Source organism: Aureimonas sp. OT7 (assembly GCF_014844055.1).
Classification (GTDB): domain Bacteria; phylum Pseudomonadota; class Alphaproteobacteria; order Rhizobiales; family Rhizobiaceae; genus Aureimonas; species Aureimonas altamirensis_A.
Window position 1 is genome coordinate 501,797 of sequence record NZ_CP062167.1, and the last position, 55,524, is coordinate 557,320.

54 protein-coding genes, 1 tRNA gene and 2 pseudogenes (2 of these 57 only partly in view) are annotated in these 55,524 nt (G+C 66.0%); 20 read left to right on the forward strand and 37 right to left on the reverse strand.

All coding sequences use genetic code 11. The annotated features are described in order from the left end of the window. The 5 genes in view from IGS74_RS02370 to bcsN are tightly spaced (at most 34 nt apart) and all read right to left on the reverse strand, a layout consistent with a single transcriptional unit that may run on beyond the window. A protein-coding gene (locus IGS74_RS02370; RefSeq protein ID WP_192389069.1) for a tetratricopeptide repeat protein crosses the window boundary here: on the reverse strand, nt 1–1,351 show its 5' portion. It extends 851 nt beyond the left edge of the window; only the first 1,351 of its 2,202 coding nucleotides appear in the window; the start codon lies at nt 1,349–1,351; its stop codon lies beyond the left edge, outside the window. After that, nucleotides 1,348–2,391 (reverse strand): glycosyl hydrolase family 8, encoded by a 1,044-nt coding sequence (locus tag IGS74_RS02375; RefSeq protein WP_192391306.1) that lies wholly within the window; start codon nt 2,389–2,391, stop codon nt 1,348–1,350. Before IGS74_RS02375 ends, IGS74_RS02370 begins: the two co-directional genes overlap by 4 nt. Nucleotides 2,392–2,393: 2 nt before the next feature. Beyond that, on the reverse strand, nt 2,394–4,733 hold the full coding sequence (locus IGS74_RS02380; RefSeq protein ID WP_192389071.1) for a cellulose biosynthesis cyclic di-GMP-binding regulatory protein BcsB: 2,340 nt from the start codon (nt 4,731–4,733) through the stop codon (nt 2,394–2,396). Continuing rightward, a complete protein-coding gene (bcsA, locus tag IGS74_RS02385; protein WP_039195020.1) occupies nt 4,730–6,919 on the reverse strand; it encodes a UDP-forming cellulose synthase catalytic subunit in 2,190 nt (729 codons plus the stop codon). The genes IGS74_RS02380 and bcsA overlap by 4 nt, the downstream gene beginning before the upstream one ends. 34 nt (nt 6,920–6,953) lie before the next feature. After that, entirely contained in the window at nt 6,954–7,976 is a 1,023-nt protein-coding gene (bcsN, locus tag IGS74_RS02390) for a cellulose biosynthesis protein BcsN (RefSeq protein WP_192389073.1), read from the reverse strand. Nucleotides 7,977–8,293: 317 nt separating this feature from the next. On the opposite strand from bcsN, the gene tal reads away from it, so the two are divergent. Then, the gene (gene tal / locus IGS74_RS02395) at nt 8,294–9,250 is read left to right on the forward strand and encodes a transaldolase (RefSeq protein WP_192389075.1); all 957 of its coding nucleotides are present in this window, start codon (nt 8,294–8,296) and stop codon (nt 9,248–9,250) included. A 6-nt stretch (nt 9,251–9,256) separates the two neighbouring features. Here tal and IGS74_RS02400 read toward each other — a convergent pair whose 3' ends face one another. The 3 genes from IGS74_RS02400 to hslU form a co-directional block, all read right to left on the reverse strand. Beyond that, nucleotides 9,257–10,210: a DUF1402 family protein gene (locus IGS74_RS02400; RefSeq protein WP_246723107.1), complete on the reverse strand. Its 954-nt coding sequence runs from the start codon at nt 10,208–10,210 to the stop codon at nt 9,257–9,259. A 133-nt stretch (nt 10,211–10,343) separates the two neighbouring features. Next, entirely contained in the window at nt 10,344–11,624 is a 1,281-nt protein-coding gene (locus IGS74_RS02405; RefSeq protein WP_192389079.1) for a PQQ-dependent sugar dehydrogenase, read from the reverse strand. 137 nt (nt 11,625–11,761) lie between these two features. Then, entirely contained in the window at nt 11,762–13,069 is a 1,308-nt protein-coding gene (gene hslU, locus IGS74_RS02410) for an ATP-dependent protease ATPase subunit HslU (RefSeq protein WP_039195025.1), read from the reverse strand. Between the two features lie 209 nt (nt 13,070–13,278). Here hslU and IGS74_RS02415 point away from each other — a divergent pair, with 209 nt between their 5' ends. Then, nucleotides 13,279–14,025 (forward strand): LuxR family transcriptional regulator, encoded by a 747-nt coding sequence (locus tag IGS74_RS02415; RefSeq protein WP_192389081.1) that lies wholly within the window; start codon nt 13,279–13,281, stop codon nt 14,023–14,025. Between the two features lie 15 nt (nt 14,026–14,040). Here the strand turns inward: IGS74_RS02415 and IGS74_RS02420 are convergent, their stop codons facing one another. The 8 genes from IGS74_RS02420 to hisB are packed head-to-tail and all read right to left on the reverse strand — an operon-like array spanning nt 14,041 to nt 19,116. Continuing rightward, the gene (locus IGS74_RS02420) at nt 14,041–14,526 is read right to left on the reverse strand and encodes a low molecular weight protein-tyrosine-phosphatase (RefSeq protein WP_192389083.1); all 486 of its coding nucleotides are present in this window, start codon (nt 14,524–14,526) and stop codon (nt 14,041–14,043) included. Between the two features lie 3 nt (nt 14,527–14,529). Then, nucleotides 14,530–15,486: a type I pantothenate kinase gene (gene coaA / locus IGS74_RS02425; protein WP_039195027.1), complete on the reverse strand. Its 957-nt coding sequence runs from the start codon at nt 15,484–15,486 to the stop codon at nt 14,530–14,532. 2 nt (nt 15,487–15,488) lie between these two features. Beyond that, nucleotides 15,489–15,818: a phosphoribosyl-ATP diphosphatase gene (locus tag IGS74_RS02430; protein WP_192389085.1), complete on the reverse strand. Its 330-nt coding sequence runs from the start codon at nt 15,816–15,818 to the stop codon at nt 15,489–15,491. Between the two features lie 4 nt (nt 15,819–15,822). Next, entirely contained in the window at nt 15,823–16,605 is a 783-nt protein-coding gene (gene hisF, locus IGS74_RS02435; RefSeq protein ID WP_192389087.1) for an imidazole glycerol phosphate synthase subunit HisF, read from the reverse strand. A 58-nt stretch (nt 16,606–16,663) separates the two neighbouring features. Continuing rightward, nucleotides 16,664–17,395, reverse strand: coding sequence for a 1-(5-phosphoribosyl)-5-[(5-phosphoribosylamino)methylideneamino]imidazole-4-carboxamide isomerase (gene hisA / locus IGS74_RS02440; RefSeq protein ID WP_192389089.1), 732 nt, complete (start codon nt 17,393–17,395; stop codon nt 16,664–16,666). Then, on the reverse strand, nt 17,396–18,049 hold the full coding sequence (hisH, locus tag IGS74_RS02445; RefSeq protein ID WP_192389091.1) for an imidazole glycerol phosphate synthase subunit HisH: 654 nt from the start codon (nt 18,047–18,049) through the stop codon (nt 17,396–17,398). Nucleotides 18,050–18,056: 7 nt separating this feature from the next. Then, nucleotides 18,057–18,506 (reverse strand): DUF2628 domain-containing protein, encoded by a 450-nt coding sequence (locus tag IGS74_RS02450; protein ID WP_192389093.1) that lies wholly within the window; start codon nt 18,504–18,506, stop codon nt 18,057–18,059. Nucleotide 18,507: 1 nt separating this feature from the next. Beyond that, nucleotides 18,508–19,116: an imidazoleglycerol-phosphate dehydratase HisB gene (gene hisB, locus IGS74_RS02455; protein ID WP_039195038.1), complete on the reverse strand. Its 609-nt coding sequence runs from the start codon at nt 19,114–19,116 to the stop codon at nt 18,508–18,510. A gap of 168 nt (nt 19,117–19,284) precedes the next feature. On the opposite strand from hisB, the gene hslV reads away from it, so the two are divergent. Continuing rightward, nucleotides 19,285–19,842 carry an ATP-dependent protease subunit HslV gene (gene hslV / locus IGS74_RS02460; protein ID WP_039195041.1) on the forward strand — a complete coding sequence of 186 codons (558 nt, stop codon included), beginning with the start codon at nt 19,285–19,287 and terminating at the stop codon, nt 19,840–19,842. A gap of 47 nt (nt 19,843–19,889) precedes the next feature. On the opposite strand, the gene IGS74_RS02465 is transcribed toward hslV, so the two are convergent. Both IGS74_RS02465 and IGS74_RS02470 read right to left on the reverse strand, forming a co-directional pair. Continuing rightward, nucleotides 19,890–19,965 (reverse strand) — tRNA-Ala (locus IGS74_RS02465). A 129-nt stretch (nt 19,966–20,094) separates the two neighbouring features. Further along, on the reverse strand, nt 20,095–20,520 hold the full coding sequence (locus IGS74_RS02470; protein ID WP_192389095.1) for a TIGR02300 family protein: 426 nt from the start codon (nt 20,518–20,520) through the stop codon (nt 20,095–20,097). Between the two features lie 266 nt (nt 20,521–20,786). On the opposite strand from IGS74_RS02470, the gene aroA reads away from it, so the two are divergent. The 5 genes and pseudogenes from aroA (at nt 20,787) to IGS74_RS02495 (ending at nt 25,851) form a co-directional block, all read left to right on the forward strand. Beyond that, nucleotides 20,787–22,136, forward strand: coding sequence for a 3-phosphoshikimate 1-carboxyvinyltransferase (aroA, locus tag IGS74_RS02475; RefSeq protein WP_192389097.1), 1,350 nt, complete (start codon nt 20,787–20,789; stop codon nt 22,134–22,136). Beyond that, nucleotides 22,136–22,786, forward strand: a complete 651-nt coding sequence (gene cmk / locus IGS74_RS02480) for a (d)CMP kinase (RefSeq protein WP_039195044.1) — start codon at nt 22,136–22,138, stop codon at nt 22,784–22,786. The genes aroA and cmk overlap by 1 nt, the downstream gene beginning before the upstream one ends. 263 nt (nt 22,787–23,049) lie before the next feature. After that, a complete protein-coding gene (gene rpsA / locus IGS74_RS02485) occupies nt 23,050–24,753 on the forward strand; it encodes a 30S ribosomal protein S1 (protein WP_039195045.1) in 1,704 nt (567 codons plus the stop codon). Between the two features lie 119 nt (nt 24,754–24,872). Beyond that, a pseudogene (locus tag IGS74_RS02490) lies at nt 24,873–25,085 on the forward strand (30S ribosomal protein S1); the annotation flags it as partial. 151 nt (nt 25,086–25,236) lie between these two features. Then, a complete protein-coding gene (locus IGS74_RS02495) occupies nt 25,237–25,851 on the forward strand; it encodes a GNAT family N-acetyltransferase (protein WP_192389099.1) in 615 nt (204 codons plus the stop codon). Between the two features lie 6 nt (nt 25,852–25,857). Here the strand turns inward: IGS74_RS02495 and IGS74_RS02500 are convergent, their stop codons facing one another. The 7 genes from IGS74_RS02500 to IGS74_RS02530 all read right to left on the reverse strand — a co-directional run bounded on the left by IGS74_RS02500 (nt 25,858) and on the right by IGS74_RS02530 (nt 32,280). Continuing rightward, nucleotides 25,858–26,484 (reverse strand): ribonuclease D, encoded by a 627-nt coding sequence (locus tag IGS74_RS02500; RefSeq protein ID WP_192389101.1) that lies wholly within the window; start codon nt 26,482–26,484, stop codon nt 25,858–25,860. A gap of 131 nt (nt 26,485–26,615) precedes the next feature. Next, entirely contained in the window at nt 26,616–26,765 is a 150-nt protein-coding gene (locus IGS74_RS02505) for a DUF1127 domain-containing protein (RefSeq protein WP_082016246.1), read from the reverse strand. Nucleotides 26,766–26,974: 209 nt separating this feature from the next. Further along, nucleotides 26,975–27,823 carry a glycine betaine ABC transporter substrate-binding protein gene (locus IGS74_RS02510; RefSeq protein ID WP_192389103.1) on the reverse strand — a complete coding sequence of 283 codons (849 nt, stop codon included), beginning with the start codon at nt 27,821–27,823 and terminating at the stop codon, nt 26,975–26,977. 45 nt (nt 27,824–27,868) lie between these two features. Then, nucleotides 27,869–28,711, reverse strand: a complete 843-nt coding sequence (locus IGS74_RS02515; protein ID WP_039195050.1) for a proline/glycine betaine ABC transporter permease — start codon at nt 28,709–28,711, stop codon at nt 27,869–27,871. After that, a complete protein-coding gene (locus IGS74_RS02520) occupies nt 28,627–29,931 on the reverse strand; it encodes a glycine betaine/L-proline ABC transporter ATP-binding protein (protein WP_039195051.1) in 1,305 nt (434 codons plus the stop codon). The genes IGS74_RS02515 and IGS74_RS02520 overlap by 85 nt, the downstream gene beginning before the upstream one ends. Before the next feature lie 175 nt (nt 29,932–30,106). Beyond that, a complete protein-coding gene (locus IGS74_RS02525) occupies nt 30,107–31,153 on the reverse strand; it encodes a GlxA family transcriptional regulator (protein WP_052194984.1) in 1,047 nt (348 codons plus the stop codon). Between the two features lie 83 nt (nt 31,154–31,236). Further along, a complete protein-coding gene (locus IGS74_RS02530; RefSeq protein ID WP_192389105.1) occupies nt 31,237–32,280 on the reverse strand; it encodes a glycosyltransferase family 1 protein in 1,044 nt (347 codons plus the stop codon). Nucleotides 32,281–32,375: 95 nt separating this feature from the next. On the opposite strand from IGS74_RS02530, the gene IGS74_RS02535 reads away from it, so the two are divergent. Continuing rightward, nucleotides 32,376–33,554: an NAD-dependent epimerase/dehydratase family protein gene (locus IGS74_RS02535; protein WP_192389107.1), complete on the forward strand. Its 1,179-nt coding sequence runs from the start codon at nt 32,376–32,378 to the stop codon at nt 33,552–33,554. A 58-nt stretch (nt 33,555–33,612) separates the two neighbouring features. Here the strand turns inward: IGS74_RS02535 and IGS74_RS02540 are convergent, their stop codons facing one another. Together IGS74_RS02540 and IGS74_RS02545 are read right to left on the reverse strand one after the other, a co-directional pair. Next, nucleotides 33,613–33,942: an antibiotic biosynthesis monooxygenase gene (locus tag IGS74_RS02540; protein WP_039195055.1), complete on the reverse strand. Its 330-nt coding sequence runs from the start codon at nt 33,940–33,942 to the stop codon at nt 33,613–33,615. 28 nt (nt 33,943–33,970) lie between these two features. Further along, nucleotides 33,971–36,076 carry a TonB-dependent hemoglobin/transferrin/lactoferrin family receptor gene (locus IGS74_RS02545; RefSeq protein ID WP_192389109.1) on the reverse strand — a complete coding sequence of 702 codons (2,106 nt, stop codon included), beginning with the start codon at nt 36,074–36,076 and terminating at the stop codon, nt 33,971–33,973. A gap of 207 nt (nt 36,077–36,283) precedes the next feature. Between IGS74_RS02545 and IGS74_RS02550 the strand changes: the two genes are divergently transcribed. The 6 genes from IGS74_RS02550 to IGS74_RS02575 all read left to right on the forward strand — a co-directional run bounded on the left by IGS74_RS02550 (nt 36,284) and on the right by IGS74_RS02575 (nt 40,531). Continuing rightward, the gene (locus IGS74_RS02550; RefSeq protein ID WP_192389118.1) at nt 36,284–36,466 is read left to right on the forward strand and encodes a hemin uptake protein HemP; all 183 of its coding nucleotides are present in this window, start codon (nt 36,284–36,286) and stop codon (nt 36,464–36,466) included. After that, on the forward strand, nt 36,463–37,359 hold the full coding sequence (locus IGS74_RS02555; RefSeq protein ID WP_192389120.1) for an ABC transporter substrate-binding protein: 897 nt from the start codon (nt 36,463–36,465) through the stop codon (nt 37,357–37,359). The genes IGS74_RS02550 and IGS74_RS02555 overlap by 4 nt, the downstream gene beginning before the upstream one ends. After that, entirely contained in the window at nt 37,356–38,438 is a 1,083-nt protein-coding gene (locus IGS74_RS02560; protein WP_246722845.1) for an iron ABC transporter permease, read from the forward strand. The genes IGS74_RS02555 and IGS74_RS02560 overlap by 4 nt, the downstream gene beginning before the upstream one ends. Further along, a complete protein-coding gene (locus tag IGS74_RS02565; RefSeq protein ID WP_348641881.1) occupies nt 38,435–39,217 on the forward strand; it encodes a heme ABC transporter ATP-binding protein in 783 nt (260 codons plus the stop codon). The genes IGS74_RS02560 and IGS74_RS02565 overlap by 4 nt, the downstream gene beginning before the upstream one ends. 123 nt (nt 39,218–39,340) lie before the next feature. After that, nucleotides 39,341–40,168, forward strand: coding sequence for a lytic murein transglycosylase (locus IGS74_RS02570; protein WP_082016264.1), 828 nt, complete (start codon nt 39,341–39,343; stop codon nt 40,166–40,168). Between the two features lie 150 nt (nt 40,169–40,318). After that, on the forward strand, nt 40,319–40,531 hold the full coding sequence (locus tag IGS74_RS02575) for a hypothetical protein (protein ID WP_192389124.1): 213 nt from the start codon (nt 40,319–40,321) through the stop codon (nt 40,529–40,531). A gap of 8 nt (nt 40,532–40,539) precedes the next feature. On the opposite strand, the gene IGS74_RS02580 is transcribed toward IGS74_RS02575, so the two are convergent. The 3 genes and pseudogenes from IGS74_RS02580 to IGS74_RS02590 all read right to left on the reverse strand — a co-directional run bounded on the left by IGS74_RS02580 (nt 40,540) and on the right by IGS74_RS02590 (nt 43,438). Continuing rightward, complete coding sequence (locus IGS74_RS02580) at nt 40,540–41,322, reverse strand: ATP-binding cassette domain-containing protein (protein WP_192389126.1); 783 nt, start codon at nt 41,320–41,322, stop codon at nt 40,540–40,542. Beyond that, nucleotides 41,319–42,407 (reverse strand): annotated as a pseudogene (locus IGS74_RS02585) (ABC transporter permease). The gene IGS74_RS02580 and the pseudogene IGS74_RS02585 overlap by 4 nt, the downstream one beginning before the upstream one ends. A 71-nt stretch (nt 42,408–42,478) precedes the next feature. Beyond that, nucleotides 42,479–43,438: a sugar ABC transporter substrate-binding protein gene (locus IGS74_RS02590; protein WP_246723108.1), complete on the reverse strand. Its 960-nt coding sequence runs from the start codon at nt 43,436–43,438 to the stop codon at nt 42,479–42,481. A gap of 245 nt (nt 43,439–43,683) precedes the next feature. On the opposite strand from IGS74_RS02590, the gene IGS74_RS02595 reads away from it, so the two are divergent. The 3 genes from IGS74_RS02595 (at nt 43,684) to IGS74_RS02605 (ending at nt 47,665) form a co-directional block, all read left to right on the forward strand. Further along, entirely contained in the window at nt 43,684–44,931 is a 1,248-nt protein-coding gene (locus tag IGS74_RS02595; protein WP_192389130.1) for an ROK family transcriptional regulator, read from the forward strand. 75 nt (nt 44,932–45,006) lie between these two features. Then, nucleotides 45,007–47,181, forward strand: coding sequence for a malate synthase G (locus tag IGS74_RS02600; protein ID WP_192389132.1), 2,175 nt, complete (start codon nt 45,007–45,009; stop codon nt 47,179–47,181). 79 nt (nt 47,182–47,260) lie between these two features. After that, nucleotides 47,261–47,665 (forward strand): VOC family protein, encoded by a 405-nt coding sequence (locus IGS74_RS02605; protein ID WP_039195064.1) that lies wholly within the window; start codon nt 47,261–47,263, stop codon nt 47,663–47,665. Between the two features lie 89 nt (nt 47,666–47,754). Here the strand turns inward: IGS74_RS02605 and IGS74_RS02610 are convergent, their stop codons facing one another. After that, on the reverse strand, nt 47,755–48,528 hold the full coding sequence (locus tag IGS74_RS02610; protein ID WP_082016249.1) for a L,D-transpeptidase: 774 nt from the start codon (nt 48,526–48,528) through the stop codon (nt 47,755–47,757). Nucleotides 48,529–48,701: 173 nt separating this feature from the next. Here IGS74_RS02610 and IGS74_RS02615 point away from each other — a divergent pair, with 173 nt between their 5' ends. Beyond that, a complete protein-coding gene (locus IGS74_RS02615) occupies nt 48,702–49,208 on the forward strand; it encodes an MmcB family DNA repair protein (RefSeq protein ID WP_192389134.1) in 507 nt (168 codons plus the stop codon). Nucleotides 49,209–49,215: 7 nt separating this feature from the next. On the opposite strand, the gene IGS74_RS02620 is transcribed toward IGS74_RS02615, so the two are convergent. From IGS74_RS02620 to IGS74_RS02630, 3 genes are all read right to left on the reverse strand, one after another. Next, the gene (locus tag IGS74_RS02620; RefSeq protein WP_192389136.1) at nt 49,216–49,791 is read right to left on the reverse strand and encodes an ActR/PrrA/RegA family redox response regulator transcription factor; all 576 of its coding nucleotides are present in this window, start codon (nt 49,789–49,791) and stop codon (nt 49,216–49,218) included. 85 nt (nt 49,792–49,876) lie between these two features. Next, a complete protein-coding gene (gene hrpB, locus IGS74_RS02625) occupies nt 49,877–52,330 on the reverse strand; it encodes an ATP-dependent helicase HrpB (protein WP_192389137.1) in 2,454 nt (817 codons plus the stop codon). Then, nucleotides 52,327–53,511, reverse strand: a complete 1,185-nt coding sequence (locus tag IGS74_RS02630; protein ID WP_192389138.1) for an ABC transporter substrate-binding protein — start codon at nt 53,509–53,511, stop codon at nt 52,327–52,329. The genes hrpB and IGS74_RS02630 overlap by 4 nt, the downstream gene beginning before the upstream one ends. Before the next feature lie 146 nt (nt 53,512–53,657). Between IGS74_RS02630 and IGS74_RS02635 the strand changes: the two genes are divergently transcribed. Continuing rightward, nucleotides 53,658–54,416, forward strand: coding sequence for an SDR family oxidoreductase (locus tag IGS74_RS02635; RefSeq protein WP_192389140.1), 759 nt, complete (start codon nt 53,658–53,660; stop codon nt 54,414–54,416). Between the two features lie 8 nt (nt 54,417–54,424). Here the strand turns inward: IGS74_RS02635 and IGS74_RS02640 are convergent, their stop codons facing one another. The 3 genes from IGS74_RS02640 to IGS74_RS02650 form a co-directional block, all read right to left on the reverse strand. Then, nucleotides 54,425–55,024 carry an HdeD family acid-resistance protein gene (locus tag IGS74_RS02640; protein ID WP_192389142.1) on the reverse strand — a complete coding sequence of 200 codons (600 nt, stop codon included), beginning with the start codon at nt 55,022–55,024 and terminating at the stop codon, nt 54,425–54,427. Between the two features lie 90 nt (nt 55,025–55,114). Then, a complete protein-coding gene (locus IGS74_RS02645) occupies nt 55,115–55,402 on the reverse strand; it encodes a DUF2218 domain-containing protein (RefSeq protein ID WP_039195071.1) in 288 nt (95 codons plus the stop codon). Nucleotides 55,403–55,468: 66 nt separating this feature from the next. Further along, nucleotides 55,469–55,524 carry the end of a tripartite tricarboxylate transporter substrate binding protein gene (locus tag IGS74_RS02650; protein ID WP_192391308.1) on the reverse strand. The gene runs 889 nt beyond the window's last position, so the window shows 56 of its 945 coding nt (coding positions 890–945); the start codon falls outside the window, past its right edge; it ends in the stop codon at nt 55,469–55,471.

Sequence of the window (55,524 nt, forward strand, 5' to 3'; positions counted from 1 at the left end):
GCTGGCGTGTCAACGCCAGGCCGAATGCCGCCAGTTCGCCGTCGGGTTTCCACTCCAGGCTCGTCGTGAACCATTGTCCGGCGGTCTGGAACTGGTTGAGCGCATAGGAATACCAGCCGAGCTGCTCGGCGGTCGCGGCATCGCGGCCCGTCGCCACCTCCTGCACGATCCGCGCGAGAACCTCCTGGGGCAGGCTGACGGGCGGCTCGATTGCCAGGAGATTGGCTGCGGCCGCCAGATAGACCGAACGGGACTGGGTCGATTCTCCGCTGTAAGGCCGCATGGCGGCCTCGGCCTCGGCGAATTGGCGCAGGCCGATCAGCGAAAGGGCAAGCCCGCGCGCTGCCTCCGCGGTCGGCTCGCGCTCCGACGCCATGGAAAACCAGCGGCGCGCCTCGTCATAACCCTGACGCTGCACGTAGTACCAGCCGAGAAGCAGCGGGTCGTTCGCCGTGTCGGAGGCCTGCGCGGCCTCCTCGACCAGGCGCAGGTCGGCCTGCGGGACGGTTTCGTCGGGGTTGCTGCCGCCATCGGCGACGGCCTGACGTGCAATGTCCACGCGCACAGGCTGGAACTCACCCACACCGTTCTGGCCGGTCCGCTCGAGCGCCAGCAACTGCTGCAGGTCGCTTTTCGGAAGCAGCGGCAGCGCCATCTGGACCGTTGCGAGACGCTCGTTGGCGTCGTTGCAGTTGGTCAGGATGTAGCGGTAGGCATCGGTGGCCCGGCCCGGACGATCCGTCTGGGCGAAGGCGGCCGCCACCCGCCACAGCACGTCGACGTCGCTGCACGTCAGAAGGCTCGGATTTTCGGCCCCCAGGCGCACCACCGTCTCGAATTGCTTGAGATCGGATGCATTGATGAGCTGCTGCCGGGCCTCGGCCAGCGCAAGCCGGTCCAGAAGGTCGGCCGGAACCTGCCATGCCGGCTCGCGCGTCTGGCGCTGCGCGATCGCTTCGCGGACCTGGGGATACTGGCCCTGGGCATAGAGCTGCCACATCCTGTCGAGCTCCGGATCGCCGGCATCCTCGACGGCCAGCGGGTCGGCCGGCGGCGTCCAGTCCGGATAGAGCGACCGCAGGCGGGCGATCTCGGCCTCCAGCCGGCGCGTGTCGCCCTGCCGTGCAAAATAGCGCAGCGCCGTTTCGTCGACTTCCGGCACACCGGATGGAGCGGGGGCGCGGGCCGCAGCCGGGGCCGGAGCGGAAGTCGCCGGCGCCGGCGTCGCCTGCGCAAGAAGCCGGCTGTCGGGCGCCCGTGTCACGTCCGGCGCAAAGGGCGACAGGGGCCCCGATATGCCCAGGAGGGCGATCAGCCCGGCACCTGCGCCGAAGAGGCTCATATGGTTCATGACAGGCACTCCGGATGACGCTCGGCCACATAGGCGAGGGACAGGAGATGCAGCGTCGACGGATAATAGAGCGTGGGCTGGAACCGGCGCAGCTCGGCCGGAATGGCGGTTCCGTCCAGCGCGCAGGCGGCCAGCGCCGGCAGGATGCGGTAGCCGGGGTCGGTCAACCGTTCGGTGACATGGCCATTTGTCAGGTCGACCAGGTTGACGGCGGTGCCGTCCGGCGCCATCGCCGAAATCAGGCCGCGGATGAGCTCCGGCTCCGCGACCTCGCCGCGGATCAGATACAGCGGTATGCGGATCGCGTTATAGCCGAACTCGTCCTTGAAGCCCTTGGCGGGCCGGGGCACGGTCTGAACCGACAGCCATTCGGGCGGAAGCGGCCGGTCCGGGCCAAGTGAGCGCTTCGTCAGCGCGATGCCGTTTTGCGACAGGGCCTCCCAGTCGGTGCCCGGGGCCAACTGCCGAAGCACCGGGAAGGCCTCGAAAATCCAGTAGGACAGGTTGACGACGGGGCCATCGTCGCGTGCGTCGCGGCCATAGCCTTCCAGGCCCGGCAGAAGGATCGGCGCGCCGCCGTGCCCCACCACCACCGTGTTGCCGATCGAGGTGGCCAGCGCCGCGCCGGCGTTGGTCAGGTCCGCCCGCTGCCAGGCCCGGCCGGCAAGGCCGAGCGCGTAAGCGATAAGGATATCGCCGTCGCTGGCATTGTTGGGGTCGGTGACACGGGGCGTCGAAGCGGGGTCCCAGCGCCACATGGCCAGCCCGTCGTCGCGCAGCAGCAATTCGGTCCGGGTGAAGGACCAGATTCTTTCGAAATCGCCCCTGTTGTCCGCCAGGAATGCCAGCAGCATCCCGTAGCCCTGGCCTTCGCTGTGGCTGATGCGGCCGTTGGCGGTATCCACGACGCGCCCATTCGCCTCCACGAACGCGTCGGCATAGGCCTGCCAGTCGGCCGCGTCGATGGAGGCGGCCGCGGCGGGACCGGCCAGCGACAGCATGGCGAGCGCACAGGACAGGAGGGCTTTCAGGCGTCGGATCATCAGTGGCGCCCCAGGCGTTTGGTCAGCCACGTCGTCGTAACGCCGAGGATGATGGAAAACAAAACGAGCATTGCGGCGTACAGAAGAATATTCTCCGACAGGGCGTTTGCGGCCACCAGGCGCAGATTGGAGTAGGATAGCGGCTGCGTCTGGAAGAACTCGACATTGGACACCGGGACGTTCGCGTAGCTGTCGGTCGACGCGGTGTAGTTCATCAGGCGCCCGGTCAGCTCCGACCATCCGTCCGATCGCACCAGCCGGTCGATGCCGATCATCATGTCCTCGTCGGTGGCGGCGGTGGCGAGCGTCCAGGCCGCGTCGCCGCCGGGGCTGGCGCCTTGCGCCAGTATAAAGGATACGCCCGGCGCGGGCATGTAGGGCGCATCGTCGGACGGCAGCAGCCGCAGCGCGTCGAAAGACAGGTCGAATGTCTCGGACAGCCATTCGCGCAACCGTTCCACGGGATGCAGCCAGTTGGTCCCGACTTCGCTGCTCCACCGGTTCATGGCCGCCACGGTTCCGGCGGAAGCGGCGGACTGGCTGGTCGTGTCACCCCCGCTCACGCGCGCCTGCTCTGCGATGCCGACCGCCGCCAGGACGCCGACCGGTACCTGGGGCAACGTGTTGACGAACAAGGCATTGCGGTTGGACAGAGATGTGATGGGGATCGTCGTATCGATCTCGATCACCCGACCGGCCGCCAGGGCGAGACGGGAAACCAGCGTCGCCGTTGCTGCCAGCGTCTCGCGGCTGCCGCGATCCATGATGACGGGAAGGGGTTCGGCCAGGCGGTTATACGGGAATCCGGTGCCCCCAAGTGCCGACAGGTTGGGGCGCGTCCCGATCCGTGCAAAGTTGGGGATGTCGAAGGTCGAGGTGTCGAAGAGGGCGAAGCGGACATCGTTGCCGGCGCTTGCGCCCGGGGCGCAGACGGCGTCGCTTGCCGTCAGCAGCACTACTTCGATCGCGACGCGGTTCAGGCCCGGCCGGAAGTGCCGCATCGTGACGTTGACAGGCACCTGCCTCAGGATAGCGCCGCTGCCTGCCCCCAGTGGCACGGTGGTCGCGATATTGCCGTTCACATAGACGTCCAGATGGCTGCCGGGCAGGATATCGCGCGAGTAGGCGGCATCCAGCACCAGCCGGGCCTCGCCGTAGGCTTCGGCGTAGAAGTCCGAGGGGATGCCGATATTGAACTCGGTATTGAAGCGTCGACCGGAAAATTCGGACGTCGCAACGCCGAGCGTCGCGAGGCTGATGCTGGAGTTGCCTAGAACGAACGGTGCCTCCGGGTAGATCCAGCCATTGTAGGACAGAACGGTACGGGCGACCGCGACGGCGCGTTCGGACGGGGCGGTGATCTGGCGGATGGCGGCGTTGACGTCGGACCATCCGGCGCCGGTCACCAGCATGACCGTTCCGCCTTCGACGATGCCGGGCAGGAAATCGAGGGTGGCCGCGCTGCCCGCCTGGTCGGGCAGTTCCGGCAGGATGCGCCGGAGGGAGCCTGCCGGACCGAGCAGGACGACAGCCTCTCCCGGTCCCATTTCCTGCGGCAATTCCGAGATGACACGCACCGACTGGTTCGGCATCGCGGCCATCAGTGAAAGACCCTGCGCAAGCTGGACCAGGGGCTCCGCGGCCGAGCCCGTCTCCGCTGCGGGAACGACGATGGTGAAGCGGGTGGAACCGGTGGCATCGACGCCAAGGGCGCGAATATCCTCAAGCCGGCGCATCTGGCCCGCATCCGGGTCGGAGAACTGCACGAACGTGCGCGCCGTGGAAATCTCCGTCCACAGATCGTAGGTGGACGAGATGCTGCAATCCGTCCGATGCCGCATGGAGGCTTCGAACTGGATCAGATTATAGCCCGGCTTGAGAAGGCCGGGTGCGATGTCCGATGCGAGGTCGGAGACGGTGTCCGGAGAGGCTATGGCCTCGTCGACCAGCATCGCACCATTGATGCTGACGCGCAGCCGCGAGGCTTCCGGCGCCACGAAGATGGCATTCTGGTAGCCGATGCTCAGGCGGTTGCCGGCCGCGGCCTGTTCCGGCGTCAGGTAGATCGACCAGGCGCGTCGGGCCGTCTCGCCGGACAGCGTCAGGCGCTCGAACGGCGCGACGAACCGCTGGAACGGCCGGGCCTCCTCGACCGGGGCCGACGGCTGCGGAGCGCTCGGCGCGGCGATCGGCGGGGCGGCCGGCTGCTGCGGTACGGGGGCGGGGTCCTCGGGCCGCTCGTCGGACATGTCGAAGGGACTGGACTGGGCCACGGCGGGGCCGGCGCCGGACAGCGCGCACAAGAGTGCGACGAAGAGGGGCGCGAGACGGCACCTCATTGTGCCGGCGCCTGGATCGCGGCGGGCTTCTCGGCCCGGCCGAAACGCTGCCGGAACATGTAGAACAAGCCGCGCTGCGTCTGGAATATGGCGATCTGCAGGAAATACAGCGTACCGCGAATCACGCCCGGGTTCTTGCGACGCGATTGCTGGATGGACGACCACTGGTCGGAATTGGCGAAGACCAGGTCGGAGATGAGGCTGTACTGCAAGGCGGTCGCCGGTGCGAACTGGCAGCCGATGGCCGCGCCATTGCCGACGCGTTCCACGTTGCGGATGTCGATGGCAAGGGCGTCGCCGCGCATCGGGCGGCTGGGCTTGAACCGCAGGATCGCGCCCACATGCTGGCCGAGATCGGCGGGCAGGGTGCCGAAGACGCGGATGCGCGCGCCGGACACGGAAACGTCCTCGATGGTACCGGGAAGGACCTGTCCGTCCACCTCGATCTCGCAGCGGCGCTTGATCCGCACGCGCTGGGTCTGGCGCTTTGACGACCGCTCCGAAACGACGCCGAGCGCACATCCTGCGATCAACAGGTTCAACAGGTTCCAGCCACCGACCACCAAGGTCAGGTCGGCGCGATAGGGTTCGGTGTAGATGCGCCATATGGTGACGCCGACCGCGGCCAGAAGCACGAAGAATATGACGAAGAAGGGCAGGGCGATTTCCGACAGCCGGCTTTCGGAGATGGACTCGTCCTTGGCCGTCACCTTGAAGGTCGGCTTGCTGGGGTTCAGCATCACGGAAATGACGGCCGGCAGCAGGTGCACCGTCTGTACATACTCGTACAGCTCGGAAATCCATGGCCAGCGGAAATAGCCGTACATGTAGTTCTGCATCATGAGGTTCACGGCCATGTAGGTGAGCGTGTAGGCCAGGAACTCGCCGCCGGACGCAGTGAAGATCTCAAGGTCGAGGAACAGATAGAACAACGGCGCCACGAGGAACATCGCGCGCGGAAACGGAAACAGCCAGAACAGCGTCGACGACATGTAGCAAAGCCGTTGCGGCAGCGAGAGGCCGCGCTTCAGCGGCGGGAAGCGATAGCGCAGGATCTGCATCATCCCCTGCGCCCAGCGCGAACGCTGACCGATGAAGCTGGCGAAGGTGGCCGGTTGCAGCCCGGCGATCAGCGGCTTGTCCACATAGACGCTGTTCCACCCGCGTGAATGCAGCTCGATCGCGGTTTCGCAATCCTCGGTGATGCTGACGCCGGAAAAGCCGCCGGTCGTCTCCAGCGCCCTGCGGCTGAGCACGGCCGCCGAACCGCAGAAGAAGGCCGCGTTCCATTTATCCAGGCCGCGCTGGATAATGCCGTAGAACATCTCGTTCTCGGACGGCATATGCGTGAAGGTCCGCAAATTCCTTTCCACCGGGTCGGGGTTCAGGAAGAAGTGCGGCGTCTGGACCAGGAAAAGCTTCGGATCCTCGCGGAAATAGCCGACCGTCTCGCGCAGGAAATCGCGCGCCGGGGCATGATCGGCATCGAAGACGACGATGAGTTCGCCGGTCGAGAAGGCCATGCCGTTGTTGAGGTTGCCGGCCTTCGCATGCTCGTTGCGCTCGCGCGTCAGGTAGATGGCGCCCAGCGACGCGCACAGAGCCTGCAATTCCTTGTATCGGCGCTCGGCGCCCTGGGCCGACTCCGGGTCGTCCGCATTGCGCTTCTGCACCGTGCCGCCGTCATCCAGCAGCCACACCTTGAGCTTGTCGGCCGGATAATCCATCGCAAGGCATGCGGCCAGCGTATTGGCGAGAAGGCCGGCATCCTCGTTGTAGGTGGGTACGAAAACGTCGACGAAGGGCAGGTCCTCGGGCTTTTCGGCCGGGCGCGGCGGCCGCGGCGGTATCGGCGAGGCCACCACGAACAGGCTGAGGAACAGCATGAACACGCTGTACATCTCGGCCAGGTAGACCATGAGCCCGGGCACGAAATTTTCGGGCTGGTTGATGGGCGGCAGCGTGCTCGTCGTCCGCCAGTAGACGTATCGCAGCACGACGGCGGTGCCGAGCGCCAGCGCCACAAGCCGCCAGTTGCCCGAGAGCTTGAGCCCCTTGATGACGGCCATGGCGACAAGGATCAGCGCAACCGAGATAAGCTGCGTCTCGACGCTGACCGGCAGCGTGATCAACGAAATCGACAGCGCGGCGGTCAGCGCCCAGAGAAGGAAGGTGCCGGCCGTCATTCGCCGCCTCCCACGGAATCCCGGTGCGCGCGCCCTATCGGCATACGACGCCCTCCCCGCTCTCATGCGGCATGCAGAGCGGCGTGGACGGCCTGTCGCTTGAGGGCGGCGGCGACGGCGGGGCCGCCGGTACGGTGGGCATCTGCGCGGCCGGCGGAGGCGGCGGAACGGGCGTGCCGACCGGCGCCGGCAGCGGTGCCGACGACACCGGCGCGGGCTGCTGCACCGCTCTGCGCGCCGGCGCCGCGCGCCGGACGGTCGGTGCGGGTGCAGGCTCGGGATCGGCCAGCACCGGCTCGAAACCGCCGGCTGCTACGGGATAGATCGGATCGCCCGGGCGGCCGAGCGTCTCGGACGGGCCCGGCGGCTCCCCGTACGGGTTCCACTGATAATTGTCGAAGAAGGCGTTGATGGAGAAGCCGTACATCGTCAGCAGGAGCTGCTCTTCACTCTGGTTCGGTGCGCAAAGCCGCATGCGAAGCTGGATCGTGCCGCGCGCGCGCAGGATCAGCGTCGCATTGTCGACGCCGACGATGCGCTGCCAGGCGTAGAGGCATATATCGCCGCTGCCGGCGCGCCCGATGGCATAGGAAAACGTGCCGAAACGGTTCTGGACGTAGGTGGGCGACTGGCGCATGGGCACGCCGGGCATCGCGGCGGCGATCTCCTTGGCGACTTCGGACGCACGCAGCGGCCGGTCGTTCAGCGGACTGTCGCCTATGCCGGGGCCGGAATTGCCGACCGGGCCGAAGAACTGCACGAGGATGTAGTTCTCGCCGCTCTGGCCGCCCTGGGTTCCAAGCACGATGCGCTGCTCGGTGGCGTCCGTATAGCGCCGTTCGATAACACTGACGACCTGGGGCCCGCCCGGCGGCGGCAGCACGAAGGCACCCTCCGGCGGTACGTAACGGTAGCTCGAGGACAGGTCGGGTTGACCCGTCATGCACCCCGCAAGCAGCAGGCCCGCCAATGCCACGCATGTAAAACGCAGGAAGGATTTCGGTTGGCGCGGCATGGGCACGGGGCTGAAACACTCCTGTCGATCGTGCCGGACCATGGGGGACGGCTTCCGGCATATCCCCAACCTGCCGCCGCTACCCCTTTCGAATATACGGAAAAGGCGGTAGGCCGGATGCGAACAAGAGCATTTATTCCGTTTCGGAGTCGTGACGTCCAGTTGCCGCGATTGTGCACAGGAAAAATACCAGTGGTTGTGTCCGCGCAGCCACGTACAAATTTTAAGTATCCAGACTTCGCCTGCGTCCAATCGGTGTTTCCAAGCGCGGCAATGATTATGTAGTACGGCAGATATCCGATGATCCGGGGCCCGTATGGCGCCCCCATCGAATCGCAAGAAACGAGGTTCGAAAGGCAATGACGAGCAAGCTGCAACAATTGCGGGACATGACGGTGGTCGTGGCCGATACGGGCGACATCGAAGCCGTGCGCCGCCTCAAGCCCGTGGACTGCACCACCAACCCGACCCTCGTGCTCAAGGCCGTGGCGCTGCCGATGTTCGCCGAGAAGCTCGACGAGGCGGTGGCCTGGGGCCGCCAGCAATCATCCAGCGGGGACGAGCGCGTCGCCGCCGTGGCCGACAGGCTGGCCGTGTCCGTCGGCGCTGCGCTGAGCGAACTGGTGCCGGGGCGCGTCTCGACCGAGGTGGATGCCGACCTGTCCTTCGATACCGAGGCGTCGGTGGCCAAGGCGCGGCAGATCATCGAAGCCTATGAGCAGCGCGGCGTCGGCCGCGAGCGGATCCTCATCAAGCTGGCGGCGACGTGGGAAGGCATCCGGGCGGCGGAAATCCTGCAGCGCGAAGGCATCGACTGCAACCTGACGCTCATCTTCAACGAGGCGCAGGCCATCGCATGCGCCGATGCGGGCGTTTTCCTGATCTCGCCCTTCGTCGGCCGCATTCTGGACTGGCATGTCAAGCAGAGCGGCAAGACCTTCACCCCGGAAGAGGATCCGGGCGTCCAGTCGGTGCGCAGCATCTATCGTTACTTCAAGGCGCATGGCGTCAAGACGGTGGTGATGGGCGCTTCGTTCCGGTCCGCGGGAGAGGTCGAGGCGCTGGCCGGCTGCGACCGCCTGACCATTTCGCCGGCCCTTCTGGACGAGCTGGACAAGGACCAGGGAACGCTGGAGCGCAAACTGTCGCCCGATGCGGGTGGCGAGGCGCCCGAACGCCGCTCCTACGATGAAAAGGCGTTCCGCTGGGCGATGAACGAAGATGCGATGGCAACGGAAAAGCTGTCCGAGGGTATCCGCTCCTTCGCTGCCGACCTTGCCAACCTGCGCCGGCTCGTGGCCGAGCGCCTTGGCTGACCGCCCTTAGCGGAACAACGCGCGCAGCTCGTCTTCCTTGTCGTTGACGAGCCAGCCGTAATAATTTTCCTGCGGCAGCCGCTTCGGCTGCCGCGCGGCCGCCCTCTGCCGGTTGTCGCGCGCCAGGGTCGAGGCCCGCGCCACCGGATTTCCAAGGTTGTAGAGCGTCGCGACGATGCCCGGATTCTTCGAGATGTCGAAGCCGGCGATGGTGCGATAGGCCGTGATGGACGATCGGATGACAGCCGCCATATAGGCCAGCGTCTTGTCTGGATCCATGATGGCGGCGTAGACGCCCGCCGCATCCGCGGGGTCCAGTTCCGGATAGCCGGATACCCGATGCACGACATCCGAAACCGACAAGGCCGTCAGCGGGTTGAGCTGGCCGAGGCCGAAGGTCTGCCCGGCATAGTAGGGCTGGAAGAAGGTGGCGCCGAACCGCTGGTTCGGATAGCTGCGACCGTCCACGGTGCGGCCCCGAAAATTGGCTTCGAAGACCGTTTCCCGGCAGTTCCACAAGGCTTCGTCACTGCGGGAGGCATCACAGGCGCGGAACGGCTCGCGCGACAGGAAGTCGGTCAGCGACTCGCCCTTGTAGGCGAAGGTCAGCCCCGACTGGAGGTAGGATGTCGCCTTGACGTAATAGGTCTGCAGGCGATCCAGCGCATCGACATTGTAGGTATGCTCGCCCACCAGCGCGCCGGCGATATGGACCGGGTCGATGGAGTAGCGCCGCGATACGGCGACGATCTTCGTCCGCAAATCCTTGTCGTGCTTGAGAAGATCGTAGATGCGCTGGTACTTGGTGTCGAAGGTCGTGCGCAACTGCCGCGTCCGGCTGTGGGAGCCGCCGGGCACGGCCGGCTGGCTGGCGTTGCGGTTGCCGGGGGGCACCAGATCCTGTGCCGCGGCCGCGACCGGGGACAGGCCGACCAGAACGGCGAGGCAAAGGGAAAGCATGCCGGGAAGCCGACGCGTGAACCGAACCATCGCTGACATTATCCGGAAGATTGCAGGCGCGCCGATATCCGGCGCGCAACAAAAAAGGGTGCGCGCTGAATAGCACGCACCCCCTGCCGGTACAATCGGAAGGTTAATCGGCTGCCTTGGTGAGGCGGATGATGCTGCTGTCGCCGCCGCCGCGCGCTTCCGTCACGGCGTAGACCGCACCATCGGGTCCGACGCGCACGTCGCGGATGCGGGCATCCAGCGGCACGCGCTCTTCGGACGCCACGCGGCCATTCTCCAGATGCACCACCACGACGCCCTGCGAAACGAGGCCGCCGATCAGCATCGCCCCCTCCCATTCGGGAATGGCATCGCCCTCGTACAGCGCCATGCCGGACGGGCCGATGACGGGATCCCAGTAATAGACCGGTTGCTCCATGCCCTCGGCGGCGGTCAGCCCGTCACCCACTTCCGCGCCGGAATATTCCACGCCATAGGTGATGACCGGCCATCCGTAGTTCAGCCCTGCCTCGGGCATGTTCAACTCATCGCCGCCCTTCGGCCCGTGCTCGACAGTCCAGAGGTTGCCCTCTGCGTCCAGCGCGGCGGATTGCAGGTTGCGATGGCCGTAGGACCAGATCTCCGGCAGCGCATCGGCCTGGCCGGCGAAGGGGTTGCCTTCCGCCGCCTCACCGTCGGGGGTGATGCGGAACACCTTGCCGAGGCCGCTGGACAGGTCCTGCGCCTGGACGCGCGGTTCCGGGTCCGACCGCTCGCCGACGGTGACGAACAGGTTTCCATCGGGCGCGAAGACGAGGCGCGAGCCGAAATGCTTGTCGCCATCATAGGTCGGCATCTGCCGGAAGATGATATCGACATCCTCAAGCGTGGCGTTATCGCCGTCTTCGACGAGCCGCGCCTTGGCGACGCTGGTGCCGTTGCCGCCGTCGCGCGGCTCCGAGAAGGAGAAATAGATCGTCTGGTCGCTTGCGAATTGCGGGCTCAACGCAATGTCGAGAAGGCCGCCCTGCCCGTCGGAGGCCACCTCGGGCACGCCGGCGATCGGCTCGCCGGCTTCGCCCTCGGCGGTCACGATCATCATCTCGCCTTCCTTGGCCGAAACGAGCATCCGGCCATCCGGCAGGAACTCCATCGCCCAAAGGTGCGGCAGTCCCTCGGCGACCACTTCGGTGACGATCTGCGGCATCGAGCCCGGCTGGGGCGCGCGTGTCTGGTCGGCGCTGGCGGGTTGCTGGTCCGGTGCGTTGGGCGGGTTCGTCTCGACAGGCGCGCCGGGCGCAGCCGTGGTTTCACCCGTGGCCGGCGCCTGCCCTTCGACATGCCCGAGGCCGGAATTATCCGTCTGGGCGAAGGCCGCGCCTGTCAGAAGCGCCGTCGAAGCCAGAAGTGTCGTAAATCGCGTCATATGGGTCCCGTTTTCGAGATTGGTGGTGCTCGAAGAACCTAATGACCAAGGCGGCACTCCGTTTCCGAAGCGCCGCCCTTATCGCCTACACGATCTCAACACTCATTCGTGAATGGTATGCGTTACCAATCAGGGGGTTAGAGGATGAAGCGGGACAGGTCGGTGTTGCCGGCGATGCCGTCGAGCGCCTTGTGGACATAGGCGGCATCCACGAGATGACGCTCGCCACCCCGGTCCGGGGCATCGAACGAAATCTCGTCCAGCACCCGCTCCATCACCGTCTGAAGACGCCGGGCGCCGATGTTTTCGACGCTCGCATTCAGGGCCACGGCGATATCGGCCAAAGCGTCGATCGCATCGTCGGTGATCTCGAGGTCGACATTCTCCGTCTTCAGCAGGGCCACATACTGCTTGATCAGCGAAGCCTCGGTCTCGGTCAGGATACGACGGAAATCGTCCTTGGTGAGCGCCTGCAGCTCCACGCGGATCGGAAGCCGGCCCTGCAACTCGGGCAACAGGTCCGACGGCTTGGACACATGGAATGCGCCCGAGGCGATAAACAGGATATGATCCGTCTTCACCGGCCCATGCTTGGTGGCGACGGTCGTACCTTCCACGAGGGGCAGGAGATCGCGCTGCACGCCTTCCCGGCTGACACCGCCGCCCATGCCGTCCTGTCGGTTGGCCACCTTGTCGATCTCGTCGAGGAAGACGATGCCGTTGTTTTCGACCGCGGCGATGGCATCGGACACCAGCGCCTCGTTGTCGAGCAACTTGTCGGATTCCTCGTTGATCAACAGCTCGTAGCTTTGGCGTACGGTGGTGTGCATCTGCTTGGTGCGGTTGCCCATCGCCTTGCCGAACATCTCGGACAGGTTCAGCACGCCGATATTGGCGCCCGGCATGCCCGGAATGTCCATGCCGCCCATCGGGTTGGACGTATCGGCAACCTCGATATCGATCTCCTTGTCGTCGAGCTCTCCGGCACGCAACCGCTTGCGGAAGCTGTCGCGCGTGGCCGGCGAGGCCGTCTTGCCGACCAGGGCGTCGAGAACCCGCTCCTCGGCGCCGCGATGGGCCTTGGCGCGGACCTCTTCGCGTTTCTTGTCGCGCACGAGCACGATGCCGATCTCGACCAGGTCTCGGACGATCTGCTCGACATCGCGGCCCACATAGCCGACTTCGGTAAACTTGGTCGCTTCCACCTTGATGAACGGCGCGCCGGCCAGACGGGCAAGGCGCCGCGAAATTTCCGTCTTGCCGACGCCGGTGGGGCCGATCATCAGGATGTTCTTCGGCATCACCTCTTCCCGAAGCGAGCCTTCGAGCTGCTGCCTGCGCCAGCGGTTGCGCAAGGCGACGGCGACGGCGCGCTTGGCATCGTTCTGGCCGATGATGTGGCGGTCGAGTTCGGAGACGATCTCGCGGGGTGAAAAGTCGGTCATGATCTTTCGCTTGTCCGGAAATTGGGATGGCCCGGCCGGGCCTGTCGGACGACAGATGGGGACACCGACCGAATTTTGCCAATGGCAGCGCCGCCCCCACCCAAAATGGCCTCAAAAAGCTGGGTATGAGCGAATGGGCGATGCGATGCCGATTCATTCGGCACCCGATCGCGCTTAAGGTCAGACTCTGGGGCAATGAAGGAACCGGCATGCCGTTCGACGAAGGCAGGGCGTCAACCGCAGCAAGCCAGGCACTGAGCGACATGCTGGACATGCCGTGGCCATGGGCCGCGTCGGACGTATCGCGCGTGCTGGGCAGGGTTTGCCATGCCTACGGTTTCACGCATGGCGCCCTGTCCGTCTTCCATGGCACCGAAACCGGGCAGGGCGAGTTGCGTGCCGTCGCCAGCAACTGGAGCGACCCGTTCCGCGACGGCTTCGAACGGCTCGGCCTCGGCCGCTATTCTCCGGTCATGCGCGCGCTGAAGGCCGATCCATCGCCGTTCGTCTGGGACATCGAAAGTCTCTTCGGCCATACGCCGGGCGGCGAGCCGGCCGACGAAACGGTCAGCTTTCTGTTGTCGTGCGGCCATGTGCATGGCCTGTTCCTGCCCGTCCACGGCCCCGGCGGGCTGCAGGGTGCCGGCGTCTTCGGCGGCGCGCATCCAGCCTCCGATGCCGCGGCGCGCGAACTGCATTGCCTGACATTTACCCTGTTCGGGATCCTGTCCGCCTGCCGGCTGGAGGAAAACCGCTCCAACAACCCCTTGTCGCACCGCGAGATGGATTGCCTGCGCCTCGCCATGCTGGGCAAGACCTCGTCCGAGATTGGGCAGAGCCTCGGCGTCTCGGAGCATACGGTGTCGCAGCATCTGGCATCGGCGACCCGCAAGATGAACGCCGCTAACCGTACCCATGCGGTGGCGATGGCCGCACAGCTCGGCTACCTCAGCTAGGCCGACGCCCGGGCCCTACCGGCTCTGCGCGCGGTGGTTTTTTTGCAAAAGCGCGACGAGCGCCTCCGCGCCGGCCGTCACGTCGTTCCAGGTGGTGTCGAAGCCACCGGCATCGCCGTAGTACGGGTCGGCGATGGGCTCGCCCTGGCGGCCGGGAACATGGTCGAGCAGCATCGACAGCTCAGCTGTCGCGCCTTTCGGCCGCATGGCTTCGAGGTCGGCGAGGTTTTCGCGGTCCATCGCCACGATATGGGTGAAACGCTTGAAGTCGTCCGGCGTCACGCGGCGCGCACGCTTGGCCGTCATGTCCAGCCCCGCCTTGCGCGCCACGGCCTGGGCGCGCGGGTCGGGTGCGTAGCCGAGATGGTAGGTGCCGGTACCGGCGGATTCGATGTCGGCGTCGACCCCGGCGCGCTCTGCGGCCGCGCGGAAGGCGAACTCCGCCAAGGGCGAGCGGCAGATGTTGCCGAGGCAGACGAACAGGACGGACGGGCGCTTCATAGATCAGATCTTCCGCAAGGCGACCTGCTCGACGTGGTGCAGCCCGCCCTTGCGCAGGATGAGATCGGCGCGGGGGCGTGTCGGCAGGATATTCTCATAGAGGTTGCGGGCGTTGATGTTGCTCCACAGCCCTTCGGCGATAACCAGCGCCTCGTCATCCGAAACCTTGGAATAGCGATGGAAGAACGAGCCTTCCTGCCGGAACGCGGTCTCGCGCAGCTTCATGAACCGCGAGACGTACCAGCGGCGAAGGTCCGCCTCGTCGGCGTCGATGTAGATGGAGTGATCGAAGAAATCGGAGACGAAGGGCACCGCCTTTCCGTCCTTCGGCATCTCGCGCACCTGCAGGACGTTCAAGCCCTCGAAGATCAGGATGTCCGGCCGGTCGACCGTGATCGTCTCGCCCCGCATCACATCGTAGTGGAAATGCGAATAGACGGGCGCCCGCACCTCCGGCGCACCGGCCTTGATGTCCGACAGGAAGCGCAGGATTGCGCCGACATCGTAGCTTTCCGGAAAGCCCTTGCGCTGCATGAGACCCTCGGCTTCCAGCACCGCATTCGGGTAGAGGAAGCCATCGGTGGTTATCAGGTCCACCTTCGGCGAACTCGGCCAGCGGGCCAGCAATTCCTTCAGGATGCGCGCCGTGGTCGATTTGCCGACCGAAACGGACCCCGCGATGCCGATGATGAAGGGGGTCTTGCGCTGTTCCGGGCGGCCCAGGAAGCGCTGCCGTTCGCGAAACAGAAGCTGCATCGCCTCCACATGCGAGGACAGGAGGCGTGATATCGGGAGGTAGATGCGCGCCACTTCGTCGAGGTCGATCGCGTCGCCCATCGAGCGCAGCCGGTTCACTTCCTCGGCGGTCAGGGTCAGCCGTTCGTCGGCGCGGAAGCCACCCCATTCCTGGGCGGAATAGAAGCGATAGGGTGACAGGCCCGACGGCGACATCTGGTCCATGGTCAGGTCCGCGCCCCCCGCGCGGCCTTCTCCTCCAGCCCCGTCAGCGCCGTGCGGCGGGCCAGTTCGGCCTCGACGGCCGCCAGCGGGATACCGCGCAGATGCAGTAGCACCATGAGGTGGTAGAGAAGGTCGGCGGCTTCGCTCGTCAGCGCCTCGTCGCTTTCCTCGAGCGCCGCGATGACCGTCTCGACCGCCTCTTCACCGAGCTTCTGCGCAACCTTCGGCATGCCGCGCGCCGCAAGCTTTGCGGTATAGGAGGAGGGGTCGTCGCTCGATGCCCGCTCGCGGACGCGCATTTCAAGGTCACGCAGCGTAAAATCCGTCGTCATCGTCTCAGTGTCCGTCCAGGCGCATCGACAGGCCGGCCGCCGCCATATGGCGCTTCGCCTCGCCGATCGAATGGGTGCCGAAGTGGAAGATCGACGCCGCGAGCACGGCCGTCGCGTGCCCCTCGCGGATGCCGTCCACCAGATGGTCCAGCGTACCGACCCCTCCGGAAGCGATCACCGGCACGTTCACGGCATCGGCCACGGTCCGGGTGAGCTCGATGTCGAACCCGGCCTTGGTGCCGTCCCTGTCCATCGATGTCAGGAGCAGCTCTCCCGCACCGAGCGCGGTGACGCGCCGCGCGAACTCCACCGCGTCGATGCCGGTGCGCTCGCGGCCGCCATGCGTGAAGATTTCCCAGCGCGGGGCCTCGTCGGCGACGGAGACGCGCTTGGCGTCGATGGCAACGACGATGCACTGGTTGCCGAATTTGTCGGCCGCCTCGGCGACGAACTCCGGTCGCTTCACCGCTGCCGTGTTGATGGACACCTTGTCGGCGCCGGCCAGCAGCAGGCGGCGGATATCGGCCACCTCGCGCACGCCCCCGCCCACCGTCACCGGCATGAAGCAGGCCTCCGCGGTCCGCGCCACCACGTCGTACAGCGTGTCGCGCCCATCCGATGAGGCGGTGATGTCGAGGAAGCAGAGCTCGTCCGCTCCGGCGGCGTCATAGGCGCGCGCCGCCTCGACCGGGTCGCCCGCATCGATGAGGTCGACGAAGTTGACCCCCTTGACGACACGGCCGTCCTTGACGTCGAGGCAGGGGATGATCCGGCTTTTCAGGCTCACGTGACGTGGGTTCCGCTTTCTGATCTCCGCAAGGCCGCTTATGCGCCTTCCGGACGGTTCACCGCAAGATGCGCAGGGCCTCGGCAACGTCGATACGCCCGTCATACAGCGCCCTGCCGGAGATGGCCCCCTCCAGAACGGCGGCGTCCGGCGCGGCAAGGCGCTCGATATCGGCCATCGAGGCGAGGCCCCCGGAGGCGATGACCGGAATGCGCACCGTATTGGCAAGATCGATCGTGGCCGGCCAGTTGATGCCGGCCAGGATGCCGTCGCGGTCGATATCCGTGTAGATGATGGCCGACACGCCGGCATCCTCGAAGGCGCGCGCCAGTGTCGTCACCTCCAGTTCGGATGCTTCTGCCCAGCCTTCCACCGCCACCTTGCCGCCACGTGCATCGATGCCGACGGCGATGCGGCCTGGAAACAGCCGCGCGGCCTCGCGCACCAGATCGGGCCGGCGTACCGCAACGGTGCCCAGGATGACGCGGGACAGACCGCGTGCCAGCCAGCCTTCCACCGCGTCGAGGCTGCGGATACCGCCGCCGAGTTGCACCCGGACGTCATCGCCCACGGCGGCCAGGATGGCGTCCACCGCCGAACCGTTGACCGAGCGTCCCTCGAAGGCGCCGTTCAGGTCCACGACATGGAGATGCGCGAAGCCCTGGTCGCGGAAGGTGCGCGCCTGGGCGGCGGGATCGTCGTTATAGACGGTGGCCTGGTCCATGTGGCCGAGCTTCAGCCGCACGCACTGGCCGTCCTTCAGGTCGATCGCCGGAAAGAGATGAGGCATTCAGGGCCTCCAGCCCAGGAAATTGGCAATGAGCGCCAGGCCGAGGGCCTGGCTCTTTTCGGGATGGAACTGCACGCCCGCCTTGTTGCCCTCGGCCACCATGGCGGTGACGGGACCGCCATAATCGGCGGTGGCAACCACCTGCGCGGGCCTGGCCGGAACGAGATGATAGGAATGGACGAAATAGGCGTGCAGGCCTTCGGACCCGGTCGGAATGCCGGCCAGGAGGGCGTGCTCGGACGTGACGTCGATCGTGTTCCAGCCGATCTGCGGGATCTTCAGCGTCGGATCGGCCGGAACGATGGGCTCCACATCGCCGGCGATCCAGCCGAGGCCCGGCGTAATGGTCTTTTCCAGGCCGCGTTCCGACATGAGCTGCATGCCGACGCAGATACCCAGGAACGGCGTCTCGCGGCGCTCGACGGCGTCGCGCAGGGCCTCGACCATGCCGGGCACCGCGTCGAGCCCGGACCGGCAGTCGGCATAGGCTCCGACGCCGGGCAGGACGATGCGGTCGGCGACACGCACGCGCTCGGGGTCGTTCGTCAGGACGATCCGGGCATCGATACCGTTATCGGCGGCGGCCCGCTCGAAAGCCTTGACCGCCGATCGGAGGTTGCCCGACCCGTAATCGATGATGGCGACGGTTTGCATGGCCGGTTCAGCCTCCGATCGGGTCGAGCAGCGTGCGCACCGCCCGCGCCGCCTGCCGGCCGGCCGGCGTCAAGGCGATGTGCCGGGCCGGCGCCTCTTTTGCGGCGCCTTCGGCGTAGATGCGCTCTGCATCGTCGAGGCGATCGGCGTTCAGGATCGCCGTTTCCGTATAGCCGAGGCGTCTGAGCTTCGCGATGCGCCATGCCGGCCCCTCCAGCGCGACGAGCGCGCAGAGCGCCAGGATGGCGAATTGCCCGTAGCCGGAACCGACGGCGCGAAAGGCGAAAGCCACCGCTGCCGAGGCCGCGACGAAGCCGAGCGTCGCCAGCCACAGGCGATTCCACAACAGCCAGACGAATGGAAACAGAAAGGCCAGCCAGGAAAACCGGTCGCGTACGAAAACGGCTTCGGCCGCGGGCAGGCGCGACGGCGGGTCCATGACGACGAAGCGTGTCATCTCAGGCCAGGACCCCCTTGGTGGAGGGGATCAGGTCGGCCTGTCGCGGGTCGATGGCAAGCGCCTCGCCCAGCACGCGGGCAACCGCCTTGAAGCAGGTTTCGGCGATGTGATGCGCATTGTCCCCGTACAGGGTCTCGATATGCAGCGTCAGCCCGGCGTTCTGTGCCAGCGCCTGGAAGAACTCACGAACGAGCTGCGTATCGAAGGTGCCGATCTTCTCGGCCGTGAACCGGGTGCGGAACACCAGGAAGGGCCGGCCGGAGACATCGACGGCGGCGCGCGTGAGGCATTCGTCCATGGCGAGGTCCAGTGAGGCGTAGCGCCGGATGCCCCGCCGCTCGCCCATGGCCTTGCGCAGGGCCTGGCCCAGCGCGATGCCGACATCTTCGACCGTGTGGTGATCGTCGACATGCAGGTCGCCCTCGGCGGCCACGGTCAGGTTCATCAGCGAATGGCGGGCGAGATGATCGAGCATATGGTCGAAGAAACCGACGCCGGTGGCGACGTCGGCGCGCCCCTGTCCATCGATCTCCACCCGAACGCGGATGGCCGTTTCCTTCGTGGTGCGCTCGATCGCTGCATCGCGCCGCCCGGCCGTGTCGCCCATGACCGCTTGTCCCTTAACGCTGTCGATGGGCGATCCTGTAGGCCAAACTCGGCTGGGAGGAAACCCCGGCCGTACGCGCCGGTTTGCGCGCGCGGCCGCCGCAACCCATATGACCGGGCAAAGGGCCGCCCAGGCGGCGCATGACACAAGGAATCGGCGATAATGAGTATGGAACAGCACGATCCGGCCAAGATGTACGGCACGACGATCGTGACGGTGCGCAAGGGCGGCAAGGTGGTCGTGGCAGGCGACGGGCAGGTGTCGCTCGGCAATACGGTCATGAAGGGCAATGCGCGCAAGGTGCGGCGCATCGGCAAGGGCGGGCAGGTGATCGCCGGCTTCGCCGGCGCGACGGCGGATGCCTTCACCCTGCTGGAGCGCCTGGAAGGCAAGCTGGAACAGTATCCGGACCAGCTCATGCGCGCCTGCGTGGAACTGGCCAAGGACTGGCGCACCGACCGCTATCTGCGGCGCCTGGAGGCCATGATGATCGTGGCCGACAAGAGCGTCACCCTGACGCTGACGGGCAATGGCGACGTATTGGAGCCGGAAGGCGGCGTCATCGCCATCGGCTCGGGCGGCAATTATGCACTGGCCGCGGCCCGGGCGCTGGCCGAGACGGATCTGTCGGCAGAGGAGATCGCCCGTCGCGCCATGCGCATCGCAGCCGAGATCTGCATCTACACCAACGACAACGTCGTGTTGGAAAGCCTCGACGAGGCGTAAAGGAAAAGGGCCGATCCCCGTTGCGGAGATCGGCCCTTTCTTCAAACTGGTGGAGCCAATCGGGATCGAACCGACGACCTCTTGAATGCCATTCAAGCGCTCTCCCAACTGAGCTATGGCCCCAGGCGAAGCACCGGCGTTTCCGCCCGGCGTCGCGCTGTGTGCGGCTTCGTATTGGAATGCCGGTTGAAGATCAAGCGCTATTTGTCGCTTTTTCTCCGCCGGCCTTCACAGCCGCCCGGGTTTTACCGGTCAGGCGTCGTCTTCGTCGTCGCGACCGCCGCCGATGATGTCGGTCATGTCGTCGTCTTCGTCCTCGTCCTCTTCGAGGAAGGTCGAATCGTCGTCGCCGTCGTCGTCGACCACGATGCCGTCGTCATCGTCGCCGTCGACGTCGGGCAGATCGTCCTTGCCGTTGTCATCGTCCTCGTCGATGTCGTTGATCGAGACGGTCTCCTCGTCGGTGTCGGCCACCTCCGTATTCTCGTTCTCGGTCTCGTCTTCCGTGCGCGGGGCAGCGGCGCGGCTGCGCGACGGCGCGGCCTTGATGGCCTCGAAGAAGGAGAGGGGATATTCCTTGCCCGTAAAGGGCGAGACGATGGGATCCTTGTTCAGATCGTAGAATTTGCGGCCCGTCTCGGGATCGACCCGTTTGGTGCCGAGTTCTGGTTTCGCCATCTTGTCCTCGTTGCCATCCTGAAGGGAAGAAAGCCGGCGCGTACCGGCCGATTGCTGGCCCGGCCGAAGGCAGACGCATGCGCGCCGCCCACCGGAAAAATCGTTGGTCCCTTACGGCCTTGCCTTGCCCTTGTCAAAGCATGTTCCAACAGGGCCAAAAGGAAGCAAACCGCGTGACGTGACGCCGGGTTGCATGATAACGCGGGTTGCGCCCGGACGGGTGGCGAAATTGCGGTAAACGGCGGTGCAGGGGTTCAGGGGACGACATGAGCGGACATGGTGATGGTGCGGGCCCTTTGCGGGCGACCTTCGGGAGCGCCTTGAGCGGCACTGTCAGGGTGCCGGGCGACAAGTCGATTTCGCACCGTGCCTTCCTGTTCGGCGGCCTCGCCGCCGGCAGAACGCGGGTTACCGGGCTTCTGGAGGGCGAGGATGTGCTGGCGACGGGCCGTGCGATGCGCCAGATGGGCGCCCGCATCGAGCGCGATGGCGAAGGCTGGGTCATCGACGGCGTCGGCAACGGCGCCCTGCTGGAGCCTGAGGGCCTGCTCGATTTCGGCAATGCCGGCACCGGCTCGCGCCTGACCATGGGCCTTGTCGGCACCTATGATTTCGCCACGTGTTTCACCGGCGATGCATCCCTGTCGCGCCGGCCCATGGGCCGTGTCCTGGACCCGTTGCGCCAGATGGGAACGCAGGTCATCGCCCGGTCGGGCGACAGGTTGCCGCTGGCCATCCACGGGCCGCGCGTCGCGGCTCCCATCACCTATCGCGTCCCCATGGCGTCCGCGCAGGTGAAGTCCGCCGTGCTGCTGGCCGGCCTGAACGCGCCCGGCATCACCACGGTGATCGAGCCCGTCATGACGCGCGACCATACCGAACGGATGTTGCAGGGCTTCGGTGCCACCGTGTCGGTGGAAACGGATGCCGAGGGCGTGCGCACCATCCGGCTGGAAGGGCAGGGGCGGCTGTCGGCCGTGCCGGACTTCGTCGTGCCGGGCGATCCGTCCTCGGCCGCGTTCCTGGTGGTCGCGGCGCTGATCGTGCCCGGCTCCGACGTGACCATCGAGAACGTGCTGATGAACCCGACCCGCACCGGCCTCGTCCAGACGCTGATCGAGATGGGCGGCGCGATCGACATCCTCAACCAGCGCGAATCGGGTGGCGAAACGGTGGCCGACCTGCGCGTGCGCCATTCGGAGTTGACGGGCATCGACGTGCCGGCCGAGCGCGCGCCCTCGATGATCGACGAATATCCGGTCCTGGCCGTGGCGGCTGCGTTTGCGGCGGGCACGACCCGCATGAACGGACTGGACGAACTGCGCGTTAAGGAAAGCGACCGGCTGGCGGCGGTGGCGGCGGGCCTCGCTGCCAACGGCATCGCCCATGAAGAGGGCCGCGACTGGCTCACGGTCACCGGTCGTCCCGATGGGCAGGGGTATGGGGGTGGCACCGTCGCCACCCATCTCGATCATCGCATTGCGATGAGCTTCCTGGTGCTCGGCCTTGCATGCAAAGAGCACGTCACTGTCGATGACGGCGCGATGATCGCCACCAGCTTCCCCGAGTTCGTCGGCCTCGTCGCCACGCTCGGCGGTGCGGTCGAGCCGGCGTGATGGCCGGCGGCGCGGCGGGACAGCCGCTGACCATCGCCATCGACGGCCCCGCGGCGGCCGGCAAGGGCACGCTCGCCAAGCGCATATCGGTGCATTACGGCCTGCCCTATCTGGACACGGGGCTTCTGTATCGCGCGGTCGGGCGGCTGGCGGCCGACAGCGGCGTCGACCTCGACGATGCGGCGGCCGTCGGGCGCATTGCGGCGACGCTGGATACCAGCCATCTCGACGATGGGTCGCTGCGCGGGCGTGAGGCGGGGGAGCGCGCCTCGCGCGTTGCCGTCCACCCGCAGGTCCGCGCCGCGCTGATCGATGTCCAGCGGCGCTTCGCGGCGGCGCCGGAGGGCGCCGTGCTGGATGGCCGCGACATCGGCACGGTGATCTGCCCGGATGCGCGCGTGAAGATCTTCGTGACGGCCTCGCCGGAGGTGCGGGCGCGGCGGCGCACGGACGAGCTGTCCGCCAAGGGGCGCGACGTGTCCTACGAGACGATCCTGGCGGAGGTGCGCGAGCGCGATGCGCGCGACGCGGGACGCGTCGCTGCACCGCTGAAACCGGCTTCCGACGCACACTTGCTGGATACGAGCGAAATGGATATAGAAAGCGCGTTCCGTGCGGCTTGCGGTTTGATCGATCGCGCCACATCTTGAGCGGATGGCTCGGGTTCCATGCCCGATGCCACACCGGCACGGCCGGAACGGGTCTCTGCGAAGGCGGTGACCGCAGATCACGACAATGAAGAACTGCTCCTGGCCGGTCCGCCGCGCCGATTTTCAGCCTGCCGCGTCTTTATGGCGTCGCCGGCTTCGCTTCCCGGGTTCTTTTGTCGGGGAAGCTGGATTGGACAGGGGTTCGACGCAACACCAACCATGGCGCGCGTCCGCTTTTGCGAGCGGGCATCCAAGGAGAACGAATGTCCAACACACAAACCGCGCGCGATGATTTCGCCGCATTGCTCGAAGCGTCCTTCCACGATCATGACGTTGCCGAAGGCACCGTGGTCAAGGGAACGGTCGTCGCCATCGAAAAGGACATGGCCGTCATCGACGCCGGTCTGAAGGTCGAAGGCCGCGTCGCCCTGAAGGAATTCGGTTCCAAGGGCAAGGATGGCGAGCTGAACGTCGGCGACACCGTCGAGGTGTATGTCGAGCGCATCGAGAACGCCCTCGGCGAAGCCGTCCTGTCGCGTGACAAGGCCCGCCGCGAAGAGAGCTGGGTCAAGCTCGAGGCCCGCTTCAACGCCGGCGAAAAGGTCGAAGGCCAGATCTTCAACCAGGTAAAGGGCGGCTTCACCGTCGACCTCGATGGCGCCGTCGCCTTCCTGCCGCGCTCGCAGGTCGATATCCGTCCGATCCGCGACGTCGGCCCGCTGATGAATACCCCGCAGCCGTTCCAGATCCTCAAGATGGACAAGCGCCGCGGCAACATCGTCGTGTCGCGCCGCACCGTGCTCGAAGAGAGCCGCGCCGAGCAGCGTTCCGAAATCGTCCAGAACCTCGAAGAGGGTCAGGTCGTCGACGGTATCGTCAAGAACATCACCGATTACGGTGCGTTCGTCGACCTCGGCGGCATCGACGGCCTGCTGCATGTCACCGACATGGCGTGGCGCCGCGTGAACCATCCGAGCGAGATCCTGCAGATCGGCCAGTCGGTCAAGGTGCAGATCATCCGTATCAACCAGGACACGCACCGTATCTCGCTGGGCATGAAGCAGCTCGAGGCGGATCCCTGGGAAGGCATCGGCGTCAAGTATCCGATGGGCGTGAAGGTCACCGGCCGCGTCACGAACATCACGGACTACGGCGCATTCGTCGAGCTGGAGCCGGGCATCGAAGGCCTGATCCACGTTTCGGAGATGAGCTGGACCAAGAAGAACGTCCATCCGGGCAAGATCCTCTCCACCTCCCAGGAGGTCGAGGTCGTCGTGCTCGAGGTGGATCCGGTCAAGCGCCGCATCTCGCTGGGCCTCAAGCAGACCCTGCAGAACCCCTGGGAAGCGTTCCGCGACCAGTTCCCGGTCGGCTCGATCGTCGAGGGCGAGGTCAAGAACAAGACCGAGTTCGGCCTGTTCATCGGCCTGGACGGCGACGTCGACGGCATGGTCCACCTGTCGGATCTCGACTGGAACCGTCCTGGCGAGCAGGTCATCGAGGAGTTCAACAAGGGCGACATGGTGAAGGCGCAGGTTCTCGACGTCGACGTCGAGAAGGAGCGCATCTCGCTCGGCATGAAGCAGGTCGGTGGCGATCCGTTCGTCAACGCGGCCGAAGCCGGCGACATCCGCCGCGGTGCGGTCGTCACCTGCGAGGTCACCTCGGTCAACGAGGGCGGCATCGAGGTCAAGATCGTCGATACGGACCTCACCTCCTTCATCCGTCGGGCCGATCTCGGCCGCGACCGCGAAGAGCAGCGCCCTGAGCGTTTCTCGGTCGGCCAGAAGGTCGATGCCCGCGTCACCCAGTTCGACAAGAAGGCGCATCGCGTCGGCGTGTCGATCAAGGCGATGCAGATCGCGGAAGAGAAGGAAGCCGTTGCGCAGTACGGTTCGTCCGACTCGGGCGCCTCGCTGGGCGACATCCTCGGCGCGGCCCTGAAGAACCGCACCGACGACGAATAAGGCTTTTCGATATCGCATCCTGCGATATCGGCAGAACCGGCCCGCGGCGCTTGATCGGCGCCGCGGGTTTTTTTATCGGGCGGGTGCTTGCCAAGCGCGCCCAACTCCGATTGGTGGGAGAGCAGCGCCCTGAGCGTTTCTCGGTCGGCCAGAAGGTCGATGCCCGCGTCACCCAGTTCGACAAGAAGGCGCATCGCGTCGGCGTGTCGATCAAGGCGATGCAGATCGCGGAAGAGAAGGAAGCCGTTGCGCAGTACGGTTCGTCCGACTCGGGCGCCTCGCTGGGCGACATCCTCGGCGCGGCCCTGAAGAACCGCACCGACGACGAATAAGGCATTTCGATATCGCATCCTGCGATATCGGCAGAACCGGCCCGCGGCGCTCGATCGGCGCCGCGGGTTTTTTTATCGGGCGGGTGCTTGCCAAGCGCAGCCCCAACCCCGATTGGTGGGATTGCAGGCGGCAGGGCATGAGGACGGCTCGATGAGAAATTGGGAAGAACGGTTCGAGACGCTGCCGCGCGGCAAGATCGCCGCGATCGCCACGTCGATGGAACTGGTCCGGAAGCCGGAGTTACGGCCAGAGCGGCCCGGCGCGCCCGGCGTGATCCGACCGGTTGGGCGTCCCGATGTCGATTGGTACCTGGAAGTCTACCGGCGTGTCGGTGCGGACCATCTGTGGTTCTCGCGCCTGTTCATGGAGCGCGAAACGCTTGCCGCCGTCCTGTCGGATGCGGCCACCTATGTGGCGGCCCTGACGATCGACGGGCAGGACGAGGGCCTGCTGGAACTCGACTTCTCGGAGGACGATACCTGCGAGATCAAGTATTTCGGCGTCACCGTCCCGCTGCAGGGCGTGGGCGCGGCGCGCCGCCTGATGAACCATGCCATCGAAACGGCCTTTGCGCGCCCGGTCAGCCGCGTCTGGCTGCATACCAACACGCTGGACCATCCCAATGCCATGGCGTTCTACCGGCGCACCGGCTTCGTGGCGGTGTCGCAGCAGATCGAGGTTGCGGACGATCCGAGGTTGCGCGGCGTGCTGCCGATGAGCGCCGCGCCCCATGTGCCGATCTTCCCGGTGGATCCGGAAGCCTGACGCCTGTCAGCCCCGCGTGACCGAGTGGGAGAAGATATCTTCCTCGCCCCACCCCATCAGGTCGAGGCGCGCCCGCGTCGGCAGATAGCGGAAGGATTCACGCGCGATGTCGAGCCTGTCCTCCCGCTCGAGGCGTTGCAGCAGCACGCCCATCAGGTCGTGAAGGTACAGGACGTCCGATGCGGCATAGTCGATCTGCGCCTGCGACAGCGTCTCCGCGGCCCAGTCCGACGATTGCTGCTGCTTCGAAAGATCGACGCCGATCAGTTCCTTGGTCAGGTCCTTCAGGCCATGGCGGTCCGTGTAGGTCCGCGTGAGCCGGGAAGCGATCTTGGTGCAGAAGACCGGTCCGGGCATCACGCCGAAGGCATGATACAGGGCCGCCATATCGAACCGCGCATAGTGGAAGATCTTGACCTTGCTGTCGTCGGACAGGAGCGCCTTGAGATTGGGGGCGTCGGTCTGCCCCTTGGCGATCTGCACGACGTCGGCCGATCCGTCGCCCGGCGACAGCTGTACCACGCATAGCCTGTCGCGGCGCGTATCGAGGCCGAGTGTCTCGGTGTCGATGGCGACGGAACCGGTGTAGCGGGCAAGGTCGGGCAGGTCGCCCTTATGTACGCGGATGGGCATGAATTGGTCTTCCAGTCAGGATGGTCCGCCTGTGTAACCCATCGTCGGGTTCGCGGCCAGCAAACGGACGGCAAAAAGGGCGGCGCCTGAGGCAACCGCCCTTCGATCGTGTCGCCCTTCGGCGATGAAGCTTAGAAGCGGCCGAACGTGACGGCGCGCTTGATATCACCGCGCGATACGCCGATGTCGGCGAGCTGGCGGTCGTCCAGCGAGGCCAGCTCGTTGATGACGCGCTGACGGTTGCGGAAACTGCGGATGCGGGATGCGAGCTGAGAGATCATTCTGGTTCACCTACGGGCTGTCAAATCTGTTGACAGTCATATAATTCGACTGGCTGCCCAATAGGAGAGCAATTGTTGCACATCAGTTGTGCGTTCCGCGCATGGCGTCGTCATATCCCAGTCATGATCGCCAGTCGTCGTGGGATAAAGTGCACAAAAAATAACCGGCATCCAAAGATGCCGGTCATCTGATTTAAAGTTGTGCTGTCTTACTGGCTGGCAGCCGTCCACTGGCTGACGGTGTCGGCATTTGCCTCCACCCAGGCCTTGGCCGTGGCCGCGGGGTCTGTCCCTTCTTCGTTTTCCAGCATCACCTTCTGCTCTTCCTCGAGGCTCAGCTTGAAATTCTTCAGGATGGCATGGACTTGCGGCATGTCCTCGGCAAGGTCCTTCCGGGCCACGGTGTTGACCGTCTCTTCGCCGCCGAAGGCGCCCTTCGGGTCTTCAAGATACTTCAGGTCCCAGCGGCCGAACATCCAGTGCGGTGTCCAGGTGGTGACGACGATGTCCTCCTTGCGGTCGATGGCATCCTTCAGCGCCGCGGTCATCGTGGCGTCGGAGCCTTCCACCAGCTTGATCGAGGAAAGGCCGTACTCCTCGATCGCCTTTTCGGAGGCCTGCATCAGGCCGGCGCCGGGGTCGATGCCGATGACCTGGTTATCGACCAGGTCCCCCTTTTCCGTAAGGTCCGCGACCGAGGCGATGTCCGTGTAGGCCGGCACTGCCCATCCGATCTTGGCGCCTTCGACGTTGGGGCCGATCAGTTCGACCTGGTCCTTCAATTCCTCATAGTAGGCGGCGTGCGTCACGGGAAGCCACGCGGCCACCATGGCATCGGCCTCGCCGGTGGCGACGGCCTGCCACATGGCGGCAGCCGGCAGCGGCGTCAGGTTGACCGTGTAGCCTTCCTGTTCCAGCACGGCCTTCAGGATATTCGTCGCCACGACGGCGTCGGACCATTCGACATAGGCAAGGTCGACCGTGCCGCCCGACTGGGCGCTGGCCGGCCCCGCGTAGGCGGCCGTTGCAAGGAATGCTGCGGTCAATACGCGAATCATGTCTGTGTTTCCTTCCTGGTTATGAAACGGATGGGCGAAGCGTCCTCAACTGGGGCGCGCACGCTGAGCCATGGCCTGGGTGATGCGGTCCAGCACCACGGCCACGATCACGATGGCGACGCCGGCCTGGAAGCCCGATCCCGCGTCGAGACGCTGGATCGAGCGCCAGACTTCGCGGCCGAGGCCCCCGGCGCCGATCATGGATGCGATCACCACCATCGACAGCGACAGCATGATCGTCTGGTTGATGCCGGCCATGATGGTCGGCAAAGCGAGTGGCAGTTGCACCTTGAACAGCTTCTGCGTCGTCGTCGTACCGAAGGCGTCGGACGCCTCCACCAGTTCCTTCGGCACCGAAAGGATGCCGAGCGCCGTCAACCGAATCACCGGCGGCATCGAAAAGACGATGGTGGCGAAGACGGCCGAAACCGAGCCGAGGCCGAAGAAGGGGATCGCCGGTATCAGATAGACGAAACTGGGCATCGTCTGCATCATGTCGAGCACGGGCCCCACGGTCTTCCAGACCCGCTTCGACAGCGCGCACAGGATTCCGATGGGAATGCCGATCGCCAATGCCGCAAGCGTGGCGAGGATCACCAGCACCAGCGTCTCCATGGTGGGGCCCCACAGGCGCAGGTTCCACAGGAACAGGAATCCGACGGCCGCCAGTATGGCGACGCGGCGTCCGGCCAGCCACCAGGCGAGCAGCACGATGGCCAGGATCACCACGAGCGGCGGCAGCGCGGTCAGAAGCTCGGTCGCCGTCTCGATCCAGCCGCGGACGATGCGGCTGGTGCTGCGCGTCACATCCGAAAAGTGGGTTGTGAGCCAGGAGAGGGCGTTGTCGCTGTATCGGTCCAATGGGAACTTGGGAACTGTCCAGTCCAAGACGCGTCTCCGCTTTCTTCGGTGGATTCTATGGCATCGGACGCTCCGGACAGCGCCCTGAGCGCCATCGCCTGCGTGATCTGCCCGAGATAGGTGCCGTCCTGCGCCACGACCGCGAGGCCATGCGGCTCTTGCGACAGACGCGGCAGTATCGATTTGAGCACCTGCGATGCGCCGACCGTGGCGACGCCGCCCTGCATCAGGGCTTCAACCGGCCGGTCGCCGCCGCGGGCGCCACTGAGCTGGTCGCGCGAGATCCGCCCGATGGGCGTGTTGCGATCGCAGGTGACGATGAAACCGTCGCCGCGCCGCCCCTCGATCATGGCGAACGCCTTGTCGGCGCTGGCCCTGCACGGGACGGACGGGGTTTCGCTGCTGGCCAGGCGGCCGGCCGTGATGACCGAGGACACGTCGATATGCTCGACGAAGCGGCGCACATACTCGCCCTGCGGTTTGAGCAGGATCTCTTCCGGATAGCCGCTCTGCACGATGGCCCCGTCCTTCATCAGCACGATGCGCCCGCCGAGGTGGATGGCCTCGTCGAGATCGTGGCTGACGAAGACGACGGTCTTCTTCAGGGTCCGCTGCAGCGTCCGCAATTCGTCCTGCATGTCGCGCCGGATCAGCGGGTCGAGCGCGGAGAAGGCCTCGTCCATCAACAGAATGTCGGCATCCACGGCCAGGGCGCGGGCGAGGCCGGCGCGTTGCTGCATGCCACCGGACAACTGGCTCGGATAGCGGCTGTCCCAGCCTTTCAGCCCGACCAGTTCGATGGCCGCCAGCGCCTTGTCGCGCCGCGTCTTGCGGTCGATGCCCTGGACCTCGAGCCCGTATTCGACGTTCTCGGCGATGGTCCGGTTGGGAAACAGCGCGAAGTGCTGGAACACCATGCCGAACTTGGCGCGGCGAAATTCCAGCAATTGCTTGTGGTTCAGGCCGGTAACTTCGGTGCCGTCGACGCGGATGGAGCCGCTGGTGGGCTCGATCAGGCGGTTGATGCACCGAAGCATGGTGGACTTGCCGGACCCGGAAAGGCCCATGACCACCAGAATCTCGCCTTCATTGACCGAGAAGGAGACATCATGGAGGCCGAGGACGGCGCCGGTTTCGTCGTGGATGGCGTCCTTGCCCTTGCCGGCTCGGAGAAGTTCGAGCCCGGATTGCGCGTTGTCGCCGAACAACTTGACGACATTGTCCACGCGGATGCGTTCTTTCGTCATCGATGCTCCGTCGTTGCCGGAGGCCGAGCCAAGGGCTGCAAAACCACCGGTTGCAAAGGGATCGTGACGGGAAGCCTGCCCGCTGACGATGCCAGAACGGACACGGACAGGTATAAACCCGACAGAGGATAGATCAGCGCCTCATCAAAAGGCGCTAGGGAGGGTGTGCCCTTCGCTACTGCACAAGAACCGGATAGTCAACCGCCGCGTCGCTGTGCAAATTGCCTCTTTCCGCAGCGCGGATATCTCTTGGTGCAGTGCCAAAAAACTGCCTGAACTGTCGCGCGAAATGCGCGCCATCGCAAAATCCTGCTTCGACTGCGATTTCAGTTACACTCTTCTTCGTCGTTTCGAGAAGGCGGCGCGCGTAGCGCAGTCGCAATTGGCGGTAGGCGAGCGCCGGGCTCATGGTCAGCGTTTCATGGAACAGGCGTTCCAGTTGCCGCGTCGACAATTGCAGCCGGGCTGCGATGGCCTCGACGGACAGGGGCTGGGCGACATGCTGGTCCATCAGCAGGATTGCGCGGCGCACCCTGTCGTCGCCGATGCTTGTGGCGCCGGAATGGGGCTGCGCGTCGCTGCCCGAGCGGGCGTTCTGCAGTTGCAGGACATGCAATCCCTTTTGCGCGGCCTGCGGGCCGATATGCCGCTCGATCAGGAAGGCAGCAAGGTCGGCGACGCCGCTTCCGCCGGCGCAGGTGATTCGATCCCCGTCCTCGATGAAGAGGCGGTCCGCGTCCGGCGTCTGGTCGGGGAACTCGGTTTCGAAGTCGGCGAAATGATACCAGGATACACAGGTGCGGCGGCCCTTCATCAGGCCCGCACGCGACAGGATGAACGATCCCGTGCACACGCCGATAAGAGTGACGCCGGCGTCGGCCGCCGCGCGCAGATAACGGATCGACGCATCGTCCAGCTGGTCGCCGGCATGCAGCAGCCCACCGACGACGACGATGTAGTCGAAGAGCGCAGGGTCGCTCAACGGCGCATTGCGCTGGATCGTGACGCCGCAGCTGGAGCGGATCGGATCCGGCCGTGCCGACATGACGGACCAACTGCAGCGGACCTGCCGCGACCGGTCGCCCTCGTCGCCGGCCAGCCGAAGAACGTCGATGAACAGGGACAGGGCCGAGAGGGTGAAGTTGTTGGCCGGCAGGAAGCCGACGCGCAGCGCCGGCCGCTCGGCAAACCGTCTCGTATGGGCCGTCACCTGCGAGGCCATTGCCGTATCCCGTCAAAGCCGCCGATATTCGGATCATGCCCTCTGTCAGGGCAGTTGGCCAGTCCGGAATCGTTACAAGGGCGTCACGCCGCCCTGAGGGCCCGCAGATGGTCCGGCACGGTCACCAGATTGGAGCGGAAGTCGGCGGTGCATTCGGCCCAGGAGAAGGTTTGCGCGAAAGCGCGACAACCCGCCCTGTCGATGTCGAGCGCGGCCAGCGCGGCCGAACGCAGATCTTCCGACAGGACCGCATGGGGCGTGCCGCCGACGATATCGGCCGGGCCAGGCACGGGCAGGGCGGCGACCGGCGTGCCGCAGGCCAAAGATTCCAGCACGACGAGGCCGAAGGTCTCGAAGCGGGACGGAAAGACGAAGACGTCCGCCGCCGAGAAATGGCGGGCAAGATCCTCGCCCGTTCGATAGCCGGTGAAATGCACCTGCGGGTAGCGGGCCTTCAGGCTTGACAATTGGGGGCCGTCGCCGACGACGAGTTTCGAGCCGGGCAGGTCGAGATCGAGGAAGGCCTCGATGTTCTTTTCAGCCGAGACGCGTCCGAGATACAGGAAGATCGGGCGCGGCAGGCCCAGGAAGTCCTTGTCGAAGGACGGATCGTCTCGGCACGGGTGGAATGCCTCGAGATCGACCGCCCGGCCCCAATGCAGCATGTTGCGGAAACCGCGCTCGCCGAGCTGGTGTTCCAGCGTGGCCGTCTGCACCATCATGCGGGCGCCGCCATTGTGGAACCGGCGCTGCAGGGCGTAGGCGAAGTCGACTCCCCGTCCGATCCGTTTTTCGATATAGTCGCCGAAGCGGGTGTGGAACGAAGTCGTGAACGGTAAGCCGCGCTTGCGGCAGTAACGCCGCGCCGCCAGGCCCAGCGGCCCCTCGACCGGAATGTGGATCGCGTCGGGGGCGAACTCCTCGATCATCCTGCCCAGCTTGCGCCCGGGCATCAGGGCCAGCCGCACCTCGGGGTAGCCGGGCGCCGGAAGCGTCGGGAACATCGAAGGCTCGATGACCATTACCGTATCGCCGCCTTGCCGGAGTATCTCCACCGTCTTGTCCAGAACGCGGACAACGCCGTTGATCTGCGGGTGCCAGGCATCTGTGATGATTAGAATTCGCATCCAATTTAACTCCCGCGCGCGGAACTCATTTGTCGCGACAGACAAGAATGCTAAATCACATTTCCGTATCGAAAGCGTGACGGAGCCTAGCAGCAATGAAAATCATCGTACTCGGAGGCGACGGCTTCTGCGGCTGGGCGACCAGCCTGCATTTGTCGGCGGAAGGTCACGACGTGATCATCGTCGACAATTTTGCCAGACGCCGCACCGACGAGGAACTGGGAGTCCAAAGCCTGACGCCGATCCGCTCGATGGAAGAGCGGTTGGCCGCCTGGCGCGAGACTCGAAATACGCCGATCGATTTCGTGGAGCTGGATGTCGCAGAGGATTACGATCGCCTGGAAGCGCTGTTCCACGCCGTCAAGCCGGATGCGATCGTGCATTTCGCCGAGCAGCGCGCTGCGCCCTATTCCATGAAGTCGCCGCGCCACAAGCGCTATACGGTCGACAACAACGTCAACGCCACCAACAGCGTCCTGTGCGCGATGGTCGAGGCTGCACCCGATGCGCACCTCATCCATCTCGGCACGATGGGCGTCTACGGTTACGGCAAGACGAAAGGCATGACGATCCCGGAGGGCTATATCGACGCGACGCTGCGCTCTGCCGGCGCGTCGGCCGATGTCGAGATTCTCTATCCGGTGGATCCGGGATCGATCTACCACATGACCAAGACGCTCGATCAGCTCCTGTTCTTCTACTACGCCAAGAATGACGGGCTGCGCATCACCGATCTGCACCAGGGCATCGTCTGGGGAACGACGACGCCCGAAACGCTGCTCGACGAAAGGCTGGTCAACCGCTTCGACTACGATGGCGACTACGGCACGGTGTTGAACCGCTTCCTGATGCAGACGGCCATCGGCCATCCGCTGACCGTCCACGGGTCGGGCGGGCAGACGCGCGCCTTCATCCACATCCGCGATACGGTACGCTGCATCGCGCTGGCGGCAAGCTCGCCGCCGGAGAGGGGCGAGCGGGTGCGCATCATGAACCAGATGACGGAAACGCACCGGGTGCGCGATCTTGCGGAGATGATCTCCGGCATGACGGGCGTTCCGGTGGAGCTGCGCGACAACCCGCGCAAGGAAATGCCGGAAAACGACCTCGTCGTCGCCAACGACACGCTCATCAAGCTCGGTCTGGAGCCGACGCATCTGTCGCAGGGGCTGATGTCCGAGGTGGTGGATATCGCCGCCCGGCACCGCGATCGCTGCGACGACAGCCGCATCGTCTGCTCCAGCCTTTGGGTGCGCCCGCTGGCCGCGGAATAGAGGCAGGCCCGCGCCGGCTCACCCGGCGCGGGCCCCCTTCGCATAACCCGACAGGGCGTCAGGCAGCCTTGTCGGCGCGGCTGACGGTCTGGATCACCTCGAAGCCCTCGAACTCAGGATGGCCGAGATACAGCGGCTTGGACGTCGGCGCGCCGCGATGGGCCGCGCGGAAGGCCTCCGACTTGGTCCAGTTCTCGAAATCGGCGCGGCTGGCCCAGACCGTATGCGACGAATAGAGCGTATGGTCGTCGCGGTCCGGCCCCTTCAGCATATGAAATTCGATGAAGCCTGGCAGCTCCTGCAGGTGCGATTCGCGGTTCAGCCAGACGGATTCGAAATCCGTCTCCGACCCTTTGACGACCTTGAAGCGGTTCATGGCAATGAACATAGGCGATGTTTCCTTTTGCTATTCCGATTCAGCGTGGAACGCCGAGCTTGAATGTCATGCCCACCATGGCCTCGAATCCCGGCGCGGAAAAGGATTCGATGCTGGGCCCGCCCGTGTAGGCGACATACTTGTGGTCGAGGACGTTCTTCAACGAAACGTCGAAGCGCGTATCGTCGTTGGGCTCGTAGGCGAGGAACAGGTCCACGAGATTGTAGGCCGAGGTGGCCAGTTCCGGGGTGCTGACGTCGTCGGCGCCCTTGGCGTCCACCCAGTGCCAGCGTGCACCGTAGCTCAGACGGTTCTCCATGGCGCGGAAGCCGACGGTCGTCGTCGCCCTGGCGGGGAAGATCGAGTCCAGCGGCGTGCCCGTCTCGCGGTTCTTGCCTTCGGTGTAGCTGCCGGCGACCCCCACGAAACCCCAGACCCAATCGTAGGTGCCCTCCAGCTCGACGCCACGGATGCGGGCCTCGTTGATGTTGACATAGGTGACGGCATCGAAGGGTAGCCGCGCGAAGCAGCGGCCACCGGGGCCCGGTGCGACGCAAGGGTTGAGGATGCCCGGCCGGTCGATCGAGTCCTGGTCGATGTAGTCGTCGACATCGTTCTGGTAGACGGACAGCTTGGCCCGGAATGCGTCTCCCGCCGTGACGATGTCGTTGTAGGCGAGGTTGACGCCCGCTTCCATCGTGTGCCCGACTTCGGGCGACAGGGCGGGATTTGGGATGAACTCGAATGCGGCTGGCGCCGGGTGAAAGCCCGAGACGAGCGCTTCCTGCAGCGTCGGCGCGCGCAACCCCTCTGCATACAGGCCGTAAAGCTGGAAGCCGGTAACGGGTGTGATGCCGAGGCTCACCTTGGGCGAGAATCGGTCGCCCTTGTTGTCCGGCACCGCTGCGCTCGACAGGTCGTAACGGTCGAAGCGGCCGCCGACGGTGAAGTCGATCAGGTCTTCGTATTCGAACAGGGCCTGCGCGAAGCCACCGTAGACGGTGCGATCGCCATTGGGGTTGAACAGCTCCGTGGTGTCGTAGTCGCTCGATGCGTCCACGTCGTCGCGGAAGCCGTCCACGCCGTAGGTCATCGTTGTCGACAAGGTCGGGCTGAACTCGACGATCGACGTGTTGTAGAGGTCGATACCGGTGGTGGCGACATCCACCTTGCGACGATCGCCGGAACCGTCCTGGAGACGCTGACGGTAATCGGTATCGGTACGGTAGATGTTCAGCGTCATGTCGATCAGCTGCGAATCGGCAGGATCGAACCGGTAGCCGAGACGGTAGTTGCTGGTGGTCACGTCCGTATCGCGCGGGTCGCCGTCGCCGGTCGCCGATTCGAAGTTCGTATCGTAGAGGATGCCCGCCAGTTCCAGCTGATGGCCTTCGGCCGGGCGCACGCGCGTCTTGAAGATGCCACTCTGTACGTCGAAGCCGGTGCGGTCCACCTGGTCCCCACCGCCGTCGTAATAGTCGGCATTGCGGCGCAGCGCGAAGGCTCCGTATGCATCCCACTGGTCGGTCAGGTAGCTGCCGGCCTCGAGGTTGGTGAGGCCCGACGGACCGTTCGAGCCAAGATTGATGCCCATGCGCGCGGCCGAGCGTTCGTCCGCGTCGACCAGATCGTCGATCCCGAGCGTGCGCATCGAGACGACGCCGCCGATGGCGCCCGAGCCGTAGGCATTGGCGATCGGGCCGCGGATCACGTCCACGCCGGCCAGCAGCGACGGCTCGACGTAGAAGGCGTTGCCGGCATTATGGCCGGTCACCTGGAAGTTCTGGCGCGCGCCGTCGATCAGCACGTTCACCCGGCCGGAATCCTGCAGACCGCGAATGTTGACCGCCGTCGACGGATCGTCGTCGCGCGGGGCGGTGGCGACACCCGGGATCGTGTCCAGGACGCTGTCGATCAGCGACGGGTCGAAGCGGTCGATCTCGGAGCGGGAGACGACGGATACGCCCCCAAGCGTCTCGATCGGGCGCTGCAGGCGACGGTCGGACAGGACCGTGACCTGGTCCAGCTCGATCACTTCGGCGGGGGCGGGGCGGACGGCCTCCTGCGCCATCGGCGCGGTCGAAAGCAGGGCCGTGCCGGACAGGAGCGCGGCACGAAGGAAGGTGAAGCGATAGGGGCGCAGCATGGCAGGAACTTCGTCACTGGAGTGGGAAGGGCTGGCTGGCTGCGCACGCGGCGCGCTGGCTGGCTGGAGGTCGGGGCCGCACGGCGGCCTTGCCTTGCGACCCCTATTTAATATGATATAGACGGTCAACTTTATTCAGAGGATCTCGGTCGCCGCGATGCCACACTGCGGTACCCGTGCAACACGACCCTTCAGGAGACGCTTGAAATGGGTGGGGACCCCAAAGGACAGGATGGCGGGCGAACGGCGCTACGGCGGCTGGCGGACGCTCCGAGGGAACTGGATAGCCGGACGCTGTTCACCGACACGCGCGAAATCATCATCCAGCACGAGGACGAGCGGTATCGCCTGCGACTGACGTCCAACAACAAGCTGATCCTCACCAAATGAACCTTCGTCCGCTCTTTCTGGCCGCTCTCGCCTTCGTCGCGTCTCCCGCCCTGGCCGAGGAGGCCACGGTTCATGATTCGTCCCGGATCGTCTCGATCGGCGGTCCCGTCACCGAGATCCTCTACGCATTGGGGGCGCAGGATCGCATCGTGGGGCGCGATTCCACCTCGACCTATCCGCCGCAGGCGAACGCCCTGCCGGATGTCGGCTACATGCGCGCCCTGTCGGCCGAAGGTGTCCTTTCCCTGTCTCCGACGCTCATCCTGGCGGTGGAGGGGTCGGGGCCTCCGGACGTCATCCATCTGCTCGAGGGCGCGAGCGTCGATTTCGTCACCATCCCGGACGGGCCCGATCCGAAGGGGGTCGCGGCCAAGATCCGAGCCGTGGCGGAGGCAATCGGCGAGAAGCAGCGCGGCGAAGAGATCGCCACCGCGGTAGAGGCGGATTTCGCGGCACTGGAAGCAAGCCTTGGCGGCATACAGGCACGCCCCAAGGCGGCCTTCGTGCTGACCATGAGCGGCGGCGCGCCGCTGGTCGGCGGGGCGGGGACATCGGCAGACGGCGCGCTTGCGCTGGCACATGCGGACAATGTCTTCTCCGGACTGAGCGGGTTCAAGCCCGCGACGCCGGAAAGCGTCCTTGCCGCCGCGCCCGAGGTCATCGTGACGATGCAGAGCCCGGTGCACAGGCCTGAAACCATCGCCCAGAGCCCCATCTTCGCGTCGACGCCGGCCGGCCGCAACGGCAATATCGTGGCGATGGACGGCACTTACCTTCTGGGCTTCGGGCCGCGCGCGGCCCACGCCATGCGCGATCTGGCGGCGGCCCTCCATCCGGAGGCGGACCTGCCGCGGTTGCCGGCGCGCCCATGGGTCGGAGCCGGGGCGCCATGACGACAATGGCGGGGGATAGCGCCCGACGCCTGCCGCGCCCGGGGCGCGGCGCCCTTGCCATCGCCGCCTGCGGCGTTTTCGCCCTGGCGGCTGGGCTCGCCGCCCTGGCGGCCGGCGCGGCGGACCTGTCCCTCGGTACGGTGCTCGCCACGCTCGTCGCCGGCATGTCTGGCGCCCGGAACACGGTCGATGCGGGAGCCGCTGCCATCCTTCTCGATATCCGCCTGCCGCGCGTTCTGCTGGCAGTCATGGTTGGAGCCTGCCTCGCCTTGTCGGGCGCCATCCTGCAGGGACTGTTCCGCAACCCCCTGGCCGATCCCGGCCTTGTCGGCGTCTCGTCCGGCGCGGCGCTCGGGGCGATCTCCGTCATCGTGCTGGGGGTTCATGCCGCCCCGATACTGCCCGACGCGCTCATGCGTCACTTCCTGCCCATCGCGGCCTTCGTGGGCGGCGCGATATCCACCTTCCTCGTCTATCGCCTGTCCACCGTCGCCGGCCGCACCTCGATGGCGACGATGCTGCTGACGGGCATCGCACTGGCGGCGCTGACGGGCGCAATGACCGGCATCCTGACCTTTCTGTCGACCGACCAGCAATTGCGGGAACTGACCTTCTGGTCGATGGGCGGCCTGTCCGGCGCCACATGGGACAAGGTCCGGGTCGCGCTGCCGTTCATGGCGCCGGCCTTCTGCGCGGCACCATTCCTCGCCAGCGCGCTGGACCGGTTGGCGCTCGGCGAGTCGGAGGCATTCCACCTCGGCGTCCGGGTGCAGACCATCAAGCGCATCGCCATCCTTGTCATCGCCGCCGGTGTGGGGGTCGCCGTCTCGGTGTCCGGCATCGTCGGTTTCGTCGGGCTTGTCGCGCCGCATCTGGTGCGGCTGGCGGTCGGGCCGGGGCATCGGACGCTGCTGCCGGCGGCTGCACTGCTGGGGGCGGGGCTGCTGGCGATCGCCGATCTTGCGGCGCGGACCATCGTCGCCCCTGCCGAGCTGCCGCTCGGCATCGTCACGGCCCTGATCGGCGCTCCATTCTTCCTTTACCTGCTCGTGCAGCGCAGCCGGGCCGGCATCCTGTGACGGCGGCCGCGATCAAGGCCGAGGGCGTACGACGCATGATCGGCGGAAGGGTCGTTCTCGATGGGGTGGACCTGTCGGTCGAGACAGGCGAGGTCGTCGTGATGATCGGTGCCAACGGCGCCGGCAAGTCCACCCTCTTGAAGATCCTTTCGGGCGAAAGCACCCCGGACGGCGGCCGTATCCGGGGTCCGGTCGCCGAGGCGCGGAACCCTTCGGCCATGGCGCGGGTGCGGGCCGTGGTTCCGCAATCGGTGGAACTCGCCTTTCCGTTCACCGCATTCGAGATCGTCCGCCTCGGCGCCGAGTCGGGCGGTGCCGGCGGCCGGACGGCCGACAGGCTATGCCACGCCGCATTATCCGAGGTCGGACTTGCAACATACGCGGACCGCAAGGTTTCCAGCCTGTCGGGGGGCGAGGCCCAGCGCGTTCACCTGGCCCGGGCCATCGCGCAGGTGCGGGCCATGCCGGGGCCGACCCGCTTCCTGCTGCTGGACGAGCCGACGGCGAGCCTCGATCTCTGCCACCAGCTTCTGGTGGTGCGGCTGGCGCGACTCATGGCGGAGGAGGGCGTCGGCGTGCTTGCGATACTGCACGACATCAACCTTGCCTGCCTTGCGGCCACGCGACTTGTCGCATTGGCGGACGGCCGGGTGGTGGCGGATGGCAGCCCCCGCGCCGTCGTCGACGACGCGCTGATCGAGCGCGTCTACGAAGTGCGCCTTGCCGTCGGTCACGCACCGTCCCACCTGCCCTTCGTGCTGCCGCAGGCGGCGGGCTGATCGCGAAAGAGTGACGCCGCAGGTGCGATCACCCGCCGATTGTGGTGCATTCGCACTACGTTAAACTGTCGATTGCTATTACTGCCGGAAGAGTGGGTTACGCACCCGATGCAGGAGGCAGAGATGGCGGCATGTCGCTCGTTTATTCGCAAGGCGGTCCTGGCGGCCGGCATGGTCCTGGCCGTATCGGCGACGCCCGCGCTGGCACAGAGCTGCGGCAATGACGGCGCCGGCTTCGATCGCTGGCTGGCCTCCTACAAGCAGTCCATGAGCCAGCAGGGCATTTCCAACCGGACGCTACAGACCGCGCTGGGCAACGTGTCCTACAATCGCGAGGTCATCCGGCTCGACCGAAACCAGCGCTCCTTCAAGCTGTCGCTGGACGAGTTCATGCAGCGCCGCGCGCCGGCTTCGTTCGTCAAGCGGGGCCAGGGCATCATCCGCGAGAACGCGCGGCTGCTGAACGCCATCGAAAAGCAGTACGGCGTTCCGAAGGAAATCCTGGTCGCCATCTGGGGCATGGAAACCGGCTTCGGTTCCAATTCCGGGAACATGAACATCTTTCGCTCGCTGGCGACGCTGGCCTATGACTGCCGGCGGTCGGAATTCTTCACCAACGAGTTGAATGCGGCGCTCATGATCGTCGAGCGCGGCGACAAGCGGCCGGAAGACATGAAGGGTGCCTGGGCGGGCGAGATCGGCCAGACGCAGTTCCTTGCGTCGAACTACCTGCGCTACGCGGTGGATTTCGACGGTGACGGACGCCGCGACCTCATCCGCTCGCGCGCCGATGTCCTGGCCTCGACCGCCAACTTCCTGCGGCAGCATGGCTGGCAGCCGGGGGCGGGCTATATGCCGGGCGAGCCGAACTTCGCGCGGCTGCGCGACTGGAACCGGGCAGGCGTATACCAGCAGGCCCTGGCCCTGTTCGCCTCTCGTCTGGCGAACTGACAGGAATTCATGTTACAAATAGATGTTTGGTGGATTGGAGGCCGCCGGATCCTCGACTCGTCGATGCGTCCGTTCGTTCAATGACATTTCTGGGCAGCGAAGATTAGTTCTTTCGTTCGCATTCCCCCGACGCCTGCTTTCAAGAGCGACATGGAGGTCGTCGATAAACTCGGCGCGCTGGCGGAGCGCCTGCGCGAGCGTCACCCCGACGCCCAGCGCATGGTGCTGGAAGCGGCGGACGTCATCCTGCGCGACATCGAGCAGGCATGCCGGCAACTCGGCATCGAGTTCGACGCGTTGCCGGGCCCTCGCTCCGCGCTGTCGCTGGTCCATAGCGACAGCTTCGAGCCGGACGCATCCTGAAACGGATGCTACGCCGCCATGGCCGGCTCCGGGGCCTTGGCCCCCGTCATCAGGGCGACGGCATCCGACATGGTGATCGCCTTCGGGTTCACCACGCACAGGCGTTTGCCGAGCCGATGGATGTGGATCCGATCGGCGATCTCGAAGACATGCGGCATGTTGTGCGAAATCAGCACGATCGGGATGCCGCGCTCGCGTACGGTCAGGATGAGGTCGAGCACCTTGCGCGATTCCTTGACGCCCAGGGCAGCCGTCGGCTCGTCGAGCAGGAGCACCCGCGTTCCGAAAGCCGCCGCCCGCGCAACCGCAACGCCCTGTCGTTGACCGCCGGACAGCGTTTCCACCGCCTGGTCGATATTCTGGATGGTCATGAGACCGAGTTCCGACAGTTTCTCGCGGGCGATGCGGCGCATCGTGCCCTTGTCGAGCATCCGGAACACCGAGCCGAGCGGACCGCTGCGCCGGATCTCGCGGCCGAGGAACATGTTGTCGGCAATCGAGAGGGCGGGGGAGAGCGCAAGCTGCTGGTACACGGTCTCTATCCCGGAATCGCGCGCCGCCTGCGGGTTGGACAGCGTCATCGGCTTGCCATCCAGCCTGAGCTCTCCCGAGTCCGGCTGGATCGCGCCCGTCAGCGCCTTGATCATCGTGCTCTTGCCGGCGCCGTTGTCGCCGATGACGGCGAGGATCTCGCCGGGCATCAGGTCGAAATCGGCGTTGTCGATGGCCACGACGCGCCCGTAGCGCTTGGTGAGATTGCGGGCCGACAGGATCGGTTCTTGCGGGCTCATGCGGACACCTTCCTGATCCACTGATCGGCTGCGACGGCAAGGATGATAAGGCCGCCTACGGTCAGGCGCGTCCATTGCGGGTCGGTGCCCCAGATGCGCAGGCCCATGGCGAAGACGCCGACGATCAGCGCCCCGATGAGCGTGCCGATGACCGAGCCGCGCCCGCCGAAGAGGGACGTCCCGCCGATGACGACGGCGGTGATGGACTGGATGTTGGCCTCGTAGCCGGATGTGGGCGAGACCGAACCGAGCCGGCCGATGAGCGCCCAGCCGGCGAAGCCGCAGATGAGGCCGGCGACGGCTTAGACCGAGATCAGTACGCGCCGCGTACGGATGCCCGACAGGCGCGCCGCATCGGGATCGTCGCCCAGGGCGTAGACATGCCGCCCCCATGCCGTGTGATTGAGTATGTAGTAGAACAGCGCGACGAGAACCACGACGGCGACGACCGCATAGGTGAACACCGCGCCGCCGATGCGGAACGTGGTGCCCAGAAACTGCAGGAGCGGCGCGGATGCTTCCACGTCCTGTGCGCGGATGGTGGCGTTTTGCGAATAGATGAAGTTCGCGGCCTCGAAGATGAACCATGTTCCGAGCGTCACGATGAAGGGGGGCAGGCGCACCAGCGCCACCAGGAACCCGTTGATCACCCCGCAGATCGTGCCGGTGAGGATGCCGCAGAACAGCGCCAGGGGCGCCGGCATGCCGTGCGTCACGGCAAGATTGCCCATCACGACGGATGACAACACCATGATTGCGCCGACGGACAGGTCGATGCCCGCCGTCAGGATCACCAGCGTCTGCGCGATGCCGACGATGCCGACGATGGCCACCTGCTGCATGATGAGCGTCAGGGTGAAGGCGTTGAAGAACCGTTCGCCGATGATGGCCCCGAAGGTTCCGACGCCGACCATCAGCACGAGAACCGGCACCATGGTCGGGTAGGCGTGCAGGAAATGCTGCAGCCTGTCCATCGGCCCGCGATGGGCCCCGTGCGAAAAGTCGGCGACCTGTCCGCCGCTGCCGGCAAGGCCCTTTTCGAAGCCGCTCGCGGCCTCCGTGTTCCTGCCCGTGGTATCCGTCATCGTCCTGCCTCCCTGTCCGGACCCGTGTCCGGCCGCCGCCTCGCGGGCGACGGCCGGTCATCATGCGCGGATCAGCCCCAGCAAAGCTTGGCGGCATCCTCGGACGTCATGGACTTGACGCCGTCGATGGGTTCGTCGGTTACGAGATCGACGCCCGTCGCGGTGATCTGCAGCCCCTCGCTGGCCTCGGGCTTTTCGCCGGAATCGGCAAAGGCCTTGATGGCTTCGATGCCCATGGACGCCATCTTCAACGGATACTGCATCGACGTCGCGCCGATGACGCCATCCTTGACGTTGGCGATGCCCGGGCAGCCGCCATCGACCGATACGATCGTTACGCTGCCTTCCAGTCCGACCGACTTGAGCGCCTCGTAGGCCCCGGCGGCGGCAGGCTCGTTGATGGTGTAGACGAGGTTGATGGACGGATCCTTCTGGAGGAGGTTTTCCATGGCCTGGCGGCCGCCTTCCTCGTTGCCATTGGTGATGTCGTGGCCGACGATACGGGGATCGTCCTCGTCGCCGACGATGGCCTTGTCCTTGTTGTCGATGCCGAAGCCTTCCATGAAGCCCTGGTCGCGCAGGACCGCCACCGAGGGCTGCTGCGGCGTCAGGTCGAGGAAGGCGATCTTCGCGCTTTCCGCCTCGGCGCCCATCTTGCCCTTCGCCCACTGGCCGATCAGCACACCGGCTTCGTAATTGTCGGTGGCGAAGGTGGCGTCCGCCGAATCCACCGGCTCCAGCGGGGTATCCAGCGCGATCACGATCAGGCCCGCATCCCGCGCCTGCTTGACGGCGGGTACGATGCCCTTGGTGTCGGACGCGGCGATGAGGATGCCCTTGGCCCCGGCCGCTATGCAGCTCTCGATTGCCGCGACCTGCGACTCGGAATCGCCGTCGATCCGGCCGGCGTAGGTCTGCAGGTTGATGCCGAGCTCCTGGGCCTTGGCCGCCGCGCCTTCCTTCATCTTCACGAAGAACGGGTTGGTGTCCGTCTTGGTGATCAGGCAGGCCGTGACCTGGTCCTGCGCCATGGATGCGCCGGGCAGCACCAGAGTGGCGACGCCAAGCGCGGCCGCATGGCCAAGATACTTGAGAATCATCGAATTTCCTCCCGATAAGTCGGTCGCCGTCAAGCGCCCGGCCCGGACCTCCCCGTCCGGCTCGCAGGGATTGGACGGCAAAGAGCACCTTCTGTCAATCGATAAATCACGGTGATTTATTTATTGACAGCGGGATGACGTGCGATCATCGTTCGGGCGGGAGGACATCGATGGACATGGCAGGCGGAAGACCCAACGCGCCGGACACGGCGACGCCGTCCGCACATGGCGACGTGGCCCTGCGCGACGGTTTCCGCGCGTCGAGCCAGGCGGGCCTGCGCGCCCACAATGAACGGTTGGTCCTGTCCCTCATCCGCGCCGGCGGCGAACTGGCGAAGGCCGAGATCGCACGTCATTCCGGCCTGTCGCCGCAGACGGCCTCCGTCATCATGCGCATCCTGGAGGCGGACGGCCTGGTGCTGGCCGGCACGCCGCGACGCGGCAAGGTCGGGCAGCCATCGGTGCCCATGCGTCTCAATCCGCGCGGCGCGTTTTCGCTGGGCCTGAAGATCGGCCGGCGCACCAGCGAGATGGTCCTGATGGATTTCGTCGGGACGGTCCTCGACAGCCGTGCCATCTTCTACCGGCGCCCCGAGCACGGGCAGGTGATGGAGTTCGCCGAAGATGCGGCCGAGGCCCTGGTGTCGACGCTTGGGCCGGACGAGCGGGCCCGGGTCGCCGGGCTCGGCGTCGGCCTGCCCTTCGAGATCTGGTCATGGGGGGCCACCAATGGCGCGCCCTCGGAAGAGCTGGCCGTCTGGCGCGAGGCCGATATCGTCGCGGAGCTGGCCAGCCGCACGGGGCAGCCCGTCACGATGGCCAACGACGTGACGGCCGCCTGTGGGGCCGAGCATGCCTTCGGCCGGGGCGCCGGTGCCGATTTCGTCTATTTCTTCGTCGGCGCCTTCATCGGCGGCGGCATCGTGATGGACGGGCAGCTCGTCGAAGGCCGGGTCGGAAATGCGGGCGCGCTGGGGTCGATGCCGGTTCCCGCCCCCGGCGGGGGGAGCCGGCAACTGATCGAGGCGGCCTCGATCCACCTTCTCGAACGCATGATCGAACAATCCGGAGGCAGCGGCATCGAGTTGTGGCGCAAGGACTGCCGCTGGGACGGTCTGGAAGGGCTTCTGGATCGCTGGTTGTCGGAGGCGGCCTCCGGCATTGCCCATGCGGTCGTTTCCGCTTCGGCGATCTACGATTTCGAGGCGGCCGTCATCGAGGGGAGTTTTCCGCCCTTTGTCCGCGAGCGGCTCGTGGCGCGCGTCGCCGAGGTGCTGGCGGGAATGGACATGCGCGGCCTCGTGCCCGTAACGGTCCGCGCCGGGACGATCGGCCGCGATGCGCGGGAGATCGGGTCGGCGAGCCTGCCGTTCTTTGCCCGCTACCTGACCGATCGCCGGGTTCTCTATTCCGATCGGACCTGACGCCCTTCCGGCATTTGACTTTGCGGCTCCGATGGCCGATGGCGTCCGCAGAGGAGCTTGCGAAAGGGAGCATTCATGTCGAGTTATGTCGCGGTCGCCGGATTGCAGGTCGATTCCGAGCTGAAGGATTTCATAGAGAAGGAAGCTCTCCCCGGTACGGGCGTCGATGCCGACCGGCTTTGGCAGGGCCTTGCCGGGCTTCTCGGCGATCTCGCTCCCCGCAATCGGGAGTTGTTGGCAATCCGCGACGACATGCAGGCGCGCGTCGATGAATGGTGCGCGGCCCACAAGGGCGGCGCGGTTGACGGCGCAGCCTACGAGGCTTTCCTGCGCGAGATCGGTTACATCGTCCCCGAGGGGGAGGCCTTCTCCGTCGAAACCGCCAATGTCGACCCGGAGATCGCCTCGGTGGCCGGTCCGCAGCTGGTCGTCCCGGTCATGAACGCGCGTTATGCATTGAATGCGGCGAACGCGCGCTGGGGCTCGCTCTACGACGCCCTCTACGGCACCGATGCCATCTCCGAAGAGGACGGCGCTGAAAAGGGCCCGGGCTACAACCCTGTCCGCGGCGAAAAGGTGATCGCCTGGGCGCGCGCCTTCCTGGATGGGTCGGTGCCGCTGGCGGACGCGTCATGGAACGACGCGCGCGGCTTCTCCATCGACGACGGCGCCCTGACCGTCAGGCTGGAATCCGGCACGACCGGGCTGAAGAGCCCGGGCCAGCTCGCCGGTTATCGCGGCTCCGCGAGCGAGCCGACCAATCTTCTCTTCGTCACCCATGGCCTGCACAGCGACGTCGTGATCGACCGGACGTCGCAGATCGGTCGGTCCGATCCGGCCGGCATTTCCGACGTGGTTCTGGAAAGTGCCGTGACGACAATCCAGGATTGCGAAGATTCCGTCGCAGCGGTCGATGCCGCCGACAAGGTGGTCGTCTATCGCAACTGGCTCGGCCTGATGAAGGGCGATCTGACCGACACGTTCGAGAAGGGCGGCAAGAGCGTCACGCGCCGCCTCAACCCGGATCGCGAATACACCGCGCCGGACGGCGGGAAGGTTGTCCTGCCCGGGCGTTCGCTGATGCTGGTGCGCAATGTCGGCCACCTGATGACCAATCCCGCGGTTCTTCTGGCCGACGGCTCGGAAGCGCCGGAAGGGATGCTGGACGGGCTCTTCACCGGGCTGATCGCGATGCACGACCTGAAGAAGCAGGGCGGCGAGCGCAATTCGCGCGCCGGCTCCGTCTATATCGTCAAGCCCAAGATGCACGGCCCCGACGAGGTCGCCTTCGCCGACGAGATCTTCACCCGGGTCGAAACCATCCTCGGCCTTTCGCCCAATACCCTGAAAATGGGCATCATGGACGAGGAGCGCCGCACCACGGTCAATCTCAAGGAGGCCATCCGGGCCGCGCGCAAGCGGGTCGTCTTCATCAATACGGGCTTCCTCGACCGGACCGGCGACGAGATGCACTCCTCGATGGAGCTTGGCCCGATGATCCGCAAGGGCGACATGAAGGCGTCCACATGGATCAAGGCCTATGAGGATCGCAACGTCGATACCGGCCTTGCCTGCGGGCTCAAGGGCCATGCGCAGATCGGCAAGGGCATGTGGGCCATGCCCGACCTGATGGCGGCGATGCTGGAGCAGAAGATCGGCCACCCGAAGGCGGGTGCCAACACGGCCTGGGTTCCGTCGCCGACGGCCGCGACCCTGCATGCCACGCATTACCACACGGTGGACGTGGCCGAGCGCCAGGCGGAGCTGGAAGGCAAGAGCCGCACCAGCCTCGAGGATATCCTGACCATCCCGGTTGCCGTGCGGCCGAACTGGACTCCGGAAGACATCCAGGCCGAACTGGACAACAACGCGCAAGGCATCCTCGGCTACGTCGTCCGCTGGATCAACTCCGGCGTCGGCTGCTCCAAGGTGCCGGACATCAACGATGTCGGCCTCATGGAAGATCGCGCCACCTGCCGCATTTCCTCGCAGCACATCGCCAACTGGCTGCACCACGGCGTGGTAACGCGCGACCAGGTGGTGGAGACGATGGAGCGCATGGCGCGCGTCGTCGACGGACAGAACGCCTCCGATGCGACCTACGAGCCGATGGCGCCCGACTATGCGGGGTCCATCGCCTTCCAGGCCGCCCTGGACCTGGTGCTGAAGGGACGTGAACAGCCCAACGGCTACACCGAGCCCGTCCTGCATCGCCGCCGCCTGGAAAAGAAGGCCGCCGCGCGCGCATAGGCATAGAGCTGCCCTGTTCTATCGGGGCGAAAAACAGACTACCCTCCCGCATGCGAGAAACGCGGGAGGGGTTCGCGGCATGGTTTCCACCATCATTCCGACATTGCGTTACCGGGACGCGCAGGGCGCCATCGACTGGCTGTCCGCCGTCGTCGGCTTCAACGTCGAAATGGTGATGGAAGACGATGACGGCGTCATCGCCCATGCGGAGCTGACCCTTGGCGGCGGCATGATCATGCTTGGGAGCGTCCGTGACGACCCCTTCGGCGAAACGCAGATCACGCCGGATGAAGCCGGCGGCGTCACGCAGAGCGCCTACATCGTCGTCAAGGACACCGACGCGTTATTCGAACGCGTGACCGCTTCCGGCGCGGAGATCGTCATCCCGCTGCACGACCAGCCCTATGGAAGCCGGGAATTTTCGTGCCGGGATTTCGAGGGCCATTTGTGGAACTTCGGCACATACGACCCATTCGCGCCGTAAGAGCGGGCAGGGCAAAAAAAAGGCCGGGCGCCTCCCCCGAAGCACCCGGCCATGGCGGTCCCCCGCCTTGAAACTTCAATCTGGCACGATCAGCTTGCCTGGGCCTTCCGGTTTTCGGCAATACGCTTCTGGGCCAGCGTCTCGCCCGGCATCAGAACGATGACACGCGCCTGCAACGGCACCCGCTCGTAGAGATCGATGGCATCCTGGTTGATGAGACGGATGCAGCCCGACGAAACGGATTTGCCGATCGACCACCATTCCGGCGTGCCGTGCAGGCGATACAGCGTGTCCTTGTTGCCCTGCCACAGATAGACGGCGCGGGCGCCGAGCGGGTTCTGCAGGCCAGGGTTCATGCCGACTTCATTGCCGTAGGGCGCCAGTTCCGGCCGGCGCTCGATCATTTCCTTGGGCGGAAACCACTTCGGCCAGTGCTGCTTGTCGCGCGCATAAGCCTCGCCCGACCAGGAGAAACCGGCCTTGCCGATGCCGATGCCGTAGCGCATGGCCGTGCCACGCGATTCGATCACGTAGAGGAAATGGTCGCCCGTATCGACGACGACGGTGCCGGGCGCAAAGCCCATGCCATCGTATACGACGCGCTGGCGCAGGAAGCGCGGATCGATCTTCTCGACCGGGATCGCCGGCAGGTTGAAACCGCCATCCTGCACGGCGGCATAGGCCAGCGGATCGACCGGGCCCAGCGGGCCGCCGTCCAGGATGGCATTGTCCGTGGCTGCATAGGCCGTCGCGACCGGCGAATCGCCGCTGATCGCCGCACGGTCCCCGGAGGTCGTGCAACCGGCGAGGCCAAGCGCCAGGGTGGCGGCGGCAAGAATGGATAGGGCAGAATGGGTTGTCATCGAGAAGTCCGGTCGAGGCAGGCCGTGCCGGATAAAGCTGTACGAGACCGGCTGGCTGACACCACCGATATGCGTTCGTTACCCGGCTGGCAATTGGCGCTAGCCTAACGCATGATGGTTAACAAACGTTTGTTGCGATGCGGGCACAGCCGCGTTGCCGGAGCCGTATCCGCATGCCCATAGTCTCGTCCGTCCCCTATCAACCGCTGCTCGACGGGCGTCAATCCGATCGTGCGATGCTGGTACGGCGGGGCGTGCAGCGGCTGATGATGGCACAGGCCTTGTCCGTCCTGCCGGAAATGCCCCTGGCGTCGGGCCGCCGTGCCGACCTTGTCTGTCTGTCGCCGAAGGGCGAATTCTCGATCGTCGAAATCAAGACGTCGATTGCCGACTTCCGGGTGGATCGCAAGTGGCCGGACTACCGGTTGCATTGCGACCGGTTGTTCTTCGCGACGCATCCGGACGTGCCACTGGACATCTTCCCGGAGGATTGCGGGTTGATCCTGTCGGACGGCTATGGCGCGGAAATCCTCCGGGAGGCGCCGTTGCACCGCCTGCCCCCGGCCACACGGAAGGCGCTCACGCTGCGGTTCGCAACGCTGGCAGCCAACCGGCTGTTACAGGCGGAATGGGCTGCAAACCCGTATATGACGGGTGCTCGGGACGACATGTCGGACTGACGACGGGTCAGCGCGGCGCGTTCTTGGCCAAAATGCGCTGCAGGGTGCGGCGATGCATGGACAGGCGGCGCGCGGTTTCGGACACGTTGTGCCCGTAAAGCTCGAAAACGCGCTGGATATGCTCCCATCGCACACGATCCGCCGACATGGGGTTGTCGGGTGGGATCGGGCGCTTGTCGTCGCGCTGCGTCAGGGCCGAGATGACCTCATCCGTACTGGACGGCTTGCATAGATAGTCGATCGCACCAAGCTTGACGGCGGCAACCGCGGTCGCGATGTTGCCATAGGCCGTCAGGACCACGATCGCGCTGTCCTTGCGGCGGCGATGCAGGTCTTCCACGAGATCCAGTCCGTTACCCCCGGCAAGGCGAAGGTCGATCACGGCCATCGCCGGGGTTGCCGAAGAAATCTCCTTCTGTGCCTCGGAAAAGCTACCCGCCAGAACCGGGGCATAGCCCCGCTGCTCAAGCCCCCGCGACAGACGGGCGGCAAAACCGTGGTCTTCGTCGACCACCAGGATCCTGCGCTCTCCGGCTGCGGCGAGGGGGCCACGCATTTCCCTGGCTGGCGTCTCCACATTCATACGGAATCTCCCACGCGTAAGGCACGGTTTCACAACGTGAAAAACACCTTGAGGTTGCGTGTGCGGATAATCCGAGTGAAATCGCCTATCTGCCGCGCGGCTTTGCCCGTGCCGTCGGCGGGGCGAGCGCCGGGTCCTCGGGCCAGACATGCTTGGGATAACGCCCGCGCAGGTCGGCGCGGACGTCGCGCCAGGAGCCTGCCCAGAAGCCGGGAAGATCCTGCGTGATCTGGATCGGCCGATGGGCCGGCGACAGGAGCTCCAGTGTCAACGGCACCCGGTCCGCGGCAATGGCTGGGTGCCGCGTCATGCCGAACAGCTCCTGAACGCGCACCGCCAGAACGACCTGCTCCGGCTCGTAGCGCAAAGGCAGGCGCGAGCCGGTCGGCGCCTCGTAATGCGATGGTGCGAGGGTGTCGACCTGGCGCGCCAGCGACCCCGGCAGGAGAGAGAGAAGGCCCTGCCGCAGCCGGTCCGGCCGCAGGTCCGACAAGCGGCGCGCATCGGGGTGGAAGGCCATGACCCACTCGTCCAGGCGCTCCATGAGCGCCGTTTCGGACAGATCCGGCCAGGGATCTCCCAGCGAAATGTGCAGGAAACGCAGGCGCTCCAGCAACCGCTCGCCATCCTTGTCCATCGGCAGCAGGCGCATGCCCCCCTGGCGGATCGCGTCCGCCAGCGCCGACTGCACCAGCGCGGCAGGCGGGTCGGGAAGGGGAGATTCGGACAGTACGGCCCGACCGATCCGACGGACCCGCCGCGCGCGGACGGCACCGGACGCCGCGTCGAAGAGGACGACGTCTTCCTCGACCGCGCGCTCTTCGGCCAGGACCGCGAGCTGCCGTCGGTCGAGGCCGATTGCCGAAGTGATGCGCCCTGCGCGCGCCTGTCCCTGCAATTCGGCCACCACCAGCCCGGCCGACGCGGCCAGCGAGGATGCGGCATCGACCTGCCCGCCGCGTCCGCTGGCCAGCAGGAACTGGCCATGGGCGCCCCGCGCCACCGCGACGCGGTCCGGATAGGCGACAGCCAGCAGGGGCCCCGCATCCGCATCCTCGATGTCCCCCGCGGCGCTCACCTGTCGGGCGAGGCGTTCGGCAAGGCCGCGCGCTGCGCTGCCGCGCGGGGTCCGGTCGGTGCGCCAGCGTCGGTGCCGCTCTGCCAGATCGGGGTCATTGCCGCCAAGGCCACGCTCGGTCAGGAGAACGGCCAGTTCCGCAGCGACGCGGCGTGGCTGGCCTGCCTGGGCGCGCACCACCATCGTTCCGAGGCGGGGCGGCAGGCCCACCTGCCTCAGTTCGCGTCCGATCTCCGTCAACCGGCCATCGGCATCGAGCGCTCCGAGCTCGCACAACAGGACGCGGGCTTCGGCAAGGGCCGGTTTGGGCGGCGCATCCAGAAACCGCAGTTCGGTCGGGTCGCCGACCCCGAAAGCCGCGCAGTCGAGGAGCAGGCCGGACAGGTCCGTCGACAGGATTTCGGGCGGATCGAAAGCCGGCAGTGCATTGGTCTGTTCGGCGCGCCAGAGCCGGATGGCCGTGCCCGGCCCCGTACGGCCGGCGCGGCCGGCCCGCTGCGTGGCGGCGGCGCGCGACACGGGCACGGTCTCCAGCCGCGACAGGCCACTGGCCGGCTCGAACACGGGCCGCCGCGCAAGGCCGCTGTCGATGACCACGGTGACGCCGTCGATGGTGATTGAGGTTTCGGCAATGGATGTGGCCAGGACCACCTTGCGGCGGCCGGGCGGTGCCGGGCGGATCGCCATGTCCTGATCGGACGTTTCCAGCGCACCGTACAGCGGTGCAAGCATGACGTCCTGCGGAACGCGCCCTTCCAGCCGCTCGCGTACCCGCTCGATCTCGCGTTGACCGGGCAGGAAGGCAAGGATACTGCCCGGCATGTCGCGCAGCGTCTGCTGGACGGCGTTGGCGACGGCATCCTCGATACGCTCCGTTCCGGTCCTGTCGCGGTTCTGGATGTCCACGGGGAAGCTGCGGCCGGCGGTCTCGATGATGGGGGCATCGCCCAAAAGCGTGGCGACGCGCGCGCCATCCAGCGTCGCCGACATGACGAGGATCGCGAGATCCTCCCGCAGGGCGGCCTGAACGTCGAGTGCGAGCGCAAGCCCGAAATCGGCATCCAGCGACCGCTCGTGGAATTCATCGAACAGGACGGCGGAAATGCCCGTCAGTTCCGGATCCGCCAGGATCAGCCGTGTGAAGACGCCTTCCGTCACTACCTCGATGCGGGTTGCGGCGGACACCCGGGTATCCAGCCGCATCCGCCAACCCACGGTTTGGCCCACCGCCTCGCCCAGAAGAGAGGCCATGCGGGTGGCCGCCGCCCGTGCGGCGATCCTGCGCGGCTGGATGAGGATGACGCGTCCCGCAAGGTCCGGCTGCCGGATCAGATGCAGCGGCACCATGGTCGTCTTGCCCGCCCCCGGAGGGGCCACCAGCACCGCACGCCGAACCGTGCGCAACGCCGCCGCGACATCGGCAAGAACCGCCTCGACGGGCAGCATTTCCGGCGCGATCATCGGGCCGCCAAACGCTCCTGGACGCGCTGGCCCAGCCAATCCATCCAGCTGTGGTGCGGCCGCGGGATCGACACGCCGGACATGCGCGGCAGGCCGGTGCGCATCAGGGTGCGCAGATCCTGCGCTTCCTGCTGGGGCAGCCGGGAGGGATCGAGGATGGTGACGTCGCCCCACATCGCCGGATCGGCCTTGCGGATCTGCGCCGCCGGAGACAGCATGAAATCCGCGGTCACGAGCGCGGCCTCCGGCGCGGCGGCCCGTGCGGCCACCGCGAGAAAATGGGTATCGGTCACGGCACCGTTGGAAAAGCCGAACCCTTCCACGCCCTCCGGCCATTTTTCGCCGGCCCGTCCGGCGGCGCCGGCCAGCGGATTGAAATCGGCGATCATGTCGACCTCGCCGCGGGCCAGCAGGTCGCGGGCCTCGGCTTCCGAACGCGGGAAGCTTCGCCCCTCCTGCCAGAGAAGCGGGCGTATGTCGTCCAACCACGCAAAGAAGGGCGCGGTGGCGGCCTCGGCGTCCGCGGCGGCGATCGGCCGATCCAGCACGGACGGGTCCTCCGCGAGGCTGCGCAGAACCTCTTCCAGAAAGGCTGCCCCGGCGGCCGTCGCCGGATCGGGAAAGGCAAACCGGCCCGGATTTGCCCGGGCATAAGTGAGCAGGGCGGCGGGCGAATCGGGCCGCGATGAAGTGGCCGCGCCGTTGGCGAACAGCGTTACGCTGCGCTTGCCCCATGGTACGGCGCTGTAATGGGTGGGCAGTCCGGCCGCGAAGATGACCGAGGGGGTGCCCGCCCTGTCGACGAAATGCCAGTTTGGCAACCTGTAGGCGTATCGCTCGGGCAGGAGTTCCGCGCGCCGCGCCTCTGCCACCGCACGAGAACCGAGCGCGGCCAGATCGATGCGCGATTCGTCTTCCGCGCCGAGCGCCTCGATCAGCGTTCGCTGCGAGGGAAAATCCACGATCTCAAGCCGGATGTCGTAAAGCCGCTCCAGTTCGCCGCCCGCCCAGTCCAGAAACCGTTGCTGCCCCGCACTCCCGCCGGCAATTCCGAGGCGTACCGTGTCGCCCTGCGCCGCAGTGGCGATGGCCGGCCAGTCCTTGAGGTCGGGCAGGGCGACGGCCGGCGCGGCCATTGCAAGGGTCAGTATGGCGGCAAGGGCAGCACGGCGCAGCGACATGGCGGGCTTTCGACGGGTTATCGGCTTATCCGGACAGAGATGGGCTTTTCATGCATCGGCGTCAAAGACAATGACCAGCCAATGGCTTTTCACGATGGGCCTCACCATCTAAAGCACTCCTGGATATAAGCCTGCGGGGACCGAGCATGACGGACAGCGAGATCAAGGATGCGCGCCCGGCGTTGGTGTTGACGGGTGCTTCGCGCGGCATCGGCCACGCGACCGTCAAGCGCTTCTCGCGGGAGGGGTGGCGCGTCATCACCTGTTCGCGGCAGGATTTTTCGAGTGATTGTCCGTGGCCGGCCGGTCCGGAGGACCACATCCGGGTCGACCTTTCCGACCAGGAGGATGTCGGCTACGCGATCTCCGAAATCCGGCGCAGGCTGGAGGCCAATGGCGGCCGGCTGCATGCACTGGTCAACAATGCTGCGATCTCGCCCAAGACGAAGGACGGCGAACGGATGGATTCCATCAAGACGCCGATGCAGGTCTGGCGCGACGTCTTCCAGGTCAATTTCTTCGCGCCGATCATGCTGGCGCGCGGCCTCTACTCCGAGCTTCATGCCGCCGGCGGATCGGTGGTCAACGTCACCTCCATCGTCGGCAGCCGCGTCCATCCCTTTGCGGGGACGGCCTATGCGACGTCGAAGGCCGCCCTGGCCTCGCTGACGCGCGAGATGGCCGCCGACTTCGGCCCTGCCGGCATCCGCGTCAACGCGATCGCGCCCGGCGAGATAGACACCGCGATCCTGTCGCCGGGCACGGAGAAGATCGTCGAGACGATCCCCCTTCGCCGCCTCGGCAAGACCGCCGAAGTGGCCGATATCATCTATTTCCTGTGTTCCGGGCAGTCGTCCTATGTCAACGGCGCCGAAATCCACATCAATGGCGGCCAGCACGTCTGAGCCGTATTTCAGGCGGGCGGTGCGCCGCGCCGCGCATCGAGGGCGGCGAACAGAAGGCCGACGCCCGAGAAGATGAAGGATATGCCGAGATAGACGCCGACGGCCCAGACCGCGGTGCCGGGAAGGCCGAGCACCAGCAGGGCGGCGAGCACGAGGTTCAGGATGCCGGTCAGCACCAGCGCCCACCAGCCGCCCCGGCTGCCGGAGCGGACGGCCTTGGCAAGTGCGAACTCCAGGAAGGCTGAAAGGACGAAGTAGGTGGCCAGCATCCATGTCAGCGTGATCGCGCCGGCAAAGGGATCGTAGACGATGACGGCGCCGAGGATCGTTACCAGAACCGCAAGCGCGAGGCTGGACCAGAAGCCTGAGTGCCGGCGTGCCTGGAAGGCGGCCACGATGCCGATGATCCCGCCGATGATGAGCAGCCAGCCGAAGAACAGCGTTGAAGCCAGCGTGGCGGCCAGCGGCGCCATCAGCGCAAGAAAGCCGACGACCAGCAGCAGAACGCCCTGGAAGGCGTAGGCTTTCCAGTGGTCGTGCAATTCGGTGCGGAACCGGGATTCGACGTTGCGGGAAATGTCTTCACGATCATGGGTCGGTATCGTCATATGCGGCATCCCCTCTGTTGCGGCCCAAAGGCCCCTTCAAGCCACCCTGTTGAAATGGTCCGGGCCGTGCGCCTGTAAAGGGCGCCAGCTTCAATTCCAGTCTGCCGTCAAGGGCGCTTCCCGAAACGCGAAGCGATCCAGGTGCTCCACGATAACCGTCTTCATGCGCTCCAGCGCCTCGGGCCCGGGGGCATCGACGGCGATCGTCAGACCTTCGGGGTCGGCCGAAAGCCGGGCGAGTGCGCCGTTGGGAAAGGGAACCGTCCCCTGACTTTCGTCGAAGGTGACCTCGAATTTGTGTGCCCAATGCTTGCAGAGCTGCTGCAGATAGCGGCTGGCGTTGGCGGTCTCGATGCGGCCCGTGGAGGATACTGACATGTCTCGCTTTCCGTTTGTTCGGTTGGACGGGCGCGGGGGCGCCCGTCCGCATGGCGATGCGCCGGCCTATTCGATGCGCGCGCCCGAAGCCTCGACGACCGGCCTCCAGCGATCGACCTCGG

Bases quoted from the DNA above. Each gene is read 5' to 3' on its own strand.
- IGS74_RS02380 (WP_192389071.1), bottom strand. From the start codon at position 4,733: ATGAGGTGCCGTCTCGCGCCCCTCTTCGTCGCACTCTTGTGCGCGCTG.
- bcsA (WP_039195020.1), bottom strand. From the start codon at position 6,919: ATGACGGCCGGCACCTTCCTTCTCTGGGCGCTGACCGCCGCGCTGTCG.
- bcsN (WP_192389073.1), bottom strand. From the start codon at position 7,976: ATGGTCCGGCACGATCGACAGGAGTGTTTCAGCCCCGTGCCCATGCCG.
- tal (WP_192389075.1), top strand. From the start codon at position 8,294: ATGACGAGCAAGCTGCAACAATTGCGGGACATGACGGTGGTCGTGGCC.
- IGS74_RS02400 (WP_246723107.1), bottom strand. From the start codon at position 10,210: ATGCTTTCCCTTTGCCTCGCCGTTCTGGTCGGCCTGTCCCCGGTCGCG.
- IGS74_RS02405 (WP_192389079.1), bottom strand. From the start codon at position 11,624: ATGACGCGATTTACGACACTTCTGGCTTCGACGGCGCTTCTGACAGGC.
- hslU (WP_039195025.1), bottom strand. From the start codon at position 13,069: ATGACCGACTTTTCACCCCGCGAGATCGTCTCCGAACTCGACCGCCAC.
- IGS74_RS02415 (WP_192389081.1), top strand. From the start codon at position 13,279: ATGCCGTTCGACGAAGGCAGGGCGTCAACCGCAGCAAGCCAGGCACTG.
- IGS74_RS02420 (WP_192389083.1), bottom strand. From the start codon at position 14,526: ATGAAGCGCCCGTCCGTCCTGTTCGTCTGCCTCGGCAACATCTGCCGC.
- coaA (WP_039195027.1), bottom strand. From the start codon at position 15,486: ATGGACCAGATGTCGCCGTCGGGCCTGTCACCCTATCGCTTCTATTCC.
- IGS74_RS02430 (WP_192389085.1), bottom strand. From the start codon at position 15,818: ATGACGACGGATTTTACGCTGCGTGACCTTGAAATGCGCGTCCGCGAG.
- hisA (WP_192389089.1), bottom strand. From the start codon at position 17,395: ATGCCTCATCTCTTTCCGGCGATCGACCTGAAGGACGGCCAGTGCGTG.
- hisH (WP_192389091.1), bottom strand. From the start codon at position 18,049: ATGCAAACCGTCGCCATCATCGATTACGGGTCGGGCAACCTCCGATCG.
- IGS74_RS02450 (WP_192389093.1), bottom strand. From the start codon at position 18,506: ATGACACGCTTCGTCGTCATGGACCCGCCGTCGCGCCTGCCCGCGGCC.
- hisB (WP_039195038.1), bottom strand. From the start codon at position 19,116: ATGGGCGACACGGCCGGGCGGCGCGATGCAGCGATCGAGCGCACCACG.
- hslV (WP_039195041.1), top strand. From the start codon at position 19,285: ATGGAACAGCACGATCCGGCCAAGATGTACGGCACGACGATCGTGACG.
- IGS74_RS02470 (WP_192389095.1), bottom strand. From the start codon at position 20,520: ATGGCGAAACCAGAACTCGGCACCAAACGGGTCGATCCCGAGACGGGC.
- aroA (WP_192389097.1), top strand. From the start codon at position 20,787: ATGAGCGGACATGGTGATGGTGCGGGCCCTTTGCGGGCGACCTTCGGG.
- cmk (WP_039195044.1), top strand. From the start codon at position 22,136: ATGGCCGGCGGCGCGGCGGGACAGCCGCTGACCATCGCCATCGACGGC.
- rpsA (WP_039195045.1), top strand. From the start codon at position 23,050: ATGTCCAACACACAAACCGCGCGCGATGATTTCGCCGCATTGCTCGAA.
- IGS74_RS02495 (WP_192389099.1), top strand. From the start codon at position 25,237: ATGAGAAATTGGGAAGAACGGTTCGAGACGCTGCCGCGCGGCAAGATC.
- IGS74_RS02500 (WP_192389101.1), bottom strand. From the start codon at position 26,484: ATGCCCATCCGCGTACATAAGGGCGACCTGCCCGACCTTGCCCGCTAC.
- IGS74_RS02505 (WP_082016246.1), bottom strand. From the start codon at position 26,765: ATGATCTCTCAGCTCGCATCCCGCATCCGCAGTTTCCGCAACCGTCAG.
- IGS74_RS02510 (WP_192389103.1), bottom strand. From the start codon at position 27,823: ATGATTCGCGTATTGACCGCAGCATTCCTTGCAACGGCCGCCTACGCG.
- IGS74_RS02520 (WP_039195051.1), bottom strand. From the start codon at position 29,931: ATGACGAAAGAACGCATCCGCGTGGACAATGTCGTCAAGTTGTTCGGC.
- IGS74_RS02525 (WP_052194984.1), bottom strand. From the start codon at position 31,153: ATGGCCTCGCAGGTGACGGCCCATACGAGACGGTTTGCCGAGCGGCCG.
- IGS74_RS02530 (WP_192389105.1), bottom strand. From the start codon at position 32,280: ATGCGAATTCTAATCATCACAGATGCCTGGCACCCGCAGATCAACGGC.
- IGS74_RS02535 (WP_192389107.1), top strand. From the start codon at position 32,376: ATGAAAATCATCGTACTCGGAGGCGACGGCTTCTGCGGCTGGGCGACC.
- IGS74_RS02540 (WP_039195055.1), bottom strand. From the start codon at position 33,942: ATGTTCATTGCCATGAACCGCTTCAAGGTCGTCAAAGGGTCGGAGACG.
- IGS74_RS02545 (WP_192389109.1), bottom strand. From the start codon at position 36,076: ATGCTGCGCCCCTATCGCTTCACCTTCCTTCGTGCCGCGCTCCTGTCC.
- IGS74_RS02550 (WP_192389118.1), top strand. From the start codon at position 36,284: ATGGGTGGGGACCCCAAAGGACAGGATGGCGGGCGAACGGCGCTACGG.
- IGS74_RS02555 (WP_192389120.1), top strand. From the start codon at position 36,463: ATGAACCTTCGTCCGCTCTTTCTGGCCGCTCTCGCCTTCGTCGCGTCT.
- IGS74_RS02560 (WP_246722845.1), top strand. From the start codon at position 37,356: ATGACGACAATGGCGGGGGATAGCGCCCGACGCCTGCCGCGCCCGGGG.
- IGS74_RS02570 (WP_082016264.1), top strand. From the start codon at position 39,341: ATGGCGGCATGTCGCTCGTTTATTCGCAAGGCGGTCCTGGCGGCCGGC.
- IGS74_RS02575 (WP_192389124.1), top strand. From the start codon at position 40,319: ATGGAGGTCGTCGATAAACTCGGCGCGCTGGCGGAGCGCCTGCGCGAG.
- IGS74_RS02580 (WP_192389126.1), bottom strand. From the start codon at position 41,322: ATGAGCCCGCAAGAACCGATCCTGTCGGCCCGCAATCTCACCAAGCGC.
- IGS74_RS02590 (WP_246723108.1), bottom strand. From the start codon at position 43,438: ATGGCGCAGGACCAGGTCACGGCCTGCCTGATCACCAAGACGGACACC.
- IGS74_RS02595 (WP_192389130.1), top strand. From the start codon at position 43,684: ATGGCAGGCGGAAGACCCAACGCGCCGGACACGGCGACGCCGTCCGCA.
- IGS74_RS02600 (WP_192389132.1), top strand. From the start codon at position 45,007: ATGTCGAGTTATGTCGCGGTCGCCGGATTGCAGGTCGATTCCGAGCTG.
- IGS74_RS02605 (WP_039195064.1), top strand. From the start codon at position 47,261: ATGGTTTCCACCATCATTCCGACATTGCGTTACCGGGACGCGCAGGGC.
- IGS74_RS02610 (WP_082016249.1), bottom strand. From the start codon at position 48,528: ATGACAACCCATTCTGCCCTATCCATTCTTGCCGCCGCCACCCTGGCG.
- IGS74_RS02615 (WP_192389134.1), top strand. From the start codon at position 48,702: ATGCCCATAGTCTCGTCCGTCCCCTATCAACCGCTGCTCGACGGGCGT.
- IGS74_RS02620 (WP_192389136.1), bottom strand. From the start codon at position 49,791: ATGAATGTGGAGACGCCAGCCAGGGAAATGCGTGGCCCCCTCGCCGCA.
- hrpB (WP_192389137.1), bottom strand. From the start codon at position 52,330: ATGATCGCGCCGGAAATGCTGCCCGTCGAGGCGGTTCTTGCCGATGTC.
- IGS74_RS02630 (WP_192389138.1), bottom strand. From the start codon at position 53,511: ATGTCGCTGCGCCGTGCTGCCCTTGCCGCCATACTGACCCTTGCAATG.
- IGS74_RS02635 (WP_192389140.1), top strand. From the start codon at position 53,658: ATGACGGACAGCGAGATCAAGGATGCGCGCCCGGCGTTGGTGTTGACG.
- IGS74_RS02640 (WP_192389142.1), bottom strand. From the start codon at position 55,024: ATGACGATACCGACCCATGATCGTGAAGACATTTCCCGCAACGTCGAA.
- IGS74_RS02645 (WP_039195071.1), bottom strand. From the start codon at position 55,402: ATGTCAGTATCCTCCACGGGCCGCATCGAGACCGCCAACGCCAGCCGC.